Origin of the sequence: uncultured Bacteroides sp. (assembly GCF_910586915.1) — a bacterium.
Taxonomy (GTDB): Bacteria; Bacteroidota; Bacteroidia; order Bacteroidales; family Bacteroidaceae; genus Bacteroides.
The window spans coordinates 1-49,480 of the sequence record NZ_CAJULN010000021.1 but is presented as its reverse complement, the minus strand read 5'-3'; the positions used below and the strand labels follow the sequence as shown (position 1 = coordinate 49,480).

Annotated in this window: 34 protein-coding genes, 1 tRNA gene and 1 riboswitch; of the genes, 26 read left to right on the top strand and 9 right to left on the bottom strand. The window is 48.0% G+C overall.

Annotation, left to right across the window (positions count from 1 at the left end; genetic code table 11):
• Positions 1-188: 188 nt before the first annotated feature.
• The 4 genes from guaA to QZ331_RS09125 all read left to right on the top strand — a co-directional run bounded on the left by guaA (position 189) and on the right by QZ331_RS09125 (position 4,706).
• Complete coding sequence (gene guaA / locus QZ331_RS09140; protein WP_294629601.1) at positions 189-1,496, top strand: glutamine-hydrolyzing GMP synthase; 1,308 nt, start codon at positions 189-191, stop codon at positions 1,494-1,496.
• A 1,664-nt stretch (positions 1,497-3,160) separates the two neighbouring features.
• Complete coding sequence (locus tag QZ331_RS09135) at positions 3,161-3,289, top strand: NVEALA domain-containing protein (RefSeq protein WP_294629600.1); 129 nt, start codon at positions 3,161-3,163, stop codon at positions 3,287-3,289.
• A 107-nt stretch (positions 3,290-3,396) separates the two neighbouring features.
• On the top strand, positions 3,397-4,434 hold the full coding sequence (locus QZ331_RS09130) for a 6-bladed beta-propeller (protein WP_294629599.1): 1,038 nt from the start codon (positions 3,397-3,399) through the stop codon (positions 4,432-4,434).
• An 11-nt stretch (positions 4,435-4,445) separates the two neighbouring features.
• On the top strand, positions 4,446-4,706 hold the full coding sequence (locus QZ331_RS09125; protein ID WP_294629598.1) for a DUF1573 domain-containing protein: 261 nt from the start codon (positions 4,446-4,448) through the stop codon (positions 4,704-4,706).
• Between the two features lie 115 nt (positions 4,707-4,821).
• Here the strand turns inward: QZ331_RS09125 and QZ331_RS09120 are convergent.
• Positions 4,822-4,895 (bottom strand) — tRNA-Met (locus QZ331_RS09120).
• Between the two features lie 222 nt (positions 4,896-5,117).
• Between QZ331_RS09120 and QZ331_RS09115 the strand changes: the two genes are divergently transcribed.
• From QZ331_RS09115 to QZ331_RS09100, 4 genes are all read left to right on the top strand, one after another.
• Positions 5,118-5,504, top strand: a complete 387-nt coding sequence (locus tag QZ331_RS09115; protein WP_294629597.1) for an START-like domain-containing protein — start codon at positions 5,118-5,120, stop codon at positions 5,502-5,504.
• A 76-nt stretch (positions 5,505-5,580) separates the two neighbouring features.
• Entirely contained in the window at positions 5,581-7,479 is a 1,899-nt protein-coding gene (locus QZ331_RS09110) for an LptF/LptG family permease (protein WP_294629596.1), read from the top strand.
• A gap of 5 nt (positions 7,480-7,484) precedes the next feature.
• Positions 7,485-8,699, top strand: a complete 1,215-nt coding sequence (locus QZ331_RS09105) for a bifunctional 3,4-dihydroxy-2-butanone-4-phosphate synthase/GTP cyclohydrolase II (RefSeq protein ID WP_294629595.1) — start codon at positions 7,485-7,487, stop codon at positions 8,697-8,699.
• An 83-nt stretch (positions 8,700-8,782) separates the two neighbouring features.
• Positions 8,783-9,976: a pyridoxal phosphate-dependent aminotransferase gene (locus QZ331_RS09100; RefSeq protein WP_294629594.1), complete on the top strand. Its 1,194-nt coding sequence runs from the start codon at positions 8,783-8,785 to the stop codon at positions 9,974-9,976.
• A gap of 313 nt (positions 9,977-10,289) precedes the next feature.
• Here the strand turns inward: QZ331_RS09100 and QZ331_RS09095 are convergent, their stop codons facing one another.
• Positions 10,290-10,460, bottom strand: a complete 171-nt coding sequence (locus tag QZ331_RS09095; protein WP_294629593.1) for a 4Fe-4S binding protein — start codon at positions 10,458-10,460, stop codon at positions 10,290-10,292.
• 182 nt (positions 10,461-10,642) lie between these two features.
• On the opposite strand from QZ331_RS09095, the gene metA reads away from it, so the two are divergent.
• The 3 genes from metA to QZ331_RS09080 are packed head-to-tail and all read left to right on the top strand — an operon-like array spanning position 10,643 to position 14,420.
• Complete coding sequence (gene metA, locus QZ331_RS09090) at positions 10,643-11,560, top strand: homoserine O-succinyltransferase (protein ID WP_294629592.1); 918 nt, start codon at positions 10,643-10,645, stop codon at positions 11,558-11,560.
• Positions 11,557-13,386: a U32 family peptidase gene (locus QZ331_RS09085; protein WP_294629591.1), complete on the top strand. Its 1,830-nt coding sequence runs from the start codon at positions 11,557-11,559 to the stop codon at positions 13,384-13,386. The genes metA and QZ331_RS09085 overlap by 4 nt, the downstream gene beginning before the upstream one ends.
• Positions 13,383-14,420: a hypothetical protein gene (locus QZ331_RS09080; protein WP_294629590.1), complete on the top strand. Its 1,038-nt coding sequence runs from the start codon at positions 13,383-13,385 to the stop codon at positions 14,418-14,420. Before QZ331_RS09085 ends, QZ331_RS09080 begins: the two co-directional genes overlap by 4 nt.
• 153 nt (positions 14,421-14,573) lie before the next feature.
• On the opposite strand, the gene QZ331_RS09075 is transcribed toward QZ331_RS09080, so the two are convergent.
• Positions 14,574-17,009 carry a TonB-dependent receptor gene (locus tag QZ331_RS09075; protein WP_294629589.1) on the bottom strand — a complete coding sequence of 812 codons (2,436 nt, stop codon included), beginning with the start codon at positions 17,007-17,009 and terminating at the stop codon, positions 14,574-14,576.
• A 505-nt stretch (positions 17,010-17,514) separates the two neighbouring features.
• On the opposite strand from QZ331_RS09075, the gene QZ331_RS09070 reads away from it, so the two are divergent.
• Positions 17,515-18,849, top strand: a complete 1,335-nt coding sequence (locus tag QZ331_RS09070) for a WD40-like domain containing protein (RefSeq protein WP_294629588.1) — start codon at positions 17,515-17,517, stop codon at positions 18,847-18,849.
• A gap of 37 nt (positions 18,850-18,886) precedes the next feature.
• On the opposite strand, the gene QZ331_RS09065 is transcribed toward QZ331_RS09070, so the two are convergent.
• The 4 genes from QZ331_RS09065 to QZ331_RS09050 form a co-directional block, all read right to left on the bottom strand.
• Positions 18,887-19,486 carry a LuxR C-terminal-related transcriptional regulator gene (locus tag QZ331_RS09065; protein ID WP_294629587.1) on the bottom strand — a complete coding sequence of 200 codons (600 nt, stop codon included), beginning with the start codon at positions 19,484-19,486 and terminating at the stop codon, positions 18,887-18,889.
• A gap of 17 nt (positions 19,487-19,503) precedes the next feature.
• Entirely contained in the window at positions 19,504-21,096 is a 1,593-nt protein-coding gene (locus tag QZ331_RS09060; protein ID WP_294629586.1) for an FAD-dependent protein, read from the bottom strand.
• 60 nt (positions 21,097-21,156) lie between these two features.
• Entirely contained in the window at positions 21,157-22,524 is a 1,368-nt protein-coding gene (radA, locus tag QZ331_RS09055; RefSeq protein WP_294629585.1) for a DNA repair protein RadA, read from the bottom strand.
• Between the two features lie 87 nt (positions 22,525-22,611).
• A complete protein-coding gene (locus tag QZ331_RS09050; protein ID WP_294629584.1) occupies positions 22,612-23,649 on the bottom strand; it encodes an asparaginase in 1,038 nt (345 codons plus the stop codon).
• Positions 23,650-24,053: 404 nt separating this feature from the next.
• On the opposite strand from QZ331_RS09050, the gene thrA reads away from it, so the two are divergent.
• From thrA to thrC, 3 genes are all read left to right on the top strand, one after another.
• Entirely contained in the window at positions 24,054-26,489 is a 2,436-nt protein-coding gene (gene thrA, locus QZ331_RS09045) for a bifunctional aspartate kinase/homoserine dehydrogenase I (protein WP_294629583.1), read from the top strand.
• A 99-nt stretch (positions 26,490-26,588) separates the two neighbouring features.
• Positions 26,589-27,836 (top strand): cofactor-independent phosphoglycerate mutase, encoded by a 1,248-nt coding sequence (locus tag QZ331_RS09040; RefSeq protein ID WP_294629582.1) that lies wholly within the window; start codon positions 26,589-26,591, stop codon positions 27,834-27,836.
• Positions 27,837-27,969: 133 nt separating this feature from the next.
• Entirely contained in the window at positions 27,970-29,271 is a 1,302-nt protein-coding gene (gene thrC / locus QZ331_RS09035; RefSeq protein WP_294629581.1) for a threonine synthase, read from the top strand.
• Positions 29,272-29,338: 67 nt separating this feature from the next.
• Here the strand turns inward: thrC and QZ331_RS09030 are convergent, their stop codons facing one another.
• On the bottom strand, positions 29,339-29,965 hold the full coding sequence (locus QZ331_RS09030; RefSeq protein WP_294629602.1) for a thiamine diphosphokinase: 627 nt from the start codon (positions 29,963-29,965) through the stop codon (positions 29,339-29,341).
• The gene (pnuC, locus tag QZ331_RS09025) at positions 29,962-30,534 is read right to left on the bottom strand and encodes a nicotinamide riboside transporter PnuC (RefSeq protein ID WP_294629580.1); all 573 of its coding nucleotides are present in this window, start codon (positions 30,532-30,534) and stop codon (positions 29,962-29,964) included. The genes QZ331_RS09030 and pnuC overlap by 4 nt, the downstream gene beginning before the upstream one ends.
• A riboswitch (TPP riboswitch) is annotated at positions 30,535-30,631 on the bottom strand. It abuts the gene before it with no gap.
• Between the two features lie 133 nt (positions 30,632-30,764).
• Between pnuC and QZ331_RS09020 the strand changes: the two genes are divergently transcribed.
• The 11 genes from QZ331_RS09020 to QZ331_RS08970 form a co-directional block, all read left to right on the top strand.
• Positions 30,765-31,670 (top strand): mechanosensitive ion channel domain-containing protein, encoded by a 906-nt coding sequence (locus QZ331_RS09020; protein WP_294629579.1) that lies wholly within the window; start codon positions 30,765-30,767, stop codon positions 31,668-31,670.
• Between the two features lie 494 nt (positions 31,671-32,164).
• Positions 32,165-35,350, top strand: coding sequence for a TonB-dependent receptor (locus QZ331_RS09015; RefSeq protein WP_294629578.1), 3,186 nt, complete (start codon positions 32,165-32,167; stop codon positions 35,348-35,350).
• Positions 35,351-35,360: 10 nt separating this feature from the next.
• The gene (locus tag QZ331_RS09010) at positions 35,361-37,391 is read left to right on the top strand and encodes a RagB/SusD family nutrient uptake outer membrane protein (protein WP_294629577.1); all 2,031 of its coding nucleotides are present in this window, start codon (positions 35,361-35,363) and stop codon (positions 37,389-37,391) included.
• A 428-nt stretch (positions 37,392-37,819) separates the two neighbouring features.
• Entirely contained in the window at positions 37,820-38,620 is an 801-nt protein-coding gene (locus QZ331_RS09005; protein ID WP_294629576.1) for an IclR family transcriptional regulator, read from the top strand.
• A 10-nt stretch (positions 38,621-38,630) separates the two neighbouring features.
• Positions 38,631-40,409, top strand: a complete 1,779-nt coding sequence (locus tag QZ331_RS09000; RefSeq protein ID WP_294629575.1) for a cytochrome D1 domain-containing protein — start codon at positions 38,631-38,633, stop codon at positions 40,407-40,409.
• 13 nt (positions 40,410-40,422) lie between these two features.
• Complete coding sequence (locus QZ331_RS08995; RefSeq protein ID WP_294629574.1) at positions 40,423-41,517, top strand: Rid family hydrolase; 1,095 nt, start codon at positions 40,423-40,425, stop codon at positions 41,515-41,517.
• Positions 41,518-41,565: 48 nt separating this feature from the next.
• A complete protein-coding gene (locus tag QZ331_RS08990; RefSeq protein WP_294629573.1) occupies positions 41,566-42,144 on the top strand; it encodes a hypothetical protein in 579 nt (192 codons plus the stop codon).
• Positions 42,145-42,189: 45 nt separating this feature from the next.
• Positions 42,190-45,501: an SUMF1/EgtB/PvdO family nonheme iron enzyme gene (locus QZ331_RS08985; protein ID WP_294629572.1), complete on the top strand. Its 3,312-nt coding sequence runs from the start codon at positions 42,190-42,192 to the stop codon at positions 45,499-45,501.
• A 12-nt stretch (positions 45,502-45,513) separates the two neighbouring features.
• Complete coding sequence (gene ccsA / locus QZ331_RS08980) at positions 45,514-47,934, top strand: cytochrome c biogenesis protein CcsA (protein WP_294629571.1); 2,421 nt, start codon at positions 45,514-45,516, stop codon at positions 47,932-47,934.
• 71 nt (positions 47,935-48,005) lie between these two features.
• Entirely contained in the window at positions 48,006-48,890 is an 885-nt protein-coding gene (locus QZ331_RS08975; RefSeq protein WP_294629570.1) for a hypothetical protein, read from the top strand.
• Positions 48,891-48,926: 36 nt separating this feature from the next.
• On the top strand, positions 48,927-49,480 hold a 554-nt coding region (locus tag QZ331_RS08970; protein WP_294629569.1), incomplete at its 3' end, for an MATE family efflux transporter.

Below are 49,480 nucleotides of genomic sequence, written 5' to 3'. Positions count from 1 at the left end.
GAAAGGAACCGGGGGGCTTTTCTGGTTTGTACAACCCTGCCGGGAAATAAGGATAAGAGCACACTTTTATTGCTTTATTTTACTATTCCTATTTCTTATTTTGTTTCGTCTTTAAAAATATTTATATTTGCGCATAGGTTTACTCTAAGGAAACTATTGATAATAACATAATTAAAAAACAGAATCAGATGAAGCAGGACATGATTGTTATTCTTGATTTAGGTAGTCATGAAAATACGGTATTGGCTCGTGCTATCCGTGCATTAGGAGTTTATAGTGAAATTTATCCCCACGACATTACAGTGGAAGAATTAAAAGCATTGCCAAATGTGAAAGGCATCATAATCAACGGTGGTCCCAATAATGTTATTGACGGTGTTGCTATTGATGTAAATCCGGACATATATGCACAGGGAATCCCTGTTATGGCAGCAGGCCACGACAAAGCGGCTTGTGCAGTAAAACTGGCGGGATTTACAGATGATATTGAAGCCATTAAAGATGCTGTGAAATCGTTTGTTTTCGACACTTGCAAGGCAGAAGCTAACTGGAATATGACTAATTTTGTTAACGACCAGATAGAGTTGATTAAGCGTCAGGTAGGTGATAAGAAAGTATTGTTGGCATTATCCGGCGGAGTTGACAGTTCGGTGGTTGCTGCATTGCTTCTAAAAGCGATTGGTGATAATTTGGTGTGTGTACACGTGAATCATGGCTTGATGCGTAAAGGTGAGTCGGAAGATGTAGTTGAAGTCTTTAGAAATCAGTTGAAAGCAAATTTGATTTATGTAGATGTAACAGAACGCTTCTTGAATAAGTTGGCAGGTGTAGAAGATCCCGAACAGAAACGTAAAATCATTGGTGGCGAATTTATTCGTGTGTTTGAAGAAGAAGCGCGCAAGTTGGACGGCATTGATTTCTTAGGTCAAGGCACTATTTATCCGGATATCGTGGAAAGCGGAACAAAGACTGCCAAAATGGTGAAGTCTCATCACAACGTAGGTGGCTTGCCCGAAGATCTTCAATTCCAGTTGGTAGAGCCATTGCGTCAATTATTCAAGGATGAGGTTCGTGCTTGCGGCTTGGAACTCGGTTTGCCTTATGAAATGGTTTACCGTCAGCCTTTTCCTGGTCCCGGTTTAGGTGTACGTTGTTTAGGAGCTATTACACGCGACCGTTTGGAAGCTGTACGTGAATCTGATGCTATTTTACGCGAAGAATTCCAAATAGCTGGATTAGATAAAAAGGTATGGCAATATTTTACGGTAGTACCCGATTTCAAATCCGTTGGTGTACGCGATAATGCCCGTTCTTTTGACTGGCCGGTCATTATTCGTGCTGTCAATACAGTAGATGCCATGACAGCTACTATCGAACCGATTGATTGGCCTATTTTAATGAAAATCACAGACCGCATTTTGAAAGAAGTAAAGAACGTAAATCGTGTCTGCTATGATATGTCGCCGAAACCCAATGCGACTATAGAGTGGGAATAGAAGTAAGGAGATATTAAAATATTCCTACAACTTTGGGATTAAACACGAAATTCACAGTTTTAACAAACAATACCTGTGAGTTTCGTGTCTTTTTATTTTAATTTGTGTGCATGGATAGTTCAATTTAAAATAATCTGTCCTATGCCTTCCAATCGTAGCATTAGTCTTCCAAAAATAGTTTTTGCACAGACTCTCGGATGCTTACGTTCAGCTTATCGGTTAGCGGAGAATTGCCTACGATTTAATTTTCCGTTGCCTACAGACTAACGGTCGGGATGCATAAATTTATTCGTCTGACTATAGTTGAACTTGCGTCTGACTGTAGTGTTTCTTTCGTCTGACTATAGTCAGACGAAACGGTCACTATAGTCAGACGAATAAATTTTAGTAAGAAAACCGACAGACATTCGCATGGCAACCGACAAGCCATCGCAGGAAAAAGATTAGTTTTATATAAGGCTCATGCGTGTGCATACAACGTTTTCGTTTCTGCCGTTTCCGTGAGAAATTCATAGTCAATGGTTAGCCTTCGATGGTTTTCCAACTATGAGAAAGTCCTTTCTACAATCCACCTTTTAGGTATGACACTGAATTTCTTTGGGTCTGATAACATCCGTCGGCAAGTATTTTGTTGAGTCTTGGAAATTTATAGGTTAGTTTTTCCAAAGTGGGCATAGCGCCTTTGCTGTCATGTATATTTGCCTCATGCACACGGATTGCCATTGGAAGGCACCGTTTACGGACTTTTCCCCAAGAGGAGAACATATTATGCGGGTTATTGATATGGATTTGATAACTTTTGATATAAATAAGAATGTCTGTTTCTGCGATATTCTGTTATCTGTGGCGGAAAAATCGTGTGGAATATTGGAACGAGGTGGCTTGCGAAGTTTTTAAAGAGGCATTGAATGAAGACTTGAAAAGCCGGAGCGGTTTGTCGTTTCCATTCAGTGGAGGAAATGGTTTGTTGTCTGTGGTGGATACAATAACCTCGGAGTGTAATTGAAGAAACGCCCTTTGAATTCCGACACGTTAAATGTCAAGTGGAAACGCCGTTTGGATAAACAAAATGTTTCAGCTTCTACGTTGGTTCGTGTTTCCGTTACCGATTTGGATTATCATACTGCGGTGGAATATTCCCAACCTTATAATCAGGAATATTTACGGGATAGTTTGTTTGCCTGTTATGCCGGTTATAGGTGCGAGGTGGAGATTGCGGGTTTTGCCCGGTACGCTTGGATTGGCAACTTGGGCATGATGGATTATCTGAAATTTTCTGTTCCCTTATTGTTTGTTTTGTTTTTGTGTATTTTGGACCATTTGTCGAAGCAGAGGGTTATAGACTTACTTCGAATGATATTACGGCTCTTCTATGGCCTAAAGGTAATGGAACGGCAAGTAAAGTTTATCAGTCCATTACCCGATTGAGAATTTCTTTGCAGCGTGTGTCGAATATGACTTTGGTCAACGAAGGTAGTGTCTATCGATTAAAAGTCGCCCATTTCATCGAAGAAAATTAAGATAACCCTGATGGGGAGAGAAAATCTGACAAAAGAAGAAAAATACCTTATTGTCAGACATAAAATGCTTAGCTTTATAAATTATTTGATAGCTTTGCGTCCATAGAATTAACAAATAATGATCATTTTAAAACAAATGGTACTATGAAAACAAAATTAATTATTGCCTGCTTTTTATTAATCACTACAGCATTTATTTACATTTATTCAGATTCGGAAAAAGCCGGATTAAGCACTTTGGCGTTGGCGAACATCGAAGCTTTGGCGGATTAAAAAATGTTTATGAAGAATTTATTATATGTTTTAATATTTTCCCTTTGTTCTATTCTTGTTCAGTACAACAGAAAACAGATGGAGGAATTAAGTTACAAGTAGCAGGGTTGAATAGTGATGTTTTACCTTCTGTAGATGAATTATTCTCATCTATACAAGTAATTCCCCTGGAAACGATGGATAGTTGTTTATTGATGAATGTAGAGAAAGTGGTACCTTGTAAAGATGGATATTTTGTTTTCGATAATTTGAAACCTGCTCTTTATCAGTTTGATGGGACAGGGAAATTTGTGAGAGAAATAGGTGGCAAGGGTAATGGACCGGGTGAGTTCCAGTTATTGGCTGATTTTATGATAGACGAAAAGAAGGGTAGAATAACTTTACTTAGTTCATACGGCTTCTTGTTGGAATATGATTGGTGTGGGAATTACATAGAGAAAATCATTCTTCCGGTGAAACCTAACTATTATTCGATAGCATTATTGAATAACGGACAAAATTTGGCGTTGTGGTCGTGTGTTAATATGGAAGAAAATGGGATTACCATTGTGGACTATTATAGTCATGCTTATGTGAACGGTTATTGGAATAATGACCGGATTTTGGATATGGGACTGATGCATCCTTTTTATTCCTATAATAAGAATGTTTATTTTGGTTCAGCTTATCAATCTCGGGTTTATCGGCTTGAATCGAATTCTTTGGAATACGAGTATTCTTGGGATTTTGGAACTGAAGGGATTGATGAGAAACTATTGGCGAGTTATGCTGCCATTGAAAAGACTGGCGAGAGAAACCGGAGACTATTGCAAGATTTGAACGATGGAATTTTGCCTTATAGCATGGAATGTCATGCGCAGAACAGTCGTTATTACTATGTGGCGTTGCGTAGTGGAGTTGGAATGCATCGTCCTTTCAAGAATGTTTTCTATGAAAAACAGACAGGTCGTTCTTTCGTTTTTGAGAAAATGAAAGAAGGCATTTCTGTCCAAACGCTATTTTTGGCAGAGGATTATTTACTGTCCGTTCTTCCTTACGAGGAAGTCTCACTCTATAAGGAACTTTTGGATGAAGATGAATATGCTAAAATATCGGATATGAAGGAGGATGATAATATGTGCTTAGTAAAGTTTGTTTTGAAATAAATTTATAATTAATGAAAGTAATTATATTATTTTTATATATAATTCTGCTTGCTTGTCTCTTTGGATGTAAGAGAGTAAATGTGATTGCTTCAACAATAATCAATTTTGGAAATTTTGAACAAGAACGACGTGATACTACTATATATTTGAAGAATGTAGGTGAAGAAAAATTATTTGTTTTGGATGTGATTGCATCTTGTGGATGTACTGTTGTGGAATATGACAAACATCCTGTCTCTTCTGGCGAATTAATGTGTGGGGCGGATTTATGAAGAATGGTATGTCGGTTTTATTCGTGCAAAATCTGTGCAAATGCCCTTATAAACAAAAAAGACAACCAAGAGTGGAAGCCTCCTAATTGCCTAATTTACAAGCCTTCCGGCTTAGTAGCGGGACCCGGGATTGAACCGGGGACCTCATGATTATGAATCATGCGCTCTAACCAGCTGAGCTATCCCGCCATTGTTTCTTGATTGCGGATGCAAAGATAGGTGTTTTTCCATAATCTCCAAAACAATTCTATGTTTTTTTTGTTTTTTCTTTGAAAAAGGTTTGCAGTTCTGCTATAAACGGAGAACTAAAAAACTAATAATGAAAGAATAATTAAATAAAGTGCCTGATTTATGCCGCTTATTCAGAAAAAGTATTTATCTTGGCACGCATAACAATAATTCGAGATAGCTATGAAAAAGGAAAAGATTCATTTGGAGTATTTATTGAATGCAACTTCTAAAAATATTCTTTGGGGAGCTATTAGTACACCTTCCGGATTGGAAGACTGGTTTGCTGATAAAGTAATTTCTGACGATAAGACCGTGGAGTTTCATTGGGGAAAGACAGAACAGAGAAAAGCCGAGATTACGGCTATTCGTGCTTTCTCTTTCATCCGTTTCCGTTGGCTGGATGATGAAAATGAGCGTGACTACTTCGAAATCAAGATGGCCTATAATGAACTGACAAGTGACTATGTATTAGAAATTACCGATTTTGCAGAGCCGGACGAGGTGGACGATATGAAAGAACTATGGGAGTCACAGGTAACTAAATTAAGAAGAACTTGTGGATTTTAGTTAACTTTCAACTAAAAATTTTCGATGCTCCTTTTTTTGTGCTAATTTTGCGTCTTAAATGCACGAACTTATTAAGATGCTACGCATAAAGAAATTAGATATATTTATTATAAAGAGCTTTTTTATGCTCTTTATAGGTACATTCTTCATTTGTCTGTTCATTTTCATGATGCAGTTCTTGTGGAGATATGTAGACGAATTGGTTGGAAAGGGATTAGAGATGAGCGTAATGGCTCAGTTCTTCTTTTATTCCGCATTGACATTGGTGCCAGTATCATTGCCGTTGGCTGTGTTACTGGCTTCTTTGATTACGTTCGGCAATTTCGGCGAGCGTTACGAACTGCTTGCCATGAAGGCTGCGGGTATTTCTCTTCTTAAAATCATGCGGCCGCTCATCTTCTTTGTGTGTGGAGTAGTCGGTGTTTCATTCTATTTTCAAAATGTAGTCGGTCCTATCGCCCAGGCTAAACTGGGAACCCTGCTTATTTCGATGAAGCAGAAATCTCCGGAACTGGATATTCCGGAGGGGGTGTTCTATTCCGAAATTAATGATTATAATCTGAAAGTTGCGAGGAAAGACCGGAAAACTGGTATGCTGTATGATGTTTTGATTTATGATTTGAAAGAAGGGTTTGAGAAAGCGCGTGTTATTTATGCCGACTCCGGGCGTTTGGAGATGACTGCGGACAAGCAACATCTTTGGCTGCATTTATACAGTGGCGACTTGTTTGAAAACCTGAAAGCACAGAGTATGAAATCTCAGAATGTGCCTTATCGGCGCGAGTCATTCAGGGAGAAGCATACGCTGATTGAGTTTGACTCTGATTTCAATATGGCGGACGAAAGCATTATGAGCAATACTTCCGGTGCAAAAAACATGACGATGCTGCAAACTTTTATCGATTCGATGAAAATAGTGGGAGACAGTATCGGAAGGCAGTATTACCGCGAAGTGGCTGAAGGAAACCTCCGTCCTTCTTACGGACTGAGTAAGGAGGATACGTTGAAAATAGAGCGGGCGGATATTCGGGAATATAATGTAGACAGTCTTTATGCTGCCGCATCGTTGACGCAGAAACAGAAAGTGATATCTTCTGCTACCAGCCGTGCTGAAAATATGTCCAGCGACCTTACTTTCAAGAAATTCACGATGGAAAACAACGACTATGCTATCCGCAAACATAAGACGGAGTGGCATAAAAAGATTACGATTTCCCTTTCTTGCCTGTTGTTCTTCTTTATTGGGGCGCCATTGGGCGGTATTATCCGTAAAGGCGGCCTGGGTATGCCGGTGATTGTTTCGGTATTAGTATTTATCATTTATTATATCATAGATAATTCGGGCTACAAAATGGCACGCGATGGTAAGTGGATTGTGTGGATGGGAATGTGGACAAGCAGCGCGGTACTTGCTCCGTTGGGTATTTTCCTTACTTACAAATCGAACAAAGACTCTGTGGTGTTGAATGCCGATGCCTATATCAATTGGTTTAAGAAAGTTGCCGGAATCCGTAGCGTACGTCATATATTCAAGAAAGAAGTCATTATTCACGACCCCGATTACGGGCGTATATCCGGAAAGTTGGAACTACTCACGGAGGAGTGCCGGAACTATGCCGCCTGCAATCAGTTGACGAAAGTTCCTAATTATTTCAAGTTATGGATGGCAGGCGAAGAAGACAACGAAGTGACGGCCATCAATGACAGGCTGGAGACATTGGTGGAAGAAATGTCCAATACGAAATCGGCAGCTTTGGTAGAGATGCTAAATAATTATCCGGTGATTCCCGTTTCGGCTCACGTGCGCCCGTTCCATATATATTGGCTGAATTTAGTTGCCGGGATAATTTTCCCTATCGGGCTGTTTTTCTATTTCCGCATTTGGATGTTCCGCATCCGTTTGTCGAAGGATATGGAGCGGATTATAAAGAATAACGAACAAGTTCAATTCATCATACAGAAAATTAATAAATAATTGTTATGGAAGAGATTAAAATGGATAGGATAGAAGACGCGATTGCCGACTTCAGAGAAGGCAAGTTTGTCATAGTAGTGGATGATGAAGACCGCGAGAATGAGGGTGACCTGATAATTGCTGCTGAAAAGATAACTCCCGAGAAAGTGAATTTTATGTTGAAACACGCACGCGGGGTACTGTGTGCGCCTGTTACGGTGTCACGATGCAAGGAGTTGGATTTGCCGCATCAGGTGACAGATAACACTTCTGTGTTGGGAACTCCCTTCACGGTTACCATCGATAAGTTGGAAGGCTGTTCTACCGGCGTGTCTGCTGCCGACCGCGCCGCTACCATCCAGGCTCTGGCCGACCCGGCTTCTACTCCGGCTACTTTCGGACGTCCGGGACACATCAATCCTCTTTATGCACAGGAAAAAGGAGTGCTTCGCCGTGCGGGGCACACCGAAGCTACGATTGATATGGCACGTTTGGCAGGACTTTATCCTGCAGGTGCTCTGATGGAGATAATGAGCGACGACGGCACGATGGCACGTCTGCCCGAACTCCGCAAGATGGCAGACGAATACGATTTGAAGCTGATTTCCATCCACGATTTGATTGCTTACCGCTTGAAGCAGGAATCAATTGTAGAAAAAGGAGTGGAGGTGAATATGCCTACCGAGCACGGAATGTTCCGTTTGATACCGTTCCGTCAGAAGTCGAACGGGCTGGAGCATATGGCCATATTTAAAGGTACATGGAATGAAGACGAGCCGATTTTAGTGCGTGTCCACTCCTCTTGCGCTACCGGCGACATACTTGGTTCGCAGCGTTGCGACTGCGGAGGCCAGTTGCACAAAGCAATGGAAACGATTGAAAAAGAGGGAAAGGGCGTAATCGTATATTTGAATCAGGAAGGACGCGGCATCGGTCTGATGGAGAAGATGAAGGCTTACAAACTACAGGAGGACGGAATGGACACTGTAGATGCGAACCTCTGCTTAGGACACCTTGCCGACGAACGAGACTATGGAGTAGGTGCGGAGATTCTGCGCGAATTGGGCGTACACAAGATGCGGCTGCTGACAAACAATCCCGTGAAGCGTGTCGGCCTGGAAGCCTATGGATTGGAAATTGTGGAAAACGTACCGGTTGAAACAGAACCCAATCCGTACAACGAACGCTATCTGAGAACGAAGAAAGAAAGAATGGGACATACTTTACATTTTAATAAGTAATTTCCCTGCTCGTTTTCATATATTAAATATTATAGCTTATTTTGCAACGTTTTTCACCCAATAACAATAAATATAGATACAAAATGAATCAATTATCCGATCGTTTGAACAGCTTGTCGCCCTCGGCGACGCTTGCCATGTCGCAGAAGAGCAACGAGCTTAAGGCACAAGGCATTGATGTTATTAACTTAAGTGTAGGAGAACCCGACTTCAATACTCCCGATCACATCAAGGAAGCTGCCAAGAAAGCCATAGACGATAACTTCTCCCGCTACTCTCCCGTACCGGGCTATCCGGCTTTACGCAATGCCATTGTCGAGAAACTGAGAAAAGAAAACGGTTTGGAGTATACCGCCGCCCAGATTTCTTGTGCAAACGGTGCAAAACAATCTGTATGCAACACGATCCTTGTATTGGTAAACCCGGGTGACGAAGTCATCGTTCCGGCTCCTTACTGGGTGAGTTATCCCGAAATGGTGAAGATGGCGGAAGGAACTCCCGTGATTGTTTCGGCAGGTATCGAACAGGACTTTAAGATTACTCCCGAACAGTTGGAAGCTGCCATCACCCCGAAGACGAAAGCCCTGATTCTTTGCTCGCCGTCCAACCCGACAGGTTCTGTATATACGAAGGAAGAGTTGGCAGGATTGACAGCCGTGCTCGTTAAGCACCCACACGTAATGGTTATTGCCGACGAAATCTACGAACATATTAACTATATCGGTGCACATCAGAGCATTGCCCAGTTCCCGGAGATGAAGGAACGTACGGTGATTGTGAACGGTGTGTCCAAGGCGTATGCCATGACAGGATGGAGAATCGGCTTCATTGCCGGGCCGGAATGGCTCGTGAAGGCTTGCAACAAACTGCAAGGCCAATACACTTCGGGTCCTTGTTCGGTTTCGCAGAAGGCTGCCGAAGCTGCCTATGTAGGTACGCAGGAACCGGTGAAGGAGATGCAGAAAGCATTCGAACGCCGTCGGGACCTGATTGTGAAGTTGGCAAAAGAGATTCCGGGCTTTGAGGTGAACGTTCCGCAGGGGGCTTTCTACCTGTTCCCGAAATGCGACGCTTTCTTCGGAAAGAGCAACGGCGACCGTACGATAGCCGATTCGGACGACTTGGCAATGTATCTGCTCGAAGAAGCTCACGTGGCTTGTGTAGGTGGTGCTTCATTTGGTGCCCCCGAATGTATCCGTATGAGTTATGCTACGAGCGATGAAAATATCGTAGAAGCCATTCGCCGCATCAAGGAAGCGCTGGCTAAGCTGAAATAGACAAGGAAACAAGATAAATAAGGACGGTGGATGATTAAGCGAAAATCATCCACCGTCTTTTTTTATACGGGAAACAGAAAGCGGCTATCGGTTGTTTATTCCCCGTAGGTGAGGTGGATAATCCTTTATAATCAGTAGGTTACAGCGCATATATATGCTGCGTGCAGGACATATGGATGCTGGACGTTGGACATATAGATGCTGCAAGTAGGATATATATGCCGTAGAAGTAGGGTATATATGCACTATAAATCGCATAAAAAAAGGCTGCCTTCGGTGTGGAAAGCAGCCTATACTTTTCGATATGATTGTATTATTCAGCCGGGTGAATAGCTTCAGACGGACAAACATCTGCGCAAGTTCCACACTCAGTACATACCTCCGGATTGATAGAATAGATATCACCTTCAGAGATAGCTTCTACCGGACACTCGTCGATACAAGTTCCGCAAGCAATACAATCGTCACTAATTACGTAAGCCATTTTCTTAAAATTTTAAATTATTAGTACTAATTTCTCTCGCAAAAATAAGTCTTTTATCAATTGGTTGTTGTGTTGCCTTGATTAATTTGGCTTAATTTGTACATCTTCTAAATAAGCAACCTTCCTGTTATGTGTTATATTTTTTGTATTTTTGCACACAATTTACTAATAATATAGCGATTATGCCTTTAAACTTGCCCGATAAACTACCTGCGATAGAGATATTGAAGGAAGAGAATATTTTCGTTATCGATGCATCCCGTGCCACGCAGCAGGACATTCGCCCGTTGCGTATTGTGGTTCTCAACCTGATGCCGTTGAAGATTACAACGGAAACAGACCTGGTGCGCCTGCTCTCGAACACACCGCTTCAGGTGGAGATTTCCTTTATGAAAATCAAGAGCCACACCTCCAAGAACACCCCGATAGAACACATGAAGGCGTTCTATACCGACTTCGACGAGATGCGCCACGAGAAGTACGACGGAATGATTATCACCGGCGCCCCGGTGGAACAGATGGACTTCGAGGAAGTGACGTATTGGGACGAGATAAAGGAGATTTTCGATTGGGCCCGCACTCATGTGACTTCCACCTTATACATCTGCTGGGCGGCGCAGGCGGGACTTTACCACCATTACGGCGTTCCCAAATATGCATTGGACAAGAAGATGTTCGGAATCTTCGAGCATCGCGTGATGGAACCTTATCATCCTATTTTCCGTGGTTTTGACGATTGCTTCTATGTGCCCCACAGCCGCCACACGGAAGTGCGCCGCGAAGACATTCTGAACGTGCCCGAACTGACGCTGCTCTCCGAATCGGAAGAGGCGGGTGTGTATATGGTGACGGCGCGCGGCGGGCGTGAGTTCTTCGTCACCGGACATTCGGAATACTCTCCCTTGACGCTGGATACCGAATACCGCCGTGATGTGGATAAAGGCCTCCCGATTGACATCCCCCGCAATTATTACGTAGACGATGACCCCGCCAAAGGACCGTTAGTGCGTTGGCGTGCTCATGCCAATCTGCTGTTCTCCAACTGGCTCAACTACTTTGTCTACCAGGAAACTCCTTACAACATTAACGACATTCAATGATAAAGCAACGTAAAATAGAGCTTCTCGCTCCGGCGAAGAACCTGGAGTGTGGTATCGAAGCCATCAATCATGGTGCGGACGCCGTGTATATCGGTGCTCCGAAATTCGGCGCGCGTGTTGCGGCGGTCAATTCGCTGGAGGATATAGAATCATTGGTGCGGTATGCCCATTTGTATAATGTGCGTATCTATGTCACCGTCAACACGATTCTCAAAGAAGAGGAACTGCAAGAGACGGAAGAGATGATTCACGCCCTCTACCGTATCGGCGTGGATGCCCTGATTGTGCAGGATATGGGGATTACGAAACTGAATCTTCCACCCATACCGCTTCATGCCAGCACGCAGATGGACAACCGTACGCCGGAGAAGGTGAAGTTTCTTTGGGAGACGGGTTTCCGCCAGGTGGTGTTGGCGCGGGAACTGTCGCTGCGCGAGATAAAGAAGATACACGACACCTGCCCCAATGTACCTTTGGAAGTGTTTGTGCACGGTGCGCTTTGCGTGAGTTATAGCGGGCAGTGCTACGTCAGCCAAGCCTGCTTCGGGCGTAGTGCGAACCGGGGCGAGTGCGCGCAGTTCTGTCGCCTGCCCTTTAGCCTGGTCGATTCGGACGGGAAGGTGATTGTGAAAGACAAGCACCTGCTTTCGCTGAAAGATATGAATCAGAGTGATGAACTGGAACGGTTGTTGGACGCGGGAGTCTCTTCGTTCAAGATAGAGGGACGGTTGAAGGATGCATCTTATGTAAAGAATGTGACGGCAGCCTATCGTCAGAAGCTGGATGCTCTCTTTGCACGCTGTCGGGAATACGTGCGCGCCTCTTCGGGCACGTGCCGTTACGAGTTCAAGCCGCAGTTGGACAAGAGTTTCAGTCGCGGGTTTACCCACTACTTTCTGCATGGGCGCGAGAAGGAAATCTTCTCTTTCGACACTCCCAAATCATTGGGTGAGGAGATGGGCACGGTGAAGGAGATTCGCGGCAACCATCTGACCGTTGCCGGACTGAAGTCTTTCAATAACGGCGACGGCGTTTGCTACATCGACGAGCAGGGACGTTTGCAGGGATTCCGCATCAACCGCGTGGATAGCAACAAACTGTATCCGCAGGAGATGCCCCGTATCAAGCCCCGCACCAAGCTGTACCGCAACTTCGACCAGGAATTCGAGCGTGTGTTGTCGCGCAAATCGGCTGAAAGGAAGATAGCCGTCGATGTGTTGCTTGCCGATCATGCATTCGGCTTTTCGTTGACATTGGCCGATGAGGACGACAACCGCATTACCCTGAGCCTTCCTCGCGAAAAGGAGTTGGCACGCACGCCGCAGGCGGAGAATCTGAGAACGCAGCTTGCCAAATTGGGGAATACGCCTTTTGAGGCGAAGGAGATAAAAGTCGCCTTTGCCGAGAACTGGTTCTTGCCCGCTTCCGTATTGGCCGACTTCCGCCGGCAGGCAACGGACAAACTGATGGCTGCCCGCCGGATAAACTACCGTCGGGAGCTGGCGGTGTGGAAGCCGACCCGTCACGCTTTTCCGCAATCGGCGTTGACTTACTTGGGAAATGTGATGAACAGCCGCGCAGCTTCTTTTTACGAAGAGCACGGCGTGCAGCGCATTGCCGCAGCCTACGAGAAGGAAGCGGCGGAAGATGCGGTGCTGATGTTCTGCAAGCATTGTCTGCGTTATAGCATGGGGTGGTGTCCGGTTCACCACCGGGTACGTTCGCCTTATAAAGAACCTTATTATCTGGTGTCGAACGACGGCAAGCGGTTCAGCCTTGAGTTCGATTGCAAGAACTGTCAGATGAAGGTAAGGGCGGCGCAATGAGAGAGATTCACCACAGAGTAACACGGAGTCTCACGGAGTTTTTCATACAAGGGGAAAAAGAACTCCGTGCTACTCTGTGCTACTCTGTGGTGAATCTGTTGTTGGCTTTGTGCCTTCTTTCGTCTTGCCATTATGCTTGTCCTGCGCTTTCTTCCGAAGGGTTGCCGCAGAAAACAAAAGACTCTCTGCGTTATCTTTATGAACGGCATTATACATGGAATACGAATCTGGAGTTGACGGAAGATTCCATTGCGTTGGAGTGCCTGCCCATCAAGGACACGTATGTCACTCTTTATCGGGGCGACCGCGTGGTGGTGGCGGAGTTTGCCGTGCGGCCTTCCGATGGTGCGGATAGTATTTGGGTGAAGTTGGCTCATACGCAAGACGCGCAGGGGTGGGTGTGCGAGCGGGCGTTGAAGCACTCTTTTGTTCCTGCCGACAGTATTTCGCAGGCCATCCATCTGTTCAGCAATACACACGCTTCCTATTGTGTGGTTGTCTTTGCGTTGTTTGTCGGTGTCTGGTTGCTCCGGACGTTCCGGCGGAAGCAGTTGCGTATGGTCTATTTTAATGATATCGACAGTGTTTATCCGTTGTTGCTCTGTCTGCTGATGGCGTTCAGTGCGACGGTGTACGAGACGATGCAGGTCTTTACACCGGATACATGGGAGCATTTTTACTTCAATCCCACCTTGTCGCCCTTCAGGGTTCCTCTTATTCTTTCGGTCTTTCTGCTGAGTATCTGGCTGTTTTTAATTGTAGCATTGGCGGTGCTCGACGATTTGTTCCGGCAGTTGGCTCCGGAGGCGGCTATCTTCTATCTGTTAGGGCTGATGTCTTGCTGCATCTTCTGCTATTTCTTCTTTATCCTGACGGTGCATTTCTATGTAGGCTATTTGTGCTTTGCCTTTTTTGTTTTCGTCTTTGCGAAGAAGGTGAGGCGGAATAGCAGCTATAAATATGTGTGCGGACGTTGTGGGGAGAAGCTGAAAGAGAAAGGTGTGTGCCCGCGGTGCGGGGCTGTCAATGAATAGTTTGCTTTGCACCACAGAGGACACAGCGTTCCACGGAGTCTTTTTGTTAGCTGTGGACTGCCATGAGCAGGAGTAACGATTCGCACCGGCTTACCATTAACAACTGACAACTCATAAAAAAACTCCGTGAAACTCTGTGTCCTCTGTGGTGAATCAGAATCGGCAGCGAACCTCTACCCCGAACTGCATCGGCCGTCCCTTCTGCATGAATCCCTTGTTCATTGTTTCAAAGTAGAATGCTGCGTACTCCTTGTTCAAGAAGTTGCGTGCCCAAAGGCTGATGATTGCATTGCCGGTTTCGAGATTCGTCCGCCAGTTGAGCGTTCCGTAGAAAGACTGGCTTACATCGTTCAGTTCCGTCCAGTAGATACGTCCGGCAGCATTGTAGTTTGCCTGGAATACCACGCGGTCGAAGATAGAGTGCCGACTGCAAGTGACGGCATATTCTCCGCCGATGTTCAGCGTATGTTTGGGCACGAAGGGAATGTACTTGCCGTTGTAGTCGGCTTTTACTTGCAGGTTTCCGTCCTTGTCCTTCTCGTTTACCACGTAGTCGGTGAAGGTGGCATACGTATATCCGTAGCTGGCGTTGAGGCTCAGCGCGTTCGTCAGGCTGGCGCGCAGGGCGGCTTCGGCGCCGTAGCTGCGGCTTTTTCCGGCGTTGAGGGTGATGCGTCCCAAGCCGTTTTCGGCAAACTGCGAAATCTGCTGGTTGCGCATATCCATATAGAAAGCGGAGAGGTCTGCCCAGAGCTTGCCGTCCCACAGGGTGAGGTGGCTGCCTGCTTCGTAGTTCCACGAATACTCCGGCTTGTAGCGTGTCGCCTCTTTCACTTCGGGCACTTCGTCCTTCGTTGCATATTGTTCGATGATGGCGGCAAACTTAGAGAACTCGTCGCTCTCCTTGATGGCATCTATCATCGAATTCTTCAAGTCGCCACTGATTAAGTCGGAAAACATCTGCACGTTGTATCCTCCCGAACGATACCCCTTCGATACGGTGGCATATACGTTGTTTCCCTTTTTCCATTCGTAGTGCAGGGCAAACTTGGGAAGCAACTGCACGTAGTCGTCCGTTATTTTCCCGTTGTAGCCGGCATTGGCGAGCAGGTTTTTAGCTTCTATCGACATAGACGGGCGGGGAGGAGGAGCCATCATCTTCAGGCTGAAGTTGAAATCCGTGGGCGCAGAGGCAGCGTTGTATTTCATGCTCATCTTCTCGTAGTCGAGACGCAGCCCGGCGGTGAGCGAAAGCCCTTTCACCAATACGTCGTTCAGGGTAGACTGATGGAACACGGCAGCATTCCAAAGCGGAGTGTCGAAGTCGCCGCTTACCCGTATCGAAGGATTGTTGACCGTCAGATGCATTCGCGGCGCCGCACTGCTCATTCCGTCGAAAATGCGGTTCACATTTCCCTCAATCACCTCTTTTATTCCCTCTTCGCAGAAGTTGACCGGCCCTTTCGTGTCTACCCCCTGATACAGACCGAACACACCGGTAGTCCATTGCCACCTGTTGCCGGCTTTCGATTTGAGCACGATTTCTTCGGATACGGTATGCGCTTTCTGCCGTTGCTCCAGCGTGTAGATAGGCTTCTCGGTGAAGTCCTGGTCGAGAAACATACGGTCGTTCAAGTGCTGGTAGCCCGTCACGGCGCTCAGTGTGAAGTGCCGTGCCTGGTATTCGAGATTGACACCGGCGTTTGTCAGTCCGCGGCGGTAGCTGCTGCGTTCGTTGTAGGAAATCCGTCCGATGCGGTCGGCGCGCTCTTCGGTGAGTTCTTTCCCTTCGGTTCGGGCGCTGGGGGCGATTCCGGTATAATAATAAGGATAACCGCCCTGGTCGCTGTACTCGTAGTTGAGCGTCATGTCTATCTTCAGATTCGGTGTCGGCAGAAAGATACCACGGAAACGTCCGCCTCCGGCGTTGCTCCGGTCTACCTTCTCGTTGTTGCGTGCCGAGTTTTCAAAGAAGCCGCCCGTATGCTCGTAGAATCCTCCGGTGGAGAAGGCGAAGCGGTCCGACAGGCGGTGGTAATGCGTCAGCGACACGTTGTAGTCGTTGTAGGTTGCCGCACCCATCCGTAGGTCCGTTCCCTGATAGGCGAAGGGCGATTTGGTGTGCACCTTGATAAGTCCGCCCATCGTGTTGCGTCCATACAGCGTCCCTTGCGGGCCGCGAAGCACATCGATGCGTTCGATGTCGCAGTAGTTGAAGTCGAAAGCCGACTTGTCTATAAAAGGGATGTTGTCTACATAAAGCCCTACGGACGGGGTATTGATGCGCGAGCCGAGGCCGCGTATATAGATGGAGGTGGTCAGCTTCGAGCCGTAGTCGGGGATAAACAGGTTGGGGACGAGTCCCGACAGGTTCTTCACCGTCTTTACTTGGTTGGCGCGCATACTCTCTTGCGACAGCACGGTAGCCGCCACGGGCAAGTCGCGCAACTTGCGGTTCTCTTTCGGAGTGGCGACCACCACCACTTCTTCCATATCCACTACTTTCAGCGAGTCTTTCAGCACTTCTTCCGCCCGGGCGCTTCCTGCCGTCAGGAGAGCGAGGGCGAGCATTAGGTTCTTTGTCTTCATTCGTTGTTGGTTTATCGGGTGCAAAGTAACGGCAAATAAGGGACACGGGCAATCCTCATTTATTAGGATTTCGGTTGGCAAAAGGGGCACTGTCCCGCAGCATCGCCTCTCCGCCTTCCTCAACGGATGGCACGTTTTCCCGCAGACAACGGTACAATCCGCCTCAGTCTATTCGTGAAAAACTTCTTCTCTATTGCTTCCAAACTTCTTTCCTGCCGTTTGCCAACTTCCCGACTGCCGTTTGCAAACTATAAACGAAGGCTTCGTTTTTATAAACGCAACCTTCATTTATATAAATGCAAGTTTCATTTTTATAAACGAAGCCTTCGTTTATAGATTGAAAGCGATAAAACAGAACTTTCTCTACGCTTGCTGCAAACTTCGGCAGTGCTTCGCCGGAACTTTATTGCCTGTGAATAATTCATAAAAAACGGTCGTTTTCCGCACACTTTACTATGCAGCTCCCTTATCTTTGCAAGGATTCATTCACCCAATAAAGTAGACTATGAAACCTCTTCTCCCACTGCTCTTTGTCCTCTCTCTTTGTTGCTTTTTCAGTGCGTGCGGCAACGACGACAACCCGTCGCAAACACCATTAGTGACCGACTACGGAGTGACCGAAGCCGGACAGACGCTCCGACCGGGCGACGTCGTACACATTTACGGCAACGGCTTTCGGGCAAACGACTGTGTAGAGTACGATTTCCGCTGGGACACCGGCGAACAGATGATGCCCGAAGGATTTTGCGGCCCGGTTTCCGCCGAAATTACCGCGAACCGTCCGGATGGAATAGACGTGCGTATGCCTTACCGTATGCCGCCTTCCCGCGTCGACATATTCCTGCGTAGAGAAGGCGACCGTATGCTGATGGGCAAGGTTCTGTCAGCCGACGGGCAGACACCCCAAGACTTCCGGCTCTATGCACTCGACGGCCGGCGCCACACCATAGGCAGGATAGGGGCAACGTCCGCCGTGACTCCCTCGGAGAGCACGTGGGACATCAGCGAACGGCAGGATTTCCACTCCATCGTCAACTGCGTATATACCTACGGACTGTGCGGACTGTCGAAAGAAAACGGTACACAGCAACCCTTCTTTCTCGATTTCTGCACCGGAGAATGGAAACCGTTGGATACCTCTCCGAATACTACACTGGCCTTGATTGCCGGACATCCCGGCAGCATTTTTGCCATTCAGTCGAGAGACGGCAAGAACGGTAAGCAATACTCCATGCAAAACGTCTCCAACTGTTTGGAACGAAGCAACTATGCCGTTCCGACGCGGATGAACTCCACGTCCGGTAGCGGACCGTATTACGAACTGCCCGAAGGATTGCGTGCCGAACAGTTTGGCGACTATCCTGGAGTGGTGGCGAACGACGGGGTGGTTCTCTTGTCGGCAAAGACCGGAGAGGGAAGATGGACGCCTGTGCTTTACCATCGCTTGAGCGGATTTCATATGCAGGAAGCGGTAGAAGCCGAAGCACTTATTCCGTTTTTTTTCAGTGTGCCCCTTCCCGCAGCAGAAGGCGGGAAGCCGGAGTCTGTCAGGATGACAGGCTATGTCGTTTCGGCCCCTGCCGATGAAGGCGGCAGCCGTTTTTACTTACGCGGCGACCATGTAAACGAAGGATTGTGGGCGCAAGAACCGTTTGCCGTTTGGCAGGATAAGGTAGTCTCTGTGTCGCATCGCTTCGACCGTCCCGGCACATTCACCGTACTGTCCGAAAAGGACGGCACGTACACCGTTGCCGACTACGACCGCAACCAAAACAAATGGGAAACACCCGTCTGTTCTGTTGCCGATGTGTCATACAGCGCCATTGCGTGGGGGAATTAAACGGAAAGGTGCGGCAGCGAAGCATCTCTTGCTGCCGTCAGATACGGTCTACCTCGATATATCCGTTCATCACGGCGTAGATAGTCAGCCCGGAGACGGACTTGATTCCTAATTTCTCAGTGATATTCTTCCGGTGGGTGATGACGGTAGTCAGGCTGATATTCAGTTTCTCCGCAATCTCTTTATTGATTAACCCTTTGGAGAGGAGTACGAGTACTTCAATCTCGCGGGCAGAGAGCAACTCCTGGTAAGGCGGCGCAGGCACGGGCGGCTTGTCTTTCACCGGATAACCGCCGTGGTGTGCGTGCTGGTGAAGCCTTAAGATGCTTTTCACCAACTCCTCTTCGGCTTCGTAGATATTGAGCACAGGCACTCCGCTTAGCTGAAACTGCGGACTATCGCTTGCCAGTATAATCGTTTTGCGTTTTCGCGGAAGGAAGAAAGCATTGTGTTCCACATAGACCTGGGCGGAGATGAAGTAATGCGCGTACATATCCGGCGTGTCGTCCATCAACTCGCCGAAACGGCGGAAGGTACGTATCGTTGCCATCGGAATCATCTCCTCCAAGATTCCTTTCAGCCCCAGGCAGGTGAGGGTATTGGGCTCTACGATTGCTATTTCGGGTGAAGTGTTCATAAAGCTGTGCATTCCGGTCAGCGGTTGATATATTGTGCTGCGGCTTCCGCACACCGTTCGCCGTCTACTCCGGCCGAAACGATTCCTCCGGCGTAACCCGCACCCTCGCCGCAGGGGAATAACCCGCGGACAATCACGTGTTGCAATGTCTCTTTGTCGCGCACGATGCGGACGGGGGAGGAGGTGCGCGTCTCTACCCCAATCATCACCGCCTCGTTGGTGAGGAACCCGTGACTGCTGCGCCCGAACTGTTGGAAACCGAGGGATAACCTCCGGCTGATGAACTCAGGCATCCAGAAGTGGAGCGGCGAAGATACCAGTCCCGGCGCATACGACGACTCCGGCAAGTCGTAACTTAACTTCCTGCGGGTGAAGTCCGCCATGCGTTGTGCCGGCGCCGTCTGCCGCCTGTCTCCTTGCAGCCAGCATTGACGTTCCAACGCTTCCTGAAAGTAAAGGACGCGTAGTTGTTCGTCCGGTTGTGTGGCCGCCTCTCCGCTCTCTATTTTGAGTGCTCCGCTTGTCAAGTCTTCCGGTTGTATCTCTACCACCATTCCCGAGTTGCTCCAGCGCGAGCCACGGTTGGAAGGCGACATACCGTTTACCACTACCTGCTCCGCACCGCTGGCAGCAGGCACGATGAATCCGCCGGGACACATACAAAAGCTGTACACTCCTCTGCCGTCCACCTGCGTGACGAAGCTGTATTCGGCGGCGGGCAGGTACTTTCCTCTTCCCTGCTTGTTGTGATACTGTATTTGGTCAATCAGCTTTGCCGGATGTTCCAGCCGCACGCCTACGGCAATTCCTTTGGCTTCCACCGCGACGTGGTTTGCTGCCAGCCAACGGTACACATCCCTTGCCGAATGTCCCGTAGCCAATATCACAGGCCCGAGAAATGTTTTTCCCCTATTCGTCTCGATGCCTTTCACTTCGTTGTTTTCGATAATCAGTGCATCCATACGGGTCTCGAAATGGACTTCACCGCCACATTCGATGATGGTGTTCCGCATATTCTCGATGACGCGCGGCAGTTTGTCCGTTCCGATGTGCGGATGTGCATCGGCCAATATCGCCGTAGAGGCTCCATGCTGGCAGAATACGTTCAGTATCTTGTCTGTATTTCCTCTTTTCTTGCTGCGCGTGTAGAGCTTTCCGTCCGAGTAGGCTCCCGCGCCTCCTTCGCCGAAGCTGTAGTTCGACTCCGGATTTACGGTATGCTCCCTGCTGATTTGTGCCAAATCTTTTTTCCGCTCGCGCACGTCTTTTCCCCGTTCTACGATAACGGGGCGCAGCCCGAGTTCGATGAGGCGCAGCGCGGCAAACAGTCCGCCGGGACCTGCACCCACAACAACGACTTGTGGCTTGCCTTCTACATTATTATATATGGTATGTTCGTATTCGTCGTCTTCGGGCTTCTCGTTGATGTAGGCACGTATCTTCAGATTGACGAATATCGTCCGTTGGCGTGCGTCGATGCTGCGCTTCAGGATTCGGACTGCGTGGATGTTGCGTGGGTTGATTCCTTTTTCTTCCGAAAGGTATTCCTTGAGCTGCTGTTCGTTGGCGGCGATTTCGGGGAGGAGGCGTAGTTGGTATTCTTGTATCATCTGATTCTTGTTGTTTTTGATTATAAAATGGATAAAACTGATGTATAAAAAATCAATATCTTATCCGAATAAGGCTCTGAACGCCTCTTCTACCTTTCTTACTGGTATTAGTTCTATCTTTAACTTCTTCGTATCGATGCCCTGCAAATTATACTTCGGCAGCAGGAAACGTTTGAATCCCAACTTCTCCGCTTCTCCGATGCGCTGCTCTATTCTGTTTACCGGGCGAATCTCTCCCGACAGCCCGATTTCTCCCGCCATACACACTTCCGGTTCGATGACCGCGTCCATGTTGGAAGAAAGAATGGCACTGATAACCGGCAAGTCAATAGCTGGGTCATTCACTTTCAGTCCCCCGGCGATATTCAGGAATACATCTTTCTGTGCTAACTTGAATCCCACCCGCTTTTCGAGCACCGCCAGCAACATATTCATCCTTCGCAAGTCGAAGCCAGTTGCCGAGCGTTGCGGGTTTCCGTAGACGGCGGAGCTCACCAAAGCCTGCGTCTCAATCAAGAACGGGCGTACCCCTTCGATGGCGGAAGCGATAGCCACTCCACTCATTCCCTCGTGCTCCTGGCTGAGCAGTAACTCCGACGGGTTGCTTACTTGTCGCAATCCGTCCTGCCGCATCTCATAAATACCTAACTCCGCCGTGCTGCCGAAACGGTTCTTGATGCTGCGCAGAATGCGGTACATATAATGCTGGTCGCCTTCAAACTGGAGAACAGTATCCACAATATGTTCCAGTACCTTAGGTCCGGCGATGCTTCCCTCCTTATTAATATGTCCGATAAGCAGCACCGGCGTATGCGTCTCTTTGGCAAAGCGCAGAATGGAAGCAGAACACTCTCTCACCTGTGCGATACTTCCCGGCGACGATTCGATACTCTCTGTCGAAATCGTCTGAATGGAATCGATGATAACCAAATCGGGATTCGTATTCTTGATATGTACATAAATCTGTTCGAGCGAAGTCTCGCAGACGATGAGGCAGTCGCTCAAAGCATTCGAAAGGCGGTCGGCACGCAGTTTCAGTTGCCGTGCGCTCTCTTCGCCCGATACGTAGAGAATCTTCTTCTCCGGCATATGCAGTACGGTCTGCATGACAAGCGTCGATTTCCCTATTCCCGGTTCGCCGCCTATCAGCACTAAAGACCCCGGCACGAGTCCGCCGCCCAACACACGGTTCAACTCTTCGTCGTGCATATCCATGCGCGGCTCTTCGTCCACCTCTATCTCGCTCAGCACGACAGGGCGTGCCTTCTGCGTCCCGAGGCCCGACACCGGTCGCCGGTTTGCCGGCTCTTTCCGTACTATTTCTTCTACATACGTGTTCCACTCTCCGCACGACGGACATTTGCCTACCCATTTCGGTGAATCCTGTCCGCAATTGCTGCATACATATACGGTTTTCTCTTTTGCCATTGAAGTTCTTTTCTTTATTGTAGGGCACAAAAATAGGGATAATTTATTAATAATAAGTTATCCCTGCCTGATAGAAATAGGTGTGTCCTATAATGTTATCTCTCCTGCCATCGAACGGTTCATCCGGTCGCGCACCTCATCCGGGTCATATCCGTGTCCCAATAAGAACATCAATTTGGTGACGGCCGACTCGGTTGTGCTGTCGTAACCGGAGACAACACCTGCCTGCAACAACTGATACCCCGTCTCGTAACGCTCCATCTCCACCGTCCCTGCGTTGCATTGCGTCACGTTGACAATGACGATGCCGCGTGCGCTTGCTTGGCAAAGCCGTCGGATAAACCACTCCTTCTGAGGAGCGTTGCCCGAACCGTATGTTTCGAGCACAACTGCCTTCAGTCTTTCAATGTCTAAGATGGCAGCTACTACATTCTCCTGAATTCCGGGGAACAGTTTCAATACGACCACATTCGTGTCCAATAAATAATGCGGCTTTAGTTCCCGTTCCTCCCCGTTCACATGAATCTGCACATTGTTATATTTAATATGAATCCCCGCTTCCGCCAACACCGGATAATTGAAAGACCGGAAAGCATTGAAGTTTTCCGCATTCATCTTTGTCGTACGGTTTCCCCGCATCAGATGATTCTCGAAGAAGATGCATACTTCCGGTACAAGTGCCTTCCCCTCTTTGTTCTGAGCGGTGGCAATCTCTATGCTCGTCATCAGATTTTCCTTTCCGTCCGTACGAAGCATCCCGATAGGAAGCTGAGAGCCCGTCAGAATAACGGGCTTGTCCAGCCCCTCCAGCATAAAACTGAGTGCCGAGGCAGTGTAAGCCATCGTATCCGTACCGTGCAGGATGACGAAACCGTGGTAAAGGTCGTAATTCTCGTGAATGATGCGAACTAACTTCCGCCACATATCCGGCTCCATGTCCGAAGAGTCCATAGGCGGGTCAAACTGATAAGTATCAATCGGAAAGTTGAATTTCTGTAATTCGGGGACGTGCTTTTGGAGTTGTTCAAAATCGAAACTCTCTAAGGCTCCTGTTACGGTGTTCTCAATCATTCCGATTGTTCCACCGGTATATATTAACAATACGGAAGTTGTTTGCGGATTCATAAGTTGATTTATGCGTTGGTTTTCGCAAATATAATAATATAAAATGATATGTTGGTAGCAAAATGTTATAAAAATGGAGAGGAGTTGCAGAGGTTGAAGAAAACGGAATGTTCTTTTTATCAGAAAAAAACGGGAAAAAGTGATAGATTGAACGTTTTTATTATTACTTTTGCGACACTTATCAAAACGAAAAAGTAGAGACGGCACAATGAAGAAGTACTATCCGCATACAGTCACATCGATGTGTACCATGACCCTTAGGGGTTGATGGATAGTTTTGTGTATCTACGTGATTCACGCTTGTAGGAACAAGCAAAATTCAAGTTCAAATTTAATTTTATCTGTAACCAACCCATTGTTCTGTGAAATTATACACAGGACATTGCATTAAAATAAGTATCTTAATGAAAGTAATGAAATTCGGCGGAACGTCCGTAGGTTCCGTGAACAGCATTTTAAGCGTAAAGAGAATCGTAGAGTCGGCTAAAGAGCCGGTAATTGTAGTTGTTTCCGCATTGGGGGGCATCACTGACAAATTGATAAATACATCTAAAATGGCGGCAGCAGGAAATTCCGCTTACGAAGGCGAGTTCCGTGAGATTGTCTGTCGCCATATGGAAATGATTAAAGAAGTGATTCCTGCCGGAGAAAGACAGACTGTATTGCAGCATCAGATAGGCGAGTTACTGAACGAACTGAAAGACATCTTCCAGGGAATCTATCTCATTAAAGACCTTTCGCCAAAGACTTCGGATACAATCGTCAGCTATGGTGAGCGTCTTTCCTCTATTATCGTTGCCGAACTGATTGCAGGGGCACAATGGTTCGATTCGCGTACTTTTATCAAGACAGAGAAGAAACATAACAAACATACGCTGGATGCTGAACTGACTCACCGGTTGGTGAAAGAGACTTTCCGTTCGCTTCCGAAGGTGTCGCTGGTGCCCGGATTTATCTCTTCCGACAAGATATCGGGCGATGTGACGAACCTCGGCCGTGGCGGTTCCGACTATACGGCTGCCATCATAGCTGCGGCGCTCGATGCCGATAGTCTGGAGATATGGACAGACGTGGACGGCTTTATGACTGCCGATCCGCGTGTTATCTCAACTGCCTACACGATTGCCGAACTCACTTATGTGGAAGCCACCGAACTTTGTAACTTCGGTGCGAAAGTAGTTTATCCGCCTACCATTTATCCGGTATGTCACAAGAATATACCTATTCTTATAAAGAACACATTCAATCCCGACGGAATGGGAACGGTCATCAAACAGGAGGTGTCCAGTCCGCAGACCAAAGCCATTAAAGGTATTTCTTCCATCAACGATACGAGTCTGATTACCGTTCAGGGTCTTGGTATGGTAGGCGTAATCGGTGTCAATTACCGCATCTTCAAAGCGTTGGCAAAGAACGGAATCAGTGTGTTCCTCGTGTCTCAGGCTTCCTCTGAAAACAGTACTTCCATCGGTGTGCGTAATGCCGATGCCGGTTTGGCCTGCGAAGTGCTGAACGAAGAGTTTGCCAAAGAAATAGAGATGGGAGAAATCTCGCCGATTCTTGCGGAAAGCAACTTAGCTACAGTGGCTATCGTAGGCGAGAATATGAAACATACGCCGGGTATTGCAGGTAAACTTTTCGGTACGTTGGGACGCAACGGTATCAATGTAATCGCTTGCGCACAGGGTGCTTCGGAAACAAATATCTCTTTTGTTGTCGATTCCAAATCGTTGCGCAAATCGCTCAACGTTATTCACGACTCTTTCTTCCTCTCCGAATATCAGGTATTGAACCTCTTCATCTGCGGTATCGGCACAGTAGGCGGCAGCTTAGTGGAGCAGATTCGTTGCCAGCAGCAAAAACTGATGATGGAGAACGGACTGAAACTTCATGTGGTAGGTATCATCGACGCCAGCAAGGCGATGTTCAGCCGTGAAGGTTTCGACCTTTCCAACTTCCGTCAGGAGATGAAGGAGAAAGGCAAGGAGAGCAACCTGCAGACTATCCGTGACGAGATAGTCGGCATGAACATCTTTAATTCCGTATTTGTAGACTGTACGGCAAGCCCCGACATTGCATCACTCTACAAGGACTTGTTAGAGCACAACGTCTCTGTGGTGGCAGCCAACAAGATTGCCGCTTCTTCGGCCTACGAGAACTACCGCGACCTGAAAACAATTGCCCGCCAACGTGGTGTGAAATACCTGTTCGAGACAAACGTAGGCGCGGGACTTCCGATTATCAATACAATCAACGACCTGATTCACAGTGGCGACAAAATATTGAAGATTGAAGCCGTCCTTTCGGGTACGCTGAACTACATCTTCAATAAAATCAGCGCCGACATCCCTTTCAGCCACACCATCAAGATGGCGCAGGAAGAGCGTTATTCCGAACCCGATCCGCGTATCGACCTCAGCGGCAAGGACGTTATCCGTAAATTGGTGATTCTTGCGCGCGAAGCCGGATACCGCATCGAACAGGAGGATGTGGAGAAGAATCTCTTTGTGCCGAACGATTTCTTCGAAGGTTCGCTGGAAGACTTCTGGAAACGGGTGCCGAGCCTTGACGCCGACTTTGAAGCCCGCCGACAAGTACTCGAAAAAGAGAATAAACACTGGCGTTTCGTTGCCAAATTGGAGAACGGTAAAGCCTCTGTAGGCTTGCAGGAGGTAGGAGCCAACCATCCTTTCTACGGCCTCGAAGGTAGCAACAACATTATCCTGCTCACTACGGAGCGTTATAAAGAATATCCGATGATGATTCAAGGATACGGTGCCGGCGCGGGCGTGACTGCTGCCGGAGTATTTGCCGATATCATGAGCATTGCCAACGTTTAATAAATTAAAGTTGAGAATTAAAAATAGAGAAACACCATACGGAAACGGACATGAGGCTTTCTTTCATTTTTTAATTCTCAATTCTCAATTTTTCAATTTATGAAGCATATTATCATATTGGGAGACGGAATGGCTGACTGGCCCGTGAAGTCGTTGGGAGACAAGACGCTGCTGCAATATGCAAAGACGCCTTATATGGATCAATTAGCCCGTATGGGCAGGGTAGGGCGGCTGTGTACCGTAGCCGAAGGTTTTCATCCGGGCAGCGAGGTTGCCAATATGTCGGTGTTGGGATACAATCTTCCGAAGGTGTACGAGGGACGTGGTCCGCTCGAAGCGGCAAGTATCGGCGTAGACCTGCAACCGGGAGAGATAGCGATGCGCTGCAACCTGATTTGTGTGGAAGGAGAGATACTGAAGAATCACTCTTCAGGACACATTTCGACCGAAGAAGCCGACGTGCTGATTCGATACCTCCAAGAGAAGTTGGGCAGCGACCGCGTGCGTTTCCATACCGGTGTCCAATACCGTCACCTGTTGGTTATCAAAGGAGGAAGCAAGGAGTTGGACTGCACTCCGCCGCACGATGTACCTTTAAAACCTTTCCGTCCGCTGATGGTGAAAGCCTTAGCACCGGAAGCGCAGGAGACAGCCGGCTTGATTAACGACCTGATTATGAAATCGCAGGAATTGCTGAAAGACCACCCGTTGAACCTGAAACGTATCGCCGAAGGTAAAGACCCGGCAAACAGCATTTGGCCGTGGAGTCCCGGTTATCGTCCGCAGATGCCTGCTTTCTCCGAAACATTCCCGCAAGTGAAGCGCGGAGCGGTTATCTCGGCAGTAGACTTGATAAACGGAATCGGTTACTACGCAGGCTTGCGCCGCATCGCTGTAGAAGGAGCCACCGGACTTTACAATACGAATTACGAAAACAAAGTGGCTGCCGCCCTGGAAGCCTTGCAGACAGACGACTTTGTCTATTTGCATATCGAAGCCAGCGATGAGGCGGGACACGAAGGAGACGTCGGCTTGAAGCTGCTGACTATCGAGAATCTCGATAAGCGTGTCGTAGGCCCCGTCTATGAAGCGGTGAAAGACTGGGACGAGCCTGTGTCAATAGCCGTATTGCCCGACCATCCCACTCCCTGCGAACTGCGTACACATACCGCCGAACCCATCCCATTCCTCATCTGGTATCCGAGCATCGAGCCGGACGGAGTACAGACATATGACGAAGTTGCAGCGTGTAGCGGTAGCTACGGCCTACTGAAAGAAGACGAGTTTATCAAAGCATTCATGAATTCTGTACCACAGTGTACACAGAATCCCTCAGAGTTTCTTTAGATAGTTTGAGAATAAAGACGAAATTTAAAACCTCATCGCCGGACACACGCAGACTTTCGGGCTTTTTCAAACATAAAGAAAAAACTTTGTGAAACTCCGTGTCCTCTGTGGTGAACCTTAAAAATATCACCCCATGCAATACTACAGTACAAATAAACAAGCCCCCTTAGCCTCACTGCAAGAAGCAGTGGTAAAAGGCCTTGCAGCCGACAAAGGCCTCTTTATGCCCATGTCTATCAAACCCCTTCCCCAAGACTTCTTCGATACAATCGACGGTCTTTCTTTTCAGGAGATAGCCTATCGGGTAGCCGACGCCTTTTTCGGTGAAGACATTCCTGCCGATACGCTGAAGCAGATAGTGTACGATACGCTAAGTTTCGACGTACCGTTGGTAAAGGTATCGGAGAATATCTACTCTTTGGAACTCTTCCACGGCCCTACGTTGGCTTTCAAAGATGTGGGCGGCCGTTTTATGGCACGTCTGCTCGGTTACTTCATTAAAAAAGAAGGACGGAAGAATGTCAATGTGCTGGTAGCTACTTCCGGTGATACGGGAAGCGCGGTAGCCAACGGCTTCTTAGGAGTTGAAGGCATCCACGTCTATGTGCTCTACCCGAAAGGAAAAGTCAGCGAAATACAGGAAAAACAATTCACCACGCTCGGACAGAATATCACCGCACTTGAGGTAGACGGCACATTCGACGACTGCCAGGCTTTGGTGAAATCGGCCTTTATGGACAAGGAACTGAACGAACATCTTTCCCTTACCTCGGCCAATTCCATCAACGTTGCCCGTTTTCTGCCGCAAGCCTTCTATTATTTCTACGCTTACGCCCAGTTGAAGCGTGCCGGAAAAGCCGGCAATGCAGTAATCTGTGTGCCCAGCGGCAACTTCGGCAATATCACCGCCGGCCTCTTTGGCAAGAAGATGGGCCTGCCCGTGAAACGTTTCATTGCCGCCAACAACCGCAACGACATATTTTACCAATACTTGCAGACGGGCGAATACAATCCCCGTCCCTCCGTTGCAACCATCGCCAACGCAATGGACGTAGGCGACCCGAGCAACTTCGCCCGCATACTCGATTTGTATCAAGGCTCCCATGCCGCTATCTCTGCCGAGATTTCGGGAACTGCCTATACCGACGCGCAAATCCGCGAGACGGTCAAAGAGACCTGGACGGCACATCATTATCTGCTCGACCCCCACGGCGCGTGCGGCTACCGTGCATTGTCAGAAAGCCTGCAACCGGGCGAAACAGGCGTGTTCCTTGAAACAGCCCATCCTGCCAAGTTCCTCGAAACCGTAGAAAGCATCATTGGCGAAACCGTAGAAATACCCGCCAAATTGCAGGAATTTATGAAGGGCGAGAAGAAGAGCCTGCCGATGACCAAAGAATTTGCAGACTTCAGGAAGTACCTGCTTGCGCGTTGACTTTCATTTCCCCCGTTGGCACAGCCGTGCCAATGGGGTGGCACAAACCTTTCCTTCGATTGTTGTTTTACACGTAAGCCAGGAATATCAGATATGCTCCCGTGCAATGAATGGTAAACTTGTCGGCTGTTGCCTCATTGAGTGTGCCTTGCCACCAATTGCCGAAGTCGCTGAGCGGATACACCAATCCTTCCGTTTTCAATCCCTTCGCTCCGAAGTTGATGATGGAAATCTGCTGGCCGGGATGCGATTCGAAAGTCTGTGTGCCATTTGCAGGTATAAACACACCGTAGTCCGTAACAATCCTTGCCTCCATGCCCTCTTTCATGTAGTCCATCAGCAGACTGATATTTCCCAATGTATGGTCTTCCCGTTTGCCGGTAGCCCCTACAATGGCAATCTGTCGAACCCCTTTCTCTTGCAGAAAGCGGACGGCTTTGGTCTGGTCGTTCGTTTCCTGGTCAGCTATCCGGAGCACGATGGACGAGAAACGTTCTTTATATTCGGGTGAAAGAGAATCACCGTCGCCGATGATTACGTCCGGCCTGTGGCCGCGGGCGATATATTCGTTGGCTGCGCCGTCACAACAAGCCACAAACCGGGCTTCTTCCAGCATTTGCAAGGGGAGAGGGTGGGTAGGGTATTCACCGTTGGCCAATATCACAGCTTCGGGAGTATAGCGTTCGTTTATCATTGTATGCTCATTAATTTTTTCCATTTCAAGTATCCGAAGACGGCTATTATGGAGTAAAGCCCGTATAAGGCCGATGTGAAATAAAGCTCTTTATACACATAAAGTCCGCAGCAGACGATGTCTACAAGAATCCATGCAAACCATTGTTCGATATACTTGCGCGCCAGCATCCACATACCTACGATGCTCAGTGCCGTGGTGAAACTGTCCAGCCAGGGCACATTGCTGTCCGTATATTCAATCAATATCCGGGCAATACCCACAAACGAGACGATGAATATCGACAGGAGAGGGAGATAACATTTCCACGGCATATGTATAATAGGTAGAACAGACGGGTGTCGTTTGCCTTTCCGTTGCCCCCACTTCCAGAACCCCCAACCGTAGACGGCGGCTGCCAGGTAGTAGATGTTGATACCGAAATCGGCATATAGCCCTGCTTCATAATATACAAAGATATAAACGGCAGGCATGATAATCCCCGCTATCCAAAGATAAATACTTGCCCGGTATTCCAGCCAAAGGTAGGCCAAACCGACAATCGTACCGAATATTTCAAGAAAATTCATCTTGCTTGTTAATTAGTTCTCTACGCCGGCATTACCCGGTTCAGATTCTATGGGTATGTTCTCAGCCCGTCATCTTAAGGCACCCCTACCAGTGAATCGGCGGCAAAATTACGGCTTTTGCAGGAGGAAAGCAAAAAAAACTTTTAGATTTACCGAAAACAACATAACTTTGTGCGCTTTTTAAGGAACGGTTTATACAACGATTTATTCATTTTATACATATCAGAATTATGTTACTATTATTTCTGGCAACACAAGTTGCAGATTCTACCCGGGTGGCCGCCGATAAGTTAACGGCACAAGCCATTGCCAATGCGGAAGGGCTGGACAAGATTTCCTTGATAACCGAGCAATTGCTTAATTTCGGTGTTCGTGCCGGCGAACGTATCTTGATAGCGGCCATTGTCTTTATTATAGGACGTTTCCTTATTTCGATGCTCAACAAATTCGTTGGCCGCCTGATGGACAAACGGAAAGTAGATATCAGTATCAAGACCTTTGTCAAGAGCCTTGTCAATATTCTGCTGACCGTCCTGTTGATAATCTCGGTAATCGGCGCGTTAGGTGTTGCAACCACCTCCTTTGCGGCTTTGTTGGCTTCTGCCGGTGTCGCTGTCGGTATGGCTTTGTCCGGCAATTTGCAGAACTTTGCCGGAGGACTGATTATATTGCTGTTCAAACCCTATAAAGTGGGCGACTGGATTGAAAGCCAGGGCGTTTCGGGCACAGTAAAAGAGATTCAGATTTTCCACACCATTCTTACCACCGGTGACAACAAGGTGATTTACATTCCAAACGGCGCAATGAGCAGTGGCGTAGTGACGAACTACAATACACACAACACCCGTCGCGTAGAATGGATTGTCGGTATCGACTACGGCGAAGATTACGATAAAGTGCAGCAAATCGTCAATGACATACTCGCCGCCGATTCACGCATACTGAACGACCCTGCACCGTTTGTAGCTCTTCACGCGCTGGATGCCAGCAGTGTGAATGTGGTAGCCCGTGTATGGGTAAACAGTGAAGACTACTGGGGAGTATATTTCGATATCAATAAGGCGATTTATGAAACCTTTAATAAGAAAGGTATCAATTTCCCGTTCCCGCAGCTTACGGTGCACCAGGGCAACTGATTATTAACATTCCATTATATATAAGGGGTATCCGGCAACGGGTGCCCCTTATTTGTATATGATTATCTGCTATTTTCAGTCTCAGTATGAGGCGTTTACAGCGCATATATATCCTGTGTCCACCGCATATATGTCCTGTCTCCAGCATCTATATGCGCTACGTCCAGCATCTATATGTCCTGCATACAGCGCATATATCTGCTGTAACAAGCTGATTATTAGACTGTAAATTCGCCGTTTGGCAGATAGGGAAAAATACTGGATAATCATTTTGTTTTTATACTTCTTTTATATGTTATAAAAAGGGGAAAGTTTTACAATACAGTTCTTTTATTAAAAAATATTTCAAGAAACTCAGTGTATGTGATAAATATAATTTATATATTTGCGACTGAATTTAAAACTCATCCGATATTTTATTTGCACATTTTAAGAATCTATTTTAAATGTGTTTAACAAATATATCGGAAGAGACTAATAAAAAAATCACAGCTATGTTAAAACGACTAAAATCAGTCAGTATGGTGCTGTTTCTGATGAGTATTTCTACTGGAACAGCGTATGCGGTCGCCAATTCGAGCGTTACCGATATGAAAATCACACAGCAGAGTGGAGCGTGTACCGGAGTTGTAAAAGACACTACCGGGGAAACAGTGATTGGTGCATCTGTAGTAGTGAAAGGAACTACTATAGGTTCTATTACGGGGCTTGACGGAGATTTTTCTCTGTCGGGAGTTAAGAAAGGGGATGTGATACAAGTCTCTTTTGTAGGTTATGTGACACAAGAAATTGTATGGGACGGAAAGCCATTGAACATTATTCTTCAAGAAGATTCCAAAACTTTGGAAGAGGTTGTGGTAGTAGCGTTCGGTACTCAGAAGAAAGTGAATCTGACAGGTGCCGTTTCTACTGTAGGAGCGAAAGAAATCGGGGCACGTCCGATTAACTCTGTAGTTGACGCCTTGCAGGGAACTGTGGCAGGTATGAACTTTTCTGTTGCAGAGAGTGGTGGTACGTTGAATTCCAGCAAAAGCATCAATATCCGTGGTACGGGTACTATCGGTGCGGGCTCTTCTGTTACGCCGTTGGTTTTGATTGACGGTATGGAAGGCGACCTGAATGCATTGAATCCGCAGGATATTGAGAATATTTCAGTCTTGAAAGACGCTTCGGCTTCTTCTATTTATGGTTCGCGCGCGGCAGGTGGTGTAGTATTGGTTACAACCAAAAGCGGTAAAGCTGGTAAAACGAGCATAAACTATAACAACAGTTTCCGTTTTAACTCACCGTTGAATATGCCCGAAATGATGGATTCTTATACTTGGGCCAATTATATGAATACAGCAAGTATAAATTCCGGTAATGGCATCTGGTTTTCCGAATCGAAGTTAGCTCAAATCAAGCAGGCTCAAACTGATCCTACCATGAAAACCATGTTCGCCAATAGTAACAACCGTTGGGAAGTGTGGGATGATAATCCACTGTTGCCTATAGCCAATACCGATTGGCTGAAAGAGCATTTCGGCAATAGTTTCTCACAGGAACATACGTTGAGCATCAATGGCGGTTCGGAGAAAATGAGATATTATTTCTCTGCCAACTATCTGGACCAAAACGGTATATTGCGTCATGGAGACGATAACAAACAACGTTATGCGGTGACCGCAAAGATTAATGCGGATTTGACAAACTGGTTGACAATGACTTATAGTAGCCGGTTTACCCGTACAGACTATCAAGCTCCGGTAGTTATGGTGAACGGTACGGATGAATTTTACCATAATATGTGTCGTTACTGGCCTATCATTCCTACAATAGACCCGAACGGACATTATGTGGCAGAGTCGTACATCGAACGTCTGAAGAACGGAGGTATGTATAACACTCAAAATGACATCTTGGCACAACAATTGGCTTTCAAGGTGACTCCGTTGAAAGGTTGGATAATCAATGCCGAATTGAACTACCGCATTAACAATAATAATGCACATACAGACTGGCAGACAACATATGGTTATAATATAAATAACGAGCCATTTGTCGACTTTAACGGAACTTCTTCTGTCAGAGAGTATAATTATAAGAGCAATTATTTTAATCCTAATATCTTCACGGAGTATAGCCATTCGTTGAACGATCATAACTTCAAGGTAATGGTCGGTTTCCAAAGCGAATGGTTCCGTCAGCGTACTATACAGGCTCAGCAGGATGGTATCTTATCCGGTTTGCCTACGTTGAACACAACAAGTACCAACCCGAAAGCGAGTGGTGCATACAACAGTTGGACTACTGCCGGTTTCTTTGGTCGTCTGAACTACGATTATAAAGGCCGTTATTTGTTTGAAGGAAATATCCGTTACGATGGTTCTTCACGTTTCTTGCGCGACAACCGTTGGAATTGGTTCCCTTCCTTCTCAGCAGGTTGGAACATTTCGCAAGAAGCGTTCTGGGAAGATTATACAGATGTTCTGAGCACTTTGAAACTTCGTGCTTCGTGGGGTGAACTGGGTAACCAAAATACTGATAACTGGTATCCTTTCTATCCGACCATTGATTACAAACCTAACAATGGTAACTGGCTGGTGAATGACGCAAAACCCAATACTGCCGGACAACCTGCTTTGGTATCTACCTTGCTTACATGGGAAAAGAACCGTACTTGGGAAATCGGTTTGGATTGGGGAGCATTTAACAATCGCCTCACCGGTTCGTTTGGCTATTTCCAGCGTAAAACTTATGACATGGTAGGTCCCGCACAAGAACTTCCAGATGTATTGGGAGCAAAAGAACCCAAAATCAATAACTTGGATATGACATCTAAAGGATGGGACTTGCAGGTAAGCTGGCGCGATGTAGTCAAGGATTTCCGTTATGGAGTTTCGTTGACTTTGAGCGACAACCAGGTGGTTATCGACAAATATCCTAATCCATCAAAGAGTTTAAGTACCTATTATGCTGGCGCAGTGTTGGGCGACATCTGGGGATATACTACAATAGGTATTGCCAATTCGCAAGAAGAAATGGATAAGCACTTGGCAGAAGCAGACCAAAGCCGTTTCGGAAGCAACTGGACGGCGGGAGATATCATGTATGCCGATTTGAATGGAGACGGTGAAGTGAACAATGGCCAAAATACTCTTGAAGATCATGGCGACCTTACAATCATCGGTAACTCAACTCCGCGTTACAATTTCGGTCTGAATCTTGATGCGGCTTGGAAAGGATTCGATTTGAAAGTATTCTTCCAGGGTACTTTAAAACGTGATTATATGGCAGGTAGCGCCACTTTCTGGGGAGCGACTGGTACAGGCAAATGGCAGGCACTGGGCTTCAAGGAACATGGAGACTATTGGACACCGGAAAATCAAGGTGCATATTATCCGCGTCCGGACTGGAGTGGTGGTAGAAACACTAGTACGCAGACTCGTTATTTGCAGAACGCGGCATATTGCCGTCTGAAGAATATCACTTTGGGTTATACATTGCCTAAAGCGCTGACTCAGAAATTCTATGTGGAGAACCTGCGTGTCTTTGCATCTGCTGAAAACTTGTTGACAATAACTAATTTTACAAGCATAGCAGACCCCGAATTGATAGGTGCCGGATATGGTAGTGGTAATCTCGGTAAAACTTATCCGTTATCAAAGACAATGTCTGTTGGTTTAAGTGTAACATTCTAAAAAGATAATTATGAAACTGAAATATATAAATATCCTGTTGTTGAGTACATCGCTTGCCGGTTTTACTTCATGCAACGATTTTTTGGATAAGGAACCTGAAAGTTCCATTACGCCTGCTGCTTATTTCTCGGCCGAAGCCGATTTGGCGGCATATTCCATCAACTTGTATAACTTCTTCACTTCCATCGCTCCGGGAAGCTATGGTATCAGCGTGTTTGGAAACGATAATAATACGGACAATCAGGCTTCTACATCTTACTCTTCGCGGTGGGTTCCAGGCGAATGGCGTGTAGGTTCTACTACGAGCGACGATGAAAGAGGAGCAGTATGGAATTTCTTCCAAATCCGTGATTGCAACTATTTCTTCCAGCAGGTGCTTCCCAAATACGAAGCAGGACAGATTTCCGGTTCGGAAGCCAATATCCGTCACTATATAGGTGAAATGTATGTGCATCGTGCATATGCATACTTTGATAAGTTGCAATCCATTGGCGATTGTCCCATCATTGAGAAAGTGTTGGAAGACGAGCAGGCGATATTGATTGAAGCCTCCAAACGTCGTCCGCGTCATGAAGTGGCACGTTTTATCTTGTCCGATTTGGATAAAGCCATTGAATTCTTGAGTAATGAAGCTCCTGGAGGAAAGAACCGTATCAGTAAAAATGTGGCCTATCTGCTTCGTTCGCGTGTGGCACTGTATGAAGGCACTTGGTTGAAGCATCACAAAGGAATCGCTTTTGTTCCCGGAGGAAAAGGATGGCCTGGCAATGCTGCCGACTTGAACGGATTCAATATTGACACGGAAATTAATTATTTCCTGGAGGAAGCGATGAAATCTGCCAAAGTTGTAGGTGACCAGTTGGTAGGCAACCTGGTTGAGAACACGGATGCTCCTGAAGGAATGAGCGGAAGTTTCGCAAGCCTTAATCCTTATTACACCATGTTTTGCGACGAAAATATGGAAAATTACAGCGAAGTTCTGCTGTGGCGTAAGTTTATCGAAGCGCAAGGCGTGACTCATAACATCCAGATGCAGTTGCAGAACAATGGCGGTGGTTCGGGATGGACACGCGGATTGGTCAATTCTTTCTTGATGCGTAACGGATTGCCTATCTACGCAAGCAATTCCGGATATGAACCGGAATGGGAAAAGGAAGGCGTTAAAGCTACTTTGCAAAATCGCGACTCTCGCATTCAGCTCTTTACAAAGAAGGATAACGATATCGAGAATTACACATCCGGCGGAGATGTCAACCGCGTAGATTTGTCTTGGGTGGTGAAAGGTAACAATGAAACCCGTATGGTAACGGGGTATGCCATCAAGAAAGGTAAGCACTACAATAGTTATATGCAGACGTTGCATCACAAAGGCACTACCGGTAGCATCGTGTTCCGTGGTACGGAGGCTTTGCTCAACTATATGGAAGCGTGCTATGAAAAGAACGGAAACATTGACGCTACTGCTGACCGTTACTGGAGAAAGTTGCGTACACGTGCAAAGGTTGATACTGACTACACGAAGACCATCAACGCTACACAGATGAATAAGGAAGCGGAAGGCGACTTCGGTGCTTATTCTCATGGCCAGTTGGTAGATGCTACATTGTATAACATCCGTCGTGAACGCCGCAATGAATTTATCGGCGAAGGTATGCGTTGGGCTGACCTGAAACGTTGGAGAGCTTGCGACCAAATTGACGGTTATCAGATTGAAGGTATGCGTTATTGGGGAAGTGTTTATCAAGGAGTATGGAAGAACGAGAACAATGAAGATTTGGTTGTTGTCGATGTTGAAGGCGGTAAAGGTAATATGTCAAGTCAGGAAACCAGCGGAGTATATATTCGTCCTTACCAAATAAGTAAGGTGAACAACTCAGCGTTTGACGGTTATAAATTCACTTCCGCTCATTATCTGTCTCCTTTGCCCCAGAGTGCATTCCGCCAGACAGCCAGTGGTGACCAGACAGACCTTGAAACATCTGTGATTTATCAGAATCCGGGTTGGCCAAAGATTGGCGGACAAGGTCCTGAAATAGACTAAAACGGTAAAGACAGAAAAGATTGTCTGCTATTTCCTTATGTATGAGTGATTTGCAGCGTATATATATCCTGCGTCCACCGCATATATGTCCTGTCTCCAGCATCTATATGCGCTACGTCCAGCATCTATATGTCCTGCATACAGCGCATATATCTGCTGTAACAAGCTGATTATTAGACTGTAACTCCGGCCAGGGGAGGTGACGGATAATTATTGATTCTCAGATAAATAGCAAACGTATTCTTTTAATTTAAAAAAAGGGGGATGTCCGAGTAGTTTCGGATATCCCCTTTTTTTATCTTCCAAATTATGTTATGCAGCATACTTAACTTATTTTCGCATCTTCATTCTTCCATTTAAAATCAACATCCCTATTTTTATCCGAAAGATGGAACGTTGTTTCAAATATGGAAAACAAATTACCAAATATGGAAAATGTAGAGCAAAGTCTGGAAAAAACAGACGATAATTATAAGGTGCCTAATCTGGAAAAAGGCATTGCAGTGATTGAATATCTCTCTTCAAGGCCCGATGGAGAGACGTTGCAGGAGATAAAGCAGGCACTTGAGATATCGCAGACTACTGCCTATCGCATCCTCAATACGCTGGTGCGGCTGGACTATCTATCGTTTCACGAAGACGCCAAGCGATATAAATTGACGCGGAAACTGCTGACATTGGGTTTCCGTGCATTGAATGAACACAATCTGCTGGAAACAGTATTGCCCCACTTGCGCGATTTGCGCGACAGGGTGAAAGAGACTGCCTGCTTCGGCGTATTGGGCGATGAAAAAGGTATTTTTATTGAGCAGGTGCGGGGGCATCACGCATTCTGTTTTGTCCTGTCGCCGGGCAAGCCCTTCGAGTTGCACTGTTCCGCTCCGGGAAAAGCAATCATGGCTTATCTGCCTGTGAACGTCCGCAACCGCTACCTTTCTTATATGACTTTTGCCCGCTACAACTCCCGCACGATTACTTCGCGCGAAGCGTATCTCGAGGAATTGGAGCAAGTCTACCGGCAGGGATATGCGCTCGACAATGAGGAGGAGTTGAGCGGCGTGATTTGCGTAGGTGCTCCGGTGCTGAATTATACGGGATATCCTTGCGGTTCCATTTGGATTTCAGGTCCGAAAGACCGTCTGCCGGAAGAGCAGTTGCGCGGCACCATACAAACAGTCAAAGAGATAGCCGGACAGATTTCCGCCGAATTGGGCTATAGAAGAGTATAAAGAGAATATCATGAGAACACCGGAATATACTATGATAAGGAAACTTTTGTTGATTTGCCTGCTTGGCTGTGGCGTGTCTGTGGCAACAGCCGGCAACCCGCCTTTCTTTACCACGGGCACTGCCGTCAGTGAGCAAGGAGAATTGCTGATGACTCAAAAGGGAACAAAGCAGTTGGACGTTTTTACGGCCGACGGGCGTACGTGCCTTCGTTCGTATCCGTTGGAGGAGACGCCTACCGGATTGTGGCTCGACGGAGACAAAGCCTATGTGACTACATTCGAGAAGACCGGACGGTTGGAAGTGCTGTCGTTGCCTTCGGGAAAAGTGGAAGCAGTGGTTCCTGTCGGTTCGGGAGCCTGCGCTCCGCTCTTGGCGCCGGATAAGAAACATATTTATGTATGCAACCGGTTTGCCGGTACAGTGAGCGAGATAGACCTTGTGGCACGTAAAGTGGTGAGAAGTGTAAAAGTGCTGCGCGAGCCCAGAGCGGCAGTGTTCAGCAAAGACGGACGATATCTGTTCGTAGCCAACTTCCTGCCCGCCCAACGGGCAGACCTCGACATTGTGGCAGCTTGTGTGTCGGTGATTGATATGAAGAGCTTTACCAAAGTGAAAGATATCCGGCTGGCAAACGGCAGCAACGCTTTGCGGGATATATGCATCACTCCCGATGGGCGTTATATCTATGTTTCTCATAACTTGGGCCGTTTCACGGTACCCACTTCGCAGTTGCAGCAAGGATGGATGAATACCAGCGCTTTCAGCATCATCAATGTGGAGAAGCAGGAGTTCGAGGGAGCTGTTCTGGTCGATGAAGCCGACCGGGGAGCTGCCGGAGTGTGGGGGATTGCCTGCGACGAACGGTATATCTACGTTGCGCATAGCGGCACGCACGAAGTCAGCGTTATTGAGCATTCGCGGATGCTCGATAAGTTCAGAAACTACGGAGACAGAAGCCGCCTGGAGTACGACCTGACTTTTCTCTACGGACTTCGTAAAAGGATTCCTTTGCAGGGCAACGGTCCTCGCAACCTTCTCCTGTCGGGCAACAAACTGATTGTTCCCACCTATTTTGCCGATATACTGAATATAGTAGACACGCATACACTGTCGGTCACTGCCGTTCCGATGAACGAAGGACGTACCGAGACGAAAGAGCAGAAAGGAGAGAAATACTTTAATGACGCCGCGCACTGTTATCAGGGTTGGCAAAGTTGCAACGGATGTCATCCCGGCGACGGTCGTACCGATGGCATGAACTGGGACTTGATGAACGACGGAGTAGGCAATCCTAAAAACTGCAAAAGCCTGCTTTATAGTCATGCGACGCCGCCCAATATGATTTCGGGCATTCGCGCCAAAGCGGAAGTGGCAGTACGTGCCGGTTTCCGGTATATCCAGTTCTATGAGCCTGAGGAAGAGATGGCGGAGTGTGTGGATGCTTATATGAAGTCTTTGCGTCCTGTTCCCAGTCCGTATTTGGTAGACGGTGAGTTGTCGGAGAAGGCTAAGGCAGGCAGAAAAGTATTCGATAAGTTGAAGTGCGGCGATTGTCATAGCGGCCCCTTTTATACGGACATGAAGCTGCATCGGATAGGCGAAGATATAGAGTTTGAAAAAGGCTGGGATACCCCTACGTTGATAGAGTGCTGGCGCACGGCTCCCTATCTGTTTGACGGTCGTGCCGCCACTATGCAGGAGGTATTCGAGATTCACAAACACGGGATTGACAGAAAAGTATCGAAAAAAGAAATCGAGGAATTGACCGAATACGTCAATTCCCTTTAACAAGGAAAACATTATGAACTATTGCGATAAAATACATTATTCCCTATACACGGCTGCTGCGGCTGATTTTTCGTCTATGGTAGACACTTTGCTGGCACAGTTGCCCGTGGAAGAAAGCGTGTTGAGGCTGGTATGGTTCGGTACGCCTGCCGTAGAAGAGGAGTTGGCTGCCCGGCAGCAGATTCTCAAGGAGAAGTTGCATTGTCTTTTCGGCGATTACGAGCCAGCTGTCTGTTATGTGCTGCAACCGGTGTTGGGCGCTTCTTTGGCGATGGAAGTGCATAGCTATCGTCCCGAAGCAGACGAACGGATAGAATATCGACACTACGACGACCTGCCTTATGTAGTATTGGAAAATGAGTCGGGACGTTTCCTTTATGCAGGCGGATGTCGGGGAGACGAACCCTGTGCCGACAAGGAACAACAATCGGCAGCCGCTTTTCACCGCTGGAAAAGTATATTGGATAAAGAGTCGTTTCCGATAGACAGCATTGTCCGCCAATGGAACTATATCGGGCAAATCACGGGATACGACAGAGCCGGACAGCACTATCAGTCATTCAATAACGTACGTTCCGCCTTTTATGCGGCGGGCGAGTGGCAGAAGGGATACCCTGCCGCTACGGGGATAGGTATGAGCCTGGGCGGTGTGTTGATTGATATGGATGCGGCACTGTTTCATACGTCCGATGCTTTTGTCACTGCTATTGACAACAAGTTGCAGGTAGCCGCTCACGCTTATTCCGGCCGGGTGCTCGAAGAGGCCCGCCAGCCAAAGACAACCCCGAAGTTCGAACGTGCCAAGAGCATCACTTTCCGCGACCGTCGCCTGGTGTACATATCGGGAACGGCTGCTATCCGTGGAGAAGAGAGTCTGAAAGAGGCCGGAGTGCAACAGCAGTTGCAGACAACAATGGAGAACATAGCCCAGTTGACCGGCAAGGCCCGGCTGGCGATGCTGCGTGTTTATCTGAAAAATGCTTCCGACTATGAGGCGGCGAGAGATGTGCTCGAAACGTACGGGCTCTCTATTCCTGTTGTCTATTTGCAGGCAGATGTGTGCAGAGAAGAGTTGCTGATTGAGATAGAAGGGATAGCGATAGAATGATTTGCCGGATATGACAAGGATAAACTAACTAAAAAACATGATAGACAAATGAAAACAAAAACTTATTTGAAAAAGTACACCAATGCCGATTTTTATAAAAACGGCGAGTTCCAACAGGCAGTAGCCATCGAAGCGATGAAAGATATGTTTGCCCACTACGATGTCCCCTTCACCCGGTTCATGGCAGAGAATATGTGGGTGACGGATTTTGGGTTGGGAGATTTCGAACACGTAGGTATGGGAGGAATCTTTTGGATTAACGATGCGGAATATGGCTATTTTGCTCATGCCATTTATTTGCTTCCGGGGCAGATGATTCCCGAACACGCACACGTCCGGACAGACTTCCCTGCCAAACACGAATCATGGATGGTAGAAAAAGGCTGGGTGTATAACTTCTCGGAAGTGGGAGAGGACACTCCGGATGCACCGGCTATTCCTGCTACACACGGCCCCGTCAAAAGCCGGAATTGCGTGAAACAGGAGGTGGGCGACATCCTGCGTCTGAAAGAGATGGAAACCTTTCACTTTATGATGGCAGGTCCCGAAGGCGCTGTTGTCTGCGAATGGGCAAACTATCACGACAATGCAGGTTTGCGTTTCACTCATCCTACTGCTACCTTATAAACCGGATTTCTCGAAAGAGTATCAATTCGACTTAAACGAACCGCCATGAGATACAGATATCATACATTACTATTGTGTGTTGCATTTTCTTTGTTTTCTGTTGCCGGGGCACACTCCCAACAGCAGCAAACCGAGACAAATGCTTCCGCAACAGAAAAACAGGCACAACGCATACGCCTGTTGCAAACCGAGTTGGAATGGCTGAATATAGAAGCCGTGCGTTTGGCGTATGAAGATATGAAGCAGCTTGAAGGGTTTGATGCCGCCAAGTATCAACCCGTGCTGGCAGAACTGGAGCTGCAAGTGAAGCAAGGATTCGGTGATGTGAATAGCGGCGATGAGGCTGTGCTGGCAAATGCGGAAAAAGCGATAGCCAACAAACGCGCGCTCTTGCTCGCCAATCCGTTGCTGAACGGCGACAAGGTGTTGACCGTCCGTTACAAACTGGGCGACAAAGCCCGCGCGGCGATGGCTCCCGAGCTTGGCACACAATCCAACAACTGGAGCAACCAGGAATCGGCACGCCGCACAGGCTTCGATGCTGAAATTGTAGAACTGAGCAATTTGCGCCAAGATATACGGATACGTACTATCTATGAACCAACCAATACCTCTTCGATTGCTGATTTGCGGCTGCATTGGGACGGTGAGCGTGCCATGTTCACTCAAACCATGTCCGACAATCGCTGGAATGTATTTGAAGTGAAACTGAATGGCGGAACTGGAACTTGCCGGCAACTGATTGACAATCCGGAGCCAGACCTGGAGTTTTATGACGGCACATATCTGCCTGACGGGCGTATCATAGCCAATTCAAACATCGGTTATCATGGCGTTCCTTGCGTCAACGGTAGCGACCCCGTAGGAAATATGGTACTTTATACGCCGCAAAGCAAAACTCTCCGCCGTCTGACGTTCGACCAGGATGCCAACTGGAATCCGGTGGTCATGAACAACGGACGTGTGATGTACACACGTTGGGAATACACCGACCTGACGCATTACTATACCCGCATCGTGATGAACATGAACCCCGACGGCACTGAGCAAAAAGCCTTGTACGGCAGTGGGTCGATGTTTCCCAACAGCACTTTCGACGTGCAGCCTTTACCCGGTTACGGTTCCGCCTTTGTCGGTATCATCTCCGGACATCACGGCGTGGCGCGTTCGGGGCGTCTTATCCTGTTCGACCCGGCGAAGGCGCGCAAAGGCGCGGCGGGTATGTTGCAGGAGATTCCCTACCGCAACCGTCCGATAGTCGAAGTGGTGAAAGACCGTTTGGTGGATGGGGTATGGCCGCAGTTCATCAAACCCTCTCCGCTCAATGACACCTATTTCCTGGTTGCCGCAAAACTGTCGGAGGATGATTTGTGGGGAATTTACTTGGTAGACAAGTTCGATAACGTGACTTGCCTGCATAAGATGGAAGGCGAAGGATACATCAGCCCGATAGCCGTGCGCAAAACAGTGACTCCGCCCGCCATTCCCGACCGGGTGAAACTGGACGACAAGCAGGCGACCGTCTTTATACAGGATATATACGAAGGCGAAGGGCTGCAAGGTATTCCGCGCGGAACGGTGAAAGCACTCCGTCTGCACGCTTACGAATATGCCTATGTACAGACGCAGTCCGACCACAACTGGCACGGTATCCAGTCGGGCTGGGACATCAAGCGTATGCTGGGCACTGTGCCTGTGGAGGAAGACGGTTCGGTAATCTTTAAAATCCCTGCCAACACACCCGTTTCCATCCAGCCTTTGGACAAGGACGGAGTGGCGGTACAGTGGATGCGTAGCTGGCTGACCGGACAACCGGGAGAGATTGTCTCTTGTGTGGGATGTCACGAAAATCAGAATCAGATTGTCATTCCCAAGCGTGTGATTGCTTCGCAAAAGGAGCCGCACACCCTGACTCCCCCCGAAGGAGGACCCCGCTCCTTTACATTCGACTTGGAGGTGCAACCTATTTTAGACCGCGCCTGCATCGCTTGTCATAACGGCGAAGGGAAGGCGTTCGATTTGCGTGGTGGAAAGAAAGACAAACACGGATATGGTACATCCTATCTCAACCTCCATCCGTATGTGCACCGTCAGGGAGGTGAAGGCGATATGGTAGTGCTCTATCCTTACGAATATCATCCCAATACCAGCGAACTGGTCCGCCTGTTGAAGAAAGGACATTACAACGTGAAGCTGACGGATGCGGAATGGCGTAAGATTTATAATTGGATTGACTACAATGCTCCCGACAAGGGATACTTCAATGCCAATGTGCTGACATCGTTCCCTTATCAGGGATATGACCAGATAGAACGGCGCCAACAACTGAACGACAAGTACGCCTGTGGTGCCGCAGTAGATTGGAAGAAGGAGATAGCCGACTATGCCGCCCAACTGAAAAACAAAGGAGAGATAAAGCTGGTGATGCCGGAAGTGGTCGCCCCGGTGAAGGAAAAGGTACGGAAGGCAAAAGGCTGGCCTTTTGCGGCGGATAAGGTAAAAGAGATGTTGGCAGGCGAAGCAGAGACCGTCAAGGTAGTGGAGATAGCCCCCGGTGTTCGGATGACCTTTGTGCGTATCCCGGCAGGTGAGTTTGTGATGGGAAGTTACGAGGGCGAACCGGATACCTATCCTACCGCCCGGGTGAAGATTGCCAAACCCTTCTGGATGGGTGAACTCGAAGTGACCAACCAGCAATACAACGCTATATTCCCGCAGCACGACAGCCGCTATGTAGACCAACAGTGGAAAGACCACGTAGTGCCGGGCTATCCTGCTAACCTGCCGGAGCAGCCTGTGATTCGCGTAAGCTATAACGATGCGATGGAGTATTGCCGGATATTGAGCCGGCAGACCGGACTGAACATCACGCTTCCCACCGAGGCACAATGGGAATGGGCGTGCCGTGGTGGCAGCGAAGAGGCTTTCTGGTTCGGCAATCTGAATGCTGATTTCGGTACGAAAGACAATCTCGCCGATGCAACTACCAACAAGTTTGCCGTAGCGGGAGTCGACCCCCAGCCGATGTCGCCCAAGTCTTCCTGGTATCCGTATTACACGTTCCTACCCAAAGCGGAAAATGTCGACGACGGTAGCTTGATACAGGTAGGCGGAAAGAAATACGAAGCCAATCCGTTCGGGTTGTATTGTATGCATGGCAATGTAGCCGAATGGACGCGTTCGGATTATGTGCCCTATCCGTATAAAGAGCATCCGAAGGCAGTGTCCGAATATAAAGTGGTGCGTGGCGGTTCGTACATAGACCGGCCTAAATATGCCGCTTCATACTCGCGCAAGGGATACTATCCGTATCAATGTATATTTAATGTAGGTTTCCGTGTCATCATTGAAGATTAAGTGAAAGATTGAATGGGAAAAACAAATCAGAAAAGACTGGTTTCATCGTCGGCAACTACTCTTGTGTTGCTGCTTGTTTACGGCGCAGGCTTGTCGGCCGCCACTTTTATAGAGAAGTATCAGGGAAGTGAGGCCGCCAGGGCGGCGGTATATTATTCGCCTTTGTTTTTCCTGCTTCAGTTTTTGTTGGTGGTCAATTGGCTGGCGGTTGCTGCCCGAAGGCGTTCGTTGAAGACGCGCGGATGGGGGATGCCGGTGGTTCATGGTGCGTTCGTTGTGATTCTGCTGGGAGCTTTGGTATCTCATCTTTTTAGCGAAGAGGGCGTCCTGCATTTGCGCGAAGGGCAGACGGACAATCGCTTTGCGGTGCGTCAGTCCGGCGGAACGGTTTATCGCACCCTTCCTTTTAGTGTGGAACTGAAAGACTTTACGCTTACCCGCTATCCCGGTTCGTCCAGTCCGTCGGCTTACGAAAGCGAGTTGTTGGTGCATATCGGCGAAGAGACCTTTCCGGCACGGGTATATATGAACAACGTGTTGGACGTGAAGGGATACCGCTTCTTTCAGGCGTCTTACGACCCGGATGAGCGGGGCACTGTGCTTTCCGTCAATCGTGATGTGGCGGGGCGTACTGTGACTTACGTCGGTTATGCCATACTGCTGCTTGGCCTGGTGCTCTGTTTTACGGACAAGCGTTCGCGCTTTATGCATCTTGCCCGCCGGCTGAAGGAGTTACGTTGCGTATGCCTGCTTCCGGTGGCGTCTGTGCTTTTTTCCATGCCGGCGTGTGCTGCCGATGTTTCGTCACAGGCGGCGGAGACCGTACGTACGCATATTGTAGATGCGCGTCATGCCGCCCGTTTCGGCGCGTTGCCACTCCAGTCGGGCAGGGGGCGTGTGCTTCCCGTCAATACCTTCTCGTCCGAGGTCTTGCGGAAGCTGCATAAGTCGGACAGATTCGGCACACTCACTTCCGACCAGTTCTTGATTAGCGTTTTGGCAATGCCCGAATGTTGGATGTACGTACCTTTCATAGCCGTTCCCACCAAAGAGTTGAGCCGGTTGTATGCCCTTCCTTCCGGCCGTTGTGCCTATATGGATATGTTTGATACTGACGGAAACTACAAATTGCAGGAAAAGTTAGAAGAGGCCTATGGTAGAATGGCTGCCGAGCGTACCCGTTTCGATAAAGACCTGATAAAGTTCGACGAACAAATCAATATCTTTCATCAGTTGCTCCACCGTCAGTTGCTCAACCTCTTCCCCAGGGAAGACGAGCCGCAACAGAAGTGGTATGCGCCCGGCGACGATTTGTCTCAGTTTTCGGGAAAGGACTCGATGTTTGTCTCCCGTGTGCTGACTTGGTATGTGGAAGAGGTGCAATCCTCCTTTCAGAGCGGCGACTGGAGCAAACCCGATGAGATAACGGAGATGATTGCCACCTACCAGCAGGCAAAGAACAAGATAGCGGGCGTCACTCCCGAAAAGATGCAAGCCGAGATAAGATATAATCGGCTCGATGTGTTTGCCCAATGCAAGAGGGGGTATCTCATGGCGGGGGGCGTGTTGCTGTTGATTGCTTTTGCCGCTCTGTTCCGGCCTGTCCGGTGGATACGTTGGGCAAGTAAGGCGGTTTGCGGAGTTATTTTGGTTGTTTTCCTTTTTCATATGTATGGGATGGGGATGCGCTGGTATATAGCGGGCTATGCACCGTGGAGCAACTCTTACGAAACGATGGTGTATGTGTCTTGGGCTACGGTCTTTGCCGGATTACTGTTTGCCCGGCGCAGTCTGCTCACTTTGGCTTTGTCTGCCCTGTTTGGTGGAATCATCCTGTTTGTATCGGGGCTTAACTGGATGGACCCGCAAATCAATCCGTTGGTACCTGTGTTGAAATCGCCGTGGCTGATGTTTCATGTGGCAGTGATTGTGGGAGCTTACGGCTTCTTCGGTATCAGTTGCCTATTGGGGCTGGTCAATTTGCTGATGCTTGGCTTGGGGAAGCCCGGTTTGCTGCAACGGATAAAGGAATGGAGCATCATCAACGAGATGTCTCTCCTCATTGGACTTGCGCTGATGACGGCAGGCACTTTCTTGGGAGCCGTCTGGGCCAACGAATCGTGGGGGCGTTATTGGGGATGGGACCCCAAAGAGACGTGGGCGCTTGTCACGATGGTAGTCTACGCTGTGGTTACGCATCTTCATCTGCGTCCGTTTGCCAACTACTTGTGGCTGTTCAATCTCTCCTCGGTAATGGCTTTCTATAGTGTGCTGATGACGTTCTTCGGGGTGAATTACTTCCTGAGCGGTATGCATTCCTATGGGCGGAACGATTACATAGACAGCATCTTTGTCTACCTGCTCGGTTCGGTGCTCTTTGTTGCATTGATAGGGGGCATTGCTTTTGCGAGGAGACGGAAAACGAATGATTGAAAACAGTTGCTTCCTCTGCTTATCGGGGAGGGGAGATGACAGATAAATTATTGATTAAACCATTGCATCGTATGAAACATATTTTACTCTTGTGCGCTTTGTTGCTGACGGCCTCCGTGGTCCGGGCCAAATCTCCCCGCTATTTGCTGCTGGGCGGTTCCGGTTGGAACAAGATTGCCATCATTGATAAGAAAACCCGTGAAATCGTATGGGAATATCCGTTGGAAAAAGGATGGGAGTGCAACTCGGTGGCAGCCACCCGGACGGGAGAAATCCTTTTTTCCTACTCTAAAGGTGCCAAGATGATAACCCGCGACGGACGGGAGCTGTGGAACATTGCCGCCCCTGAGGGATGCGAGATGCAGACGGCACGTGTACTGCCCGACGGCAATGCGTTGATAGCTTGGTGCGGACATCCCTCCACTATTCTGGAGGTCGGTCGTCAAGGGGAGATTCTCTCAAAGACCGAGTTTGAAACAGGCATCGGGTACCCTCACGCACAGTTTCGTCAAATCAACAAGAACAAACAGGGAAATTACCTTGTTCCGCTCTTTGCTACCTCCGAAGTGCGCGAGATAGCCCCCGACGGCAGCTTGCTGCACACCGTCAAACTTTCGGGCACTCCTTTTTCCACCGCTTTCCTGAAGAACGGCGACTGCCTGGTGGCTTGTGGCGACGCGCATTGCTTTGTGCAATTGGAGGGCGGACTGGGTAAGATTGTCCGTCGGGTGAACGCCCGCGATATAGCGGGGATACAACTGTACTTTGTCGCCCAACTCCTGCCTTCCGGCAAAGGCGGCTTGTATATCTGCAACTGGCAGGGGCACGACCGCCAGGCGGGCAAGGCCAATCATCCTCAGGTGATAGAGCTCGATTCGGACGGAAAAGTGGTATGGCAACTCAACGACAAAGCTAAATTCGGTATGATTTCTGCTATTTGTCCGGTGAGGAAATAGTAACTTTGCTCCGGATTTTAGAAAAAGGAGTTTTGAATGGTATCTAAATACGAAGAACGGCTGGGTACGGAACGTATGTTGCCGCTTGTTTTTAAGATGGCGCTTCCGGCGGTAGCTGCCCAGTTGGTCAATTTGCTGTACAACATTGTCGACCGTATTTATATCGGGCATATCCCCGGCATCGGTACCGATGCACTTGCCGGTGTGGGGGTGACTACTTCCCTTATCATTCTGATTTCCTCCTTTTCTGCCATTGTAGGCGGTGGCGGTGCTCCTTTGGCCGCCATTGCGCTGGGGCAGGGCGACCGTCTGCGTGCCGGTAAGATAGTGGGCAACGGTTTTACGCTTCTGATACTCTTTACGCTGTTCACCTCTCTCATAGCCTATGCATTTATGAAACCTATCCTGCTGTTTACGGGAGCTTCGGAAAACACGTTGCCCTATGCGGTCGATTATCTGTCCGTTTATCTGCTGGGTACCCTTTTCGTAGAGATAGCTACGGGGCTGAACGGCTTTATCAATGCGCAGGGACGTCCTGCCATCGCGATGTGTTCGGTGCTTATCGGTGCGGTGCTTAACATTGTTCTCGA

What these genes read in the sequence shown, in the direction of transcription:
- QZ331_RS09115 (WP_294629597.1), top strand. Translation starts at nt 5,118, where the DNA reads ATGAAAAAGGAAAAGATTCATTTGGAGTATTTATTGAATGCAACTTCT.
- QZ331_RS09125 (WP_294629598.1), top strand. Translation starts at nt 4,446, where the DNA reads ATGAAAGTAATTATATTATTTTTATATATAATTCTGCTTGCTTGTCTC.
- QZ331_RS09060 (WP_294629586.1), bottom strand. Translation starts at nt 21,096, where the DNA reads ATGATACAAGAATACCAACTACGCCTCCTCCCCGAAATCGCCGCCAAC.
- QZ331_RS09095 (WP_294629593.1), bottom strand. Translation starts at nt 10,460, where the DNA reads ATGGCTTACGTAATTAGTGACGATTGTATTGCTTGCGGAACTTGTATC.
- QZ331_RS09040 (WP_294629582.1), top strand. Translation starts at nt 26,589, where the DNA reads ATGAAGCATATTATCATATTGGGAGACGGAATGGCTGACTGGCCCGTG.
- QZ331_RS08985 (WP_294629572.1), top strand. Translation starts at nt 42,190, where the DNA reads ATGAGATACAGATATCATACATTACTATTGTGTGTTGCATTTTCTTTG.
- QZ331_RS09070 (WP_294629588.1), top strand. Translation starts at nt 17,515, where the DNA reads ATGAAACCTCTTCTCCCACTGCTCTTTGTCCTCTCTCTTTGTTGCTTT.
- QZ331_RS09105 (WP_294629595.1), top strand. Translation starts at nt 7,485, where the DNA reads ATGGAAGAGATTAAAATGGATAGGATAGAAGACGCGATTGCCGACTTC.
- QZ331_RS09010 (WP_294629577.1), top strand. Translation starts at nt 35,361, where the DNA reads ATGAAACTGAAATATATAAATATCCTGTTGTTGAGTACATCGCTTGCC.
- QZ331_RS09015 (WP_294629578.1), top strand. Translation starts at nt 32,165, where the DNA reads ATGTTAAAACGACTAAAATCAGTCAGTATGGTGCTGTTTCTGATGAGT.
- QZ331_RS09080 (WP_294629590.1), top strand. Translation starts at nt 13,383, where the DNA reads ATGAGAGAGATTCACCACAGAGTAACACGGAGTCTCACGGAGTTTTTC.
- QZ331_RS08995 (WP_294629574.1), top strand. Translation starts at nt 40,423, where the DNA reads ATGAACTATTGCGATAAAATACATTATTCCCTATACACGGCTGCTGCG.
- QZ331_RS09050 (WP_294629584.1), bottom strand. Translation starts at nt 23,649, where the DNA reads ATGAATCCGCAAACAACTTCCGTATTGTTAATATATACCGGTGGAACA.
- QZ331_RS09030 (WP_294629602.1), bottom strand. Translation starts at nt 29,965, where the DNA reads ATGATAAACGAACGCTATACTCCCGAAGCTGTGATATTGGCCAACGGT.
- QZ331_RS09075 (WP_294629589.1), bottom strand. Translation starts at nt 17,009, where the DNA reads ATGAAGACAAAGAACCTAATGCTCGCCCTCGCTCTCCTGACGGCAGGA.
- QZ331_RS09085 (WP_294629591.1), top strand. Translation starts at nt 11,557, where the DNA reads ATGATAAAGCAACGTAAAATAGAGCTTCTCGCTCCGGCGAAGAACCTG.
- pnuC (WP_294629580.1), bottom strand. Translation starts at nt 30,534, where the DNA reads ATGAATTTTCTTGAAATATTCGGTACGATTGTCGGTTTGGCCTACCTT.
- metA (WP_294629592.1), top strand. Translation starts at nt 10,643, where the DNA reads ATGCCTTTAAACTTGCCCGATAAACTACCTGCGATAGAGATATTGAAG.
- QZ331_RS09020 (WP_294629579.1), top strand. Translation starts at nt 30,765, where the DNA reads ATGTTACTATTATTTCTGGCAACACAAGTTGCAGATTCTACCCGGGTG.
- thrA (WP_294629583.1), top strand. Translation starts at nt 24,054, where the DNA reads ATGAAAGTAATGAAATTCGGCGGAACGTCCGTAGGTTCCGTGAACAGC.
- QZ331_RS09005 (WP_294629576.1), top strand. Translation starts at nt 37,820, where the DNA reads ATGGAAAATGTAGAGCAAAGTCTGGAAAAAACAGACGATAATTATAAG.
- QZ331_RS09135 (WP_294629600.1), top strand. Translation starts at nt 3,161, where the DNA reads ATGAAAACAAAATTAATTATTGCCTGCTTTTTATTAATCACTACAGCA.
- radA (WP_294629585.1), bottom strand. Translation starts at nt 22,524, where the DNA reads ATGGCAAAAGAGAAAACCGTATATGTATGCAGCAATTGCGGACAGGAT.
- guaA (WP_294629601.1), top strand. Translation starts at nt 189, where the DNA reads ATGAAGCAGGACATGATTGTTATTCTTGATTTAGGTAGTCATGAAAAT.
- thrC (WP_294629581.1), top strand. Translation starts at nt 27,970, where the DNA reads ATGCAATACTACAGTACAAATAAACAAGCCCCCTTAGCCTCACTGCAA.
- QZ331_RS09065 (WP_294629587.1), bottom strand. Translation starts at nt 19,486, where the DNA reads ATGAACACTTCACCCGAAATAGCAATCGTAGAGCCCAATACCCTCACC.
- QZ331_RS09000 (WP_294629575.1), top strand. Translation starts at nt 38,631, where the DNA reads ATGAGAACACCGGAATATACTATGATAAGGAAACTTTTGTTGATTTGC.
- QZ331_RS08990 (WP_294629573.1), top strand. Translation starts at nt 41,566, where the DNA reads ATGAAAACAAAAACTTATTTGAAAAAGTACACCAATGCCGATTTTTAT.
- QZ331_RS08975 (WP_294629570.1), top strand. Translation starts at nt 48,006, where the DNA reads ATGAAACATATTTTACTCTTGTGCGCTTTGTTGCTGACGGCCTCCGTG.
- ccsA (WP_294629571.1), top strand. Translation starts at nt 45,514, where the DNA reads ATGGGAAAAACAAATCAGAAAAGACTGGTTTCATCGTCGGCAACTACT.
- QZ331_RS09100 (WP_294629594.1), top strand. Translation starts at nt 8,783, where the DNA reads ATGAATCAATTATCCGATCGTTTGAACAGCTTGTCGCCCTCGGCGACG.
- QZ331_RS09110 (WP_294629596.1), top strand. Translation starts at nt 5,581, where the DNA reads ATGCTACGCATAAAGAAATTAGATATATTTATTATAAAGAGCTTTTTT.